This window comes from Bradyrhizobium ingae (genome assembly GCF_055791185.1).
Map to the genome: position 1 here is coordinate 1 of NZ_JBVUBB010000041.1, position 57,671 is coordinate 57,671.

At 63.4% G+C, this 57,671-nt stretch carries 46 protein-coding genes and 1 tRNA gene (1 of these 47 running past the window's edge); 29 read left to right on the forward strand and 18 right to left on the reverse strand.

What is annotated here, in order from left to right:
* The 5 genes from tssL to ACV1FX_RS35585 all read left to right on the forward strand — a co-directional run.
* Positions 1-460: type VI secretion system protein TssL, long form (gene tssL, locus ACV1FX_RS35565; protein WP_473122198.1), on the forward strand; the 460-nt coding region annotated here is incomplete at its 5' end.
* Between the two features lie 42 nt (positions 461-502).
* Positions 503-4,054, forward strand: a complete 3,552-nt coding sequence (gene tssM, locus ACV1FX_RS35570) for a type VI secretion system membrane subunit TssM (RefSeq protein ID WP_473122199.1) — start codon at positions 503-505, stop codon at positions 4,052-4,054.
* Positions 4,051-4,752, forward strand: a complete 702-nt coding sequence (tagF, locus tag ACV1FX_RS35575; protein WP_473122200.1) for a type VI secretion system-associated protein TagF — start codon at positions 4,051-4,053, stop codon at positions 4,750-4,752. The genes tssM and tagF overlap by 4 nt, the downstream gene beginning before the upstream one ends.
* Before the next feature lie 6 nt (positions 4,753-4,758).
* Complete coding sequence (locus ACV1FX_RS35580; protein ID WP_473122201.1) at positions 4,759-5,535, forward strand: PP2C family protein-serine/threonine phosphatase; 777 nt, start codon at positions 4,759-4,761, stop codon at positions 5,533-5,535.
* Positions 5,532-7,340: a serine/threonine-protein kinase gene (locus ACV1FX_RS35585; protein WP_473122202.1), complete on the forward strand. Its 1,809-nt coding sequence runs from the start codon at positions 5,532-5,534 to the stop codon at positions 7,338-7,340. The genes ACV1FX_RS35580 and ACV1FX_RS35585 overlap by 4 nt, the downstream gene beginning before the upstream one ends.
* Before the next feature lie 9 nt (positions 7,341-7,349).
* Here ACV1FX_RS35585 and ACV1FX_RS35590 read toward each other — a convergent pair whose 3' ends face one another.
* Together ACV1FX_RS35590 and ACV1FX_RS35595 are read right to left on the reverse strand one after the other, a co-directional pair.
* Positions 7,350-8,375, reverse strand: a complete 1,026-nt coding sequence (locus ACV1FX_RS35590; RefSeq protein WP_473122203.1) for a DUF4424 domain-containing protein — start codon at positions 8,373-8,375, stop codon at positions 7,350-7,352.
* A 52-nt stretch (positions 8,376-8,427) separates the two neighbouring features.
* The gene (locus ACV1FX_RS35595; RefSeq protein WP_473122204.1) at positions 8,428-8,709 is read right to left on the reverse strand and encodes a hypothetical protein; all 282 of its coding nucleotides are present in this window, start codon (positions 8,707-8,709) and stop codon (positions 8,428-8,430) included.
* A gap of 158 nt (positions 8,710-8,867) precedes the next feature.
* Here ACV1FX_RS35595 and ACV1FX_RS35600 point away from each other — a divergent pair, with 158 nt between their 5' ends.
* From ACV1FX_RS35600 to ACV1FX_RS35610, 3 genes are read left to right on the forward strand one after another with little or no spacing between them, the layout of a single operon-like run.
* Entirely contained in the window at positions 8,868-10,589 is a 1,722-nt protein-coding gene (locus ACV1FX_RS35600; RefSeq protein ID WP_473122205.1) for a hypothetical protein, read from the forward strand.
* A gap of 57 nt (positions 10,590-10,646) precedes the next feature.
* The gene (locus ACV1FX_RS35605) at positions 10,647-12,422 is read left to right on the forward strand and encodes a caspase family protein (protein ID WP_473122206.1); all 1,776 of its coding nucleotides are present in this window, start codon (positions 10,647-10,649) and stop codon (positions 12,420-12,422) included.
* A gap of 19 nt (positions 12,423-12,441) precedes the next feature.
* Positions 12,442-13,089 carry a DUF4384 domain-containing protein gene (locus tag ACV1FX_RS35610; RefSeq protein WP_473122207.1) on the forward strand — a complete coding sequence of 216 codons (648 nt, stop codon included), beginning with the start codon at positions 12,442-12,444 and terminating at the stop codon, positions 13,087-13,089.
* Positions 13,090-13,170: 81 nt separating this feature from the next.
* On the opposite strand, the gene ACV1FX_RS35615 is transcribed toward ACV1FX_RS35610, so the two are convergent.
* The 3 genes from ACV1FX_RS35615 to ACV1FX_RS35625 all read right to left on the reverse strand — a co-directional run bounded on the left by ACV1FX_RS35615 (position 13,171) and on the right by ACV1FX_RS35625 (position 17,565).
* On the reverse strand, positions 13,171-14,160 hold the full coding sequence (locus tag ACV1FX_RS35615) for a hypothetical protein (RefSeq protein ID WP_473122208.1): 990 nt from the start codon (positions 14,158-14,160) through the stop codon (positions 13,171-13,173).
* Between the two features lie 104 nt (positions 14,161-14,264).
* Complete coding sequence (locus tag ACV1FX_RS35620; RefSeq protein WP_473122247.1) at positions 14,265-16,133, reverse strand: caspase family protein; 1,869 nt, start codon at positions 16,131-16,133, stop codon at positions 14,265-14,267.
* A 466-nt stretch (positions 16,134-16,599) separates the two neighbouring features.
* Positions 16,600-17,565, reverse strand: coding sequence for a hypothetical protein (locus ACV1FX_RS35625; protein ID WP_473122209.1), 966 nt, complete (start codon positions 17,563-17,565; stop codon positions 16,600-16,602).
* A gap of 172 nt (positions 17,566-17,737) precedes the next feature.
* Between ACV1FX_RS35625 and ACV1FX_RS35630 the strand changes: the two genes are divergently transcribed.
* Positions 17,738-18,298, forward strand: coding sequence for a hypothetical protein (locus tag ACV1FX_RS35630; protein ID WP_473122210.1), 561 nt, complete (start codon positions 17,738-17,740; stop codon positions 18,296-18,298).
* A 347-nt stretch (positions 18,299-18,645) separates the two neighbouring features.
* On the opposite strand, the gene ACV1FX_RS35635 is transcribed toward ACV1FX_RS35630, so the two are convergent.
* From ACV1FX_RS35635 to ACV1FX_RS35655, 5 genes are read right to left on the reverse strand one after another with little or no spacing between them, the layout of a single operon-like run.
* The gene (locus ACV1FX_RS35635; RefSeq protein ID WP_473122248.1) at positions 18,646-18,921 is read right to left on the reverse strand and encodes a hypothetical protein; all 276 of its coding nucleotides are present in this window, start codon (positions 18,919-18,921) and stop codon (positions 18,646-18,648) included.
* Between the two features lie 56 nt (positions 18,922-18,977).
* Entirely contained in the window at positions 18,978-20,453 is a 1,476-nt protein-coding gene (locus ACV1FX_RS35640; RefSeq protein ID WP_473122211.1) for an efflux transporter outer membrane subunit, read from the reverse strand.
* Positions 20,454-23,735, reverse strand: coding sequence for an efflux RND transporter permease subunit (locus ACV1FX_RS35645; protein WP_473122212.1), 3,282 nt, complete (start codon positions 23,733-23,735; stop codon positions 20,454-20,456).
* A gap of 2 nt (positions 23,736-23,737) precedes the next feature.
* Positions 23,738-26,845, reverse strand: coding sequence for an MdtB/MuxB family multidrug efflux RND transporter permease subunit (locus ACV1FX_RS35650; RefSeq protein WP_473122213.1), 3,108 nt, complete (start codon positions 26,843-26,845; stop codon positions 23,738-23,740).
* A complete protein-coding gene (locus ACV1FX_RS35655) occupies positions 26,842-28,086 on the reverse strand; it encodes an MdtA/MuxA family multidrug efflux RND transporter periplasmic adaptor subunit (RefSeq protein ID WP_473122214.1) in 1,245 nt (414 codons plus the stop codon). Before ACV1FX_RS35655 ends, ACV1FX_RS35650 begins: the two co-directional genes overlap by 4 nt.
* 263 nt (positions 28,087-28,349) lie before the next feature.
* Between ACV1FX_RS35655 and ACV1FX_RS35660 the strand changes: the two genes are divergently transcribed.
* Positions 28,350-28,619 carry a hypothetical protein gene (locus ACV1FX_RS35660; protein ID WP_473122215.1) on the forward strand — a complete coding sequence of 90 codons (270 nt, stop codon included), beginning with the start codon at positions 28,350-28,352 and terminating at the stop codon, positions 28,617-28,619.
* A gap of 501 nt (positions 28,620-29,120) precedes the next feature.
* Positions 29,121-31,403, forward strand: a complete 2,283-nt coding sequence (locus tag ACV1FX_RS35665; protein ID WP_473122216.1) for a TonB-dependent receptor — start codon at positions 29,121-29,123, stop codon at positions 31,401-31,403.
* Between the two features lie 117 nt (positions 31,404-31,520).
* Here ACV1FX_RS35665 and ACV1FX_RS35670 read toward each other — a convergent pair whose 3' ends face one another.
* Both ACV1FX_RS35670 and ACV1FX_RS35675 read right to left on the reverse strand, forming a co-directional pair.
* Positions 31,521-32,105, reverse strand: a complete 585-nt coding sequence (locus ACV1FX_RS35670) for a redoxin domain-containing protein (protein WP_473122217.1) — start codon at positions 32,103-32,105, stop codon at positions 31,521-31,523.
* A gap of 40 nt (positions 32,106-32,145) precedes the next feature.
* Complete coding sequence (locus ACV1FX_RS35675) at positions 32,146-33,906, reverse strand: MOSC domain-containing protein (protein WP_473122218.1); 1,761 nt, start codon at positions 33,904-33,906, stop codon at positions 32,146-32,148.
* A gap of 394 nt (positions 33,907-34,300) precedes the next feature.
* On the opposite strand from ACV1FX_RS35675, the gene ACV1FX_RS35680 reads away from it, so the two are divergent.
* The 8 genes from ACV1FX_RS35680 to ACV1FX_RS35715 all read left to right on the forward strand — a co-directional run bounded on the left by ACV1FX_RS35680 (position 34,301) and on the right by ACV1FX_RS35715 (position 43,115).
* The gene (locus ACV1FX_RS35680) at positions 34,301-34,471 is read left to right on the forward strand and encodes a hypothetical protein (RefSeq protein ID WP_473122219.1); all 171 of its coding nucleotides are present in this window, start codon (positions 34,301-34,303) and stop codon (positions 34,469-34,471) included.
* A 1,168-nt stretch (positions 34,472-35,639) separates the two neighbouring features.
* Complete coding sequence (gene sfnG, locus ACV1FX_RS35685) at positions 35,640-36,773, forward strand: dimethylsulfone monooxygenase SfnG (protein ID WP_473122220.1); 1,134 nt, start codon at positions 35,640-35,642, stop codon at positions 36,771-36,773.
* Between the two features lie 16 nt (positions 36,774-36,789).
* Complete coding sequence (locus ACV1FX_RS35690; protein ID WP_473122221.1) at positions 36,790-37,704, forward strand: ABC transporter ATP-binding protein; 915 nt, start codon at positions 36,790-36,792, stop codon at positions 37,702-37,704.
* Positions 37,704-38,594, forward strand: coding sequence for a branched-chain amino acid ABC transporter permease (locus ACV1FX_RS35695; protein WP_473122222.1), 891 nt, complete (start codon positions 37,704-37,706; stop codon positions 38,592-38,594). Before ACV1FX_RS35690 ends, ACV1FX_RS35695 begins: the two co-directional genes overlap by 1 nt.
* Positions 38,595-38,598: 4 nt before the next feature.
* Positions 38,599-39,654: a branched-chain amino acid ABC transporter permease gene (locus ACV1FX_RS35700; protein ID WP_473122223.1), complete on the forward strand. Its 1,056-nt coding sequence runs from the start codon at positions 38,599-38,601 to the stop codon at positions 39,652-39,654.
* 29 nt (positions 39,655-39,683) lie between these two features.
* Positions 39,684-41,012 (forward strand): ABC transporter substrate-binding protein, encoded by a 1,329-nt coding sequence (locus tag ACV1FX_RS35705; protein ID WP_473122224.1) that lies wholly within the window; start codon positions 39,684-39,686, stop codon positions 41,010-41,012.
* 65 nt (positions 41,013-41,077) lie between these two features.
* Positions 41,078-41,884 carry an ABC transporter ATP-binding protein gene (locus tag ACV1FX_RS35710; protein ID WP_473122225.1) on the forward strand — a complete coding sequence of 269 codons (807 nt, stop codon included), beginning with the start codon at positions 41,078-41,080 and terminating at the stop codon, positions 41,882-41,884.
* A 34-nt stretch (positions 41,885-41,918) separates the two neighbouring features.
* A complete protein-coding gene (locus ACV1FX_RS35715; protein WP_473122226.1) occupies positions 41,919-43,115 on the forward strand; it encodes an acyl-CoA dehydrogenase family protein in 1,197 nt (398 codons plus the stop codon).
* A gap of 332 nt (positions 43,116-43,447) precedes the next feature.
* On the opposite strand, the gene ACV1FX_RS35720 is transcribed toward ACV1FX_RS35715, so the two are convergent.
* Both ACV1FX_RS35720 and ACV1FX_RS35725 read right to left on the reverse strand, forming a co-directional pair.
* A tRNA-Ile gene (locus ACV1FX_RS35720) sits at positions 43,448-43,523 on the reverse strand.
* A 302-nt stretch (positions 43,524-43,825) separates the two neighbouring features.
* Positions 43,826-44,803 carry a Bug family tripartite tricarboxylate transporter substrate binding protein gene (locus ACV1FX_RS35725; protein ID WP_473122227.1) on the reverse strand — a complete coding sequence of 326 codons (978 nt, stop codon included), beginning with the start codon at positions 44,801-44,803 and terminating at the stop codon, positions 43,826-43,828.
* Positions 44,804-44,916: 113 nt separating this feature from the next.
* Between ACV1FX_RS35725 and ACV1FX_RS35730 the strand changes: the two genes are divergently transcribed.
* Positions 44,917-45,891, forward strand: a complete 975-nt coding sequence (locus tag ACV1FX_RS35730; RefSeq protein WP_473122228.1) for a TAXI family TRAP transporter solute-binding subunit — start codon at positions 44,917-44,919, stop codon at positions 45,889-45,891.
* 203 nt (positions 45,892-46,094) lie between these two features.
* On the opposite strand, the gene ACV1FX_RS35735 is transcribed toward ACV1FX_RS35730, so the two are convergent.
* Positions 46,095-47,312, reverse strand: a complete 1,218-nt coding sequence (locus ACV1FX_RS35735) for an ABC transporter substrate-binding protein (protein ID WP_473122229.1) — start codon at positions 47,310-47,312, stop codon at positions 46,095-46,097.
* Positions 47,313-47,431: 119 nt separating this feature from the next.
* A complete protein-coding gene (locus tag ACV1FX_RS35740) occupies positions 47,432-48,325 on the reverse strand; it encodes a substrate-binding domain-containing protein (RefSeq protein WP_473122230.1) in 894 nt (297 codons plus the stop codon).
* A gap of 87 nt (positions 48,326-48,412) precedes the next feature.
* Between ACV1FX_RS35740 and ACV1FX_RS35745 the strand changes: the two genes are divergently transcribed.
* The 6 genes from ACV1FX_RS35745 (at position 48,413) to ACV1FX_RS35770 (ending at position 54,062) form a co-directional block, all read left to right on the forward strand.
* The gene (locus ACV1FX_RS35745; RefSeq protein ID WP_473122231.1) at positions 48,413-49,105 is read left to right on the forward strand and encodes an ABC transporter permease; all 693 of its coding nucleotides are present in this window, start codon (positions 48,413-48,415) and stop codon (positions 49,103-49,105) included.
* A gap of 2 nt (positions 49,106-49,107) precedes the next feature.
* Positions 49,108-49,830: an ATP-binding cassette domain-containing protein gene (locus ACV1FX_RS35750; protein ID WP_473122232.1), complete on the forward strand. Its 723-nt coding sequence runs from the start codon at positions 49,108-49,110 to the stop codon at positions 49,828-49,830.
* Between the two features lie 14 nt (positions 49,831-49,844).
* A complete protein-coding gene (locus tag ACV1FX_RS35755) occupies positions 49,845-50,678 on the forward strand; it encodes an ABC transporter substrate-binding protein (RefSeq protein WP_473122233.1) in 834 nt (277 codons plus the stop codon).
* A 56-nt stretch (positions 50,679-50,734) separates the two neighbouring features.
* A complete protein-coding gene (locus tag ACV1FX_RS35760) occupies positions 50,735-51,841 on the forward strand; it encodes a molybdopterin-binding protein (protein ID WP_473122234.1) in 1,107 nt (368 codons plus the stop codon).
* A gap of 13 nt (positions 51,842-51,854) precedes the next feature.
* Positions 51,855-53,804 (forward strand): molybdopterin biosynthesis protein, encoded by a 1,950-nt coding sequence (locus tag ACV1FX_RS35765; RefSeq protein ID WP_473122235.1) that lies wholly within the window; start codon positions 51,855-51,857, stop codon positions 53,802-53,804.
* Between the two features lie 114 nt (positions 53,805-53,918).
* Positions 53,919-54,062, forward strand: a complete 144-nt coding sequence (locus ACV1FX_RS35770) for a hypothetical protein (protein WP_473122236.1) — start codon at positions 53,919-53,921, stop codon at positions 54,060-54,062.
* Here ACV1FX_RS35770 and mobA read toward each other — a convergent pair.
* Entirely contained in the window at positions 54,056-54,703 is a 648-nt protein-coding gene (gene mobA / locus ACV1FX_RS35775; RefSeq protein WP_473122237.1) for a molybdenum cofactor guanylyltransferase MobA, read from the reverse strand. The two genes, ACV1FX_RS35770 and mobA, sit on opposite strands and share 7 nt — an antisense overlap.
* Entirely contained in the window at positions 54,684-55,586 is a 903-nt protein-coding gene (gene fdhD, locus ACV1FX_RS35780; protein ID WP_473122238.1) for a formate dehydrogenase accessory sulfurtransferase FdhD, read from the reverse strand. The genes mobA and fdhD overlap by 20 nt, the downstream gene beginning before the upstream one ends.
* Before the next feature lie 202 nt (positions 55,587-55,788).
* On the opposite strand from fdhD, the gene mobB reads away from it, so the two are divergent.
* The 3 genes in view from mobB to ACV1FX_RS35795 are tightly spaced (at most 41 nt apart) and all read left to right on the forward strand, a layout consistent with a single transcriptional unit that may run on beyond the window.
* Positions 55,789-56,316, forward strand: coding sequence for a molybdopterin-guanine dinucleotide biosynthesis protein B (gene mobB / locus ACV1FX_RS35785; protein ID WP_473122239.1), 528 nt, complete (start codon positions 55,789-55,791; stop codon positions 56,314-56,316).
* Positions 56,317-56,325: 9 nt separating this feature from the next.
* A complete protein-coding gene (locus ACV1FX_RS35790; protein WP_473122240.1) occupies positions 56,326-57,582 on the forward strand; it encodes a molybdopterin molybdotransferase MoeA in 1,257 nt (418 codons plus the stop codon).
* Positions 57,583-57,623: 41 nt separating this feature from the next.
* On the forward strand, positions 57,624-57,671 hold the start of the coding sequence (locus ACV1FX_RS35795) for a sulfurtransferase TusA family protein (RefSeq protein ID WP_473122241.1). Its footprint extends 216 nt past the window's final position; the window shows 48 of its 264 coding nt (coding positions 1-48); its start codon is at positions 57,624-57,626; its stop codon lies off the right edge, out of view.

Genomic DNA, 57,671 nt, shown 5'->3' on the forward strand with positions numbered 1-57,671 from the left:
GCCACCACCACCGGATCGCATCACACAGTTGCAGCGCATTCGCAATGCGCTCGCAAAGGAGAATATGGCCTGTGCTATGACCGCGGACCAGACCGCGAGCTTCATTGTCATCAGGGTCTGTGACCTGGCGTTGTTCGCGTCGGGCCAGGCGACTATCCTGGATGGCTTCAAGCCGGTTGCGATCCGCGTCGCGGCAACCCTCGACAAGGAGCCGGGACGAATCCGGGTCGTCGGGCATACCGACAGCTCGCCGATCCGCACAGTGCGCTTCCCTTCGAACTTCGAGTTGTCGGTTGAGCGCGCCAAGGCGGTTGCCGCCGCGCTGAAACCGGGTCTGACCGATGGTTCGCGCGTCGACGTCGAGGGCAAGGGAGCCGATGCGCCAATCGCCAGCAATACGACACCCGAGGGACGCGCCAAGAACCGGCGCGTCGAGATCTTTATCGAACGCAGCGAATAGGCAGACACCGCCAGCTCAGGCGGTTTGCGACAGGTACGTGAGATGCTTGCCAAGGACATTCTCCGCATCGTTCTCTACGGAGTTGGGCTCAGCTCGCTCGGGGCGGTGATCTATTTCGCGGGTCCCTTCATCGCGTTCGGCGACTGGCGCCCGCTGGAGAACCATATCGTCCGCCAGATCGCGATCCTGCTGCTCACCACGGCCGTGGCAGGCATCGTTGGCCTCAATCTGTTCAAGCGGCGCAAGAATGCCAAGGAAATTGCCGACGGCATCAGCGGTGCTGATCAGCCCGTCAGCGACGAACCGGTGCTCAAGGAGCGCATGAAGGATGCGCTCGCGACGCTGAAGACCGCCAGCGGCAACAAGTCGGGCTATCTCTACGATCTGCCCTGGTACGTCATCATCGGTCCGCCCGGCGCCGGCAAGACCACGGCGCTGGTCAATTCCGGTCTCAAATTTCCGCTCGCGCGCGGGGCGACGCCGGCGGCGATCGCGGGGGTCGGCGGCACCCGCTACTGCGACTGGTGGTTTACCGAGGAAGCGGTGCTGATCGATACGGCCGGCCGCTATACCACTCAGGATTCCAACAGCAAGGCCGACAAGGATAGCTGGCTGGCATTCCTCGACATCCTCAAGAAAAGCCGGTCGCGCCAGCCGATCAACGGCGTCCTCGTCGCCATCAGCATCGAAGATGTGCTGACGTTGCCGAAGCAGGAGCTCGCGCTTCACGCCGACGCCATCAGGATGCGCTTGCTCGAGCTTCATCAGAGGCTCAAGGTCAGCTTTCCGGTCTACGCGTTGTTTACGAAGGCCGATCTCGTTGCGGGATTCACCGAATATTTCGCCTATCTCGGCGAGGCCGGCCGCCGTCAGGTCTGGGGGGCCACGTTCCAGACCGCCGACAAGACGCAGAATCTGGTCGGGCAGATCCCGGTCGAGTTCGACCGTCTGCTGGAGCGCCTCAGCGAGGAGACGCTCGATCGTCTGCAGGACGAGCCGACGCCGCAGCACCGCGTGCAGTTGTTCGGCTTCCCGGCGCAGATGGCCCGGCTCAAGCCGCAGATTCACGATTTCCTCAACCAGATATTCGAGCCGACGCGCTATCACGTGAACGCGAACCTGCGCGGATTCTACTTCACCTCGGGTACACAACAGGGCACGCCGATCGACCAATTGATCGGGTCGCTGGCGCGTACGTTTGGTGCAGAGGAGGTCGGTTCCGGATCCTATTCGGGCACGGGCAAGAGCTACTTCCTCGCAGACCTGATTTCCAAGGTCATCATCGGCGAGGCCGACTGGGTCTCGACCGATCGTGCCGCGGTGCGTCGCGCACTGATCCTGAAAACCGCAGCGCTGTCATTGATCGGCCTGGTTTCGATCGGGCTGATCGCGGCGTGGTTGACGAGCTACAAGCGAAACTCCGATTTGATCGAGCAGAGCCTGAAGTCGGACAGCGAGTACGCAGCCGCTGGAGCACCACTTATCAAGCAGACGCTGATCGCCGATCATGATCTCGACAAGGTGCTGCCGCTGCTCTACCGGCTGCGCAACGCCCCGGCGGGCTACGGCTCGCGCAACGAGCCGGTGCCACTGTCGGCGCGCTACGGGCTTAGCCAGCACGCCCGGCTGCTCTCACCCTCGAAGGCGGCCTATCATACGGCGCTCGAGCGCATGTTCCGGCCCCGCCTGCTGTATCGCCTGGAGGAGCAGCTCAATGAGCGCATCAACGAACCTGCCTTCGTCTATGAGGCGCTGAAGGTCTATTTGATGCTCGGCGGCCTGCAATCGCCGGACCGCGAGCTGATCCGCTCCTGGATGCAACGTGACTGGGCAGACAACCTCTATCCCGGTGCGACCAACGCGGAAGGGCGGCGCCTGCTCGATGAGAACCTCGTAGCCATGTTCGACCTCGAGACCGAGCAGCCGCCGCTGGTCGAGCTTGATGGTCGGTTGATCAAGCAGGCCCAGAACTCGTTGGCGCGCTTGAGCGTGTCGCAACGTGCCTATGAATTTCTGAAATCGGAGGCGCGCGCGTCCACCGCTGGTGACTGGATCGCCAACCGGCGCGGTGGGCCCGACATGGCCGTCGTGTTCGAAACCACCACGGGGCAGCCGCTGGACGCCGTCCGGGTGCCTGAGTTCTTCACGTATAACGGTTTCCATCAGAAGTTCATCGCCCGGCTGCCCGGATTGTCGGAGCGCATGAAGCGGGAGCGGTGGGTTTTGGGTGATGCCGGCCAGCAGTCCGCGATCGACCAGCAGTACGACAATCTGGCCGGCGATCTGCTCAGCATCTATTCCAATGATTTCGTGACGACCTGGCGAACGGCACTCGGGAGTCTGCGCCTGAAGAAGCTGCTCGCCGACAAGCCAAAATACGAAGTGCTGAGGGCACTTTCGGCGCCAACCTCGCCGATGCGGCAAATCCTGGAATCGGTGCGCGACGAGACGATGCTGACCAAGGAACGAGCGAAGCCGGCGAACGCTGCGGCGCCCGGAGCCGCCGTTGCGGCGCCCGCACCGGCGCTTTTCACCAATGTCCAGGATGGGCCGCCCGGCGCGACGATCGAGGCGCAGTTCAAACCATACCATGCGGTCCTCGAAGGTGAGAGCACTCACCGGCCGATTGACTCGACTATCGCCAACCTGAACGACATCGCGCAGAACCTGACGCTGATCGTCGAGAATCCGCAACTGACCGCGCAGGCGACTGCTGCGCTTCAGACCGAGGTAGCAGCGCTTCGCAACAACGCCTCGCGCATGCCGCCGCCATTTTCCGACATGTTGCGAGCGGCGGCCGCTGAGTTCGAAGGCAGCATCGCGGCCTCAACTGCCGGACAGATCCTGCAGACGTTGCGCGATCAGGTCACGCCGGTCTGTCAGCAGACGGTGACCAACCGCTATCCGTTTATCCGCAGCAGCAACCAGGAGGTCCCACTCGCGGACTTCGCGAAGTTGTTCAGTCCGAACGGCATTATGGACAAGTTCTTCGCCCAGTATTTGGCACCTTACGCCGACACGTCGCGGTCGGACTGGGTCTGGCGCAAGGAGAGCCCCGTCGGCCGGTCGTTCTCGCCGGACACGCTCAAACAATTCCAGAATGCGGCCTATATCCGCGATGCCTTCTTCCAGACCGGCGGCGGTGTGCCGGCGGTGTCATTCGCGATCCGGCCACCCGGGGCAGCGGGGCCAGGCGTGACCGTCAAGACCGAGATCGGCGGCACCACGATTACGAGCCCGACGACTCCCGGACCGGCAGCTCCGTCCCTGTTCGGCGGTCCACAACCCGCGCCGCAGCCGTCGCCGCAGCCGCAGAGCAACGCACCCACGACGGTGCTTTGGCCGGGGCCGTCGCCGCGAACGGCCATTTCAGTCAGCAACGACACCGGTCCGCCGTCCGTGCTCGAGCGCATCGGTCCCTGGTCGTTGTTCCGGATGCTGGAAGCGGGCTCGTTGGTCGCCAAGGCGGAAACCGCCAGCGCGACTTTCATCGTGGCCGGGCGCGAGCTCAACTACCAGATTTCGACCGGATCGTTGCGCAATCCGCTGAACCTGTCAGTGCTCCGCGAGTTTCGTTGCCCGACCGGAATATGACCATGCGTTGCGGTTTATTCGGCAAGATCGGAGCGAAACGCGATTTCATCGCGATCGCGACCCCGCGCAGCTTCCTTGAGGCCTGGGAGCCTTGGGTGCAGTCTGCGCTGTCGGCAAGTCGCCACCAACTCGGCCCAGGCTGGCAACAGGCTTTCCTGACCGCTCCGGTTTGGCGATTCTGGCTCGGCGCCGCGATCTGCGGCACCACGGTGGCTGGTGCCATCATGCCGTCGCTCGACGGGGTGGGGCGGTACTATCCGTTGACGCTGCACGCGGTGACGGACGAGGGCACCTTGCTGCCGCCGCCCAATGTTGATCCACAGGACGAATGGTTCGGCCTAGCGGAGATATTCCTGCTCGCGACACTGGATCGAGCCGCAACCTTCGAACAGATCTCCGAGGCACTCGATCGTCTCGCGGTGCCGCGCCTCCAGGCGGCCGTCACCGACGGCCCGCCGATGGCGTCGGTGGGCGCATCGGCGATGGGGGTGGTCTCGGCAACCGACGCATTCGCGGGGTCGTTTGCCGCGCTTTGCGCCGCCAACCCGCAGGTCTATGCCGCAGCCAGCTTCTGGTGGACCGCTGGAGGCGAAGGCTTTCCGGCAATGGCGTTGTGTTCTCGTGGTTTGCCGGATCCGTTTCATTACGCGGCGCTGCTGACCGGCGATTTCGGCTTTGTGGCATCCGGGACGAAATGAGGCGCGATGGTGCATATCCCATCCTTGTTCGATGTCGGTAGCGTCACCCATGCCGGACGGGTGCGGGAGCGAAACGAGGATTCATGTTTGGTACGAACCGACGTCGGCCTCTGGGCGGTCGCCGACGGTATGGGCGGTCACGAGGCGGGCGATCTTGCCAGTCGCATCGTGGTGCAATCGCTCGACGCGATCGGTACGCTGGAGTCAGCGGCAGACCTGCTGGCGGAATGCGAGGAGAGGCTGTTCAGCGCGAACCGGCAGATCCTGGCGCTCAGTCATGAACGACAGGGGGCCACCGTCGGGACCACGGCTGCCGTTCTGCTCGTGCGCGAGGGCTATTACGCCTGCATATGGGCGGGCGACAGCCGCGTCTACCTGATCAACCGCGGCGGCATCAACCAGGTGTCCCACGATCACAGTGAACTGGAGGAACTGATCGCCGAAGGTGCGCTGTCGCGCGAAGACGTGAAGGATTGGCCGAGCAATGCCATTACCCGGGCGGTCGGCATCGCCGATGACCCCGAGTTCGAGGTGGTGACCGGTCCGGCCGAGCCGGAGGACGTCTTCGTGATATGCAGCGACGGCCTGACCAGGCACCTGCAGGACGACGAGATACTGCAATACGCGGCCACGCGGCGTGCCCAAACGGCGTGCGATGACATGCTCGCGCTGGCTCTTGATCGCGGAGGTCTCGACAACGTGACGATCGTGATCGTGCGGCTGCTGACGCCGCGATCCAGGGAGCCGACACGATCGCCGCTCAATCGGGAGCCGCAGCCATGACCCCGCACGATCAATTCCGATCGTCCTACCACGGCGTGCCGCCCGGCACCCGGCTGAACGGCATCTACGAGATCGAAGCGATGATCGGTGCGGGCGGCATGGGTGAAGTCTACAAGTGCCGCGAGATCCAGACCGGATCGCCTGTTGCGGTGAAGATGCTGCTGCCGGACATGGTTGACAACGAGGCGGCGCTTGCGCTGTTCCGTCGGGAGGCCACTGCGCTCCACAATCTTCCGCATGATGCGATCGTTCGCTACTTCCTGTTCACTGTGGAGCCGGTGCTGCAGCGGCCGTATCTCGCGATGGAATTCGTGAACGGCCGCTCACTATCGAACATGCTCGAGGAAGGGCCTCTGACCTTCGAGGCGCTGGTCATGCTGATGAGCCGTGTCGCATCCGGGCTGCAAGCCGCCCACGAGCATGGCATCATCCATCGCGACGTTTCCCCCGACAACATCATTGTGCCACTCGACGACGTCAGGCGGGCCAAGATCATCGATTTCGGTATCGCCCGCTCGACGCAGATGGGTGACAAGACGATTATCGGATCGGGCTTTGCCGGCAAAGACAATTACGCATCGCCGGAACAGGTCGGGTTATACGGGAACGAGGTCACTGCGAAATCCGATGTCTACAGCCTCGGTCTCGTGCTGTTCCACGCGCTCACGGGACAGAAGCTCGACATGGGGGGCAGCCAGTTTCAACTGGTGGAGAAGCGCCGGCGTGTGCCGGATCTCGGTGCGGTGGACATGCGCATCCGGCCTTTGCTGGAGCAGATGCTACAGCCTGATCCGGCATTGCGTACGACCATGGCTGAGGTCGCGAACTGGAGGCCAGGTGGTTCGGCGCAGGCATCCGCCACGCCGTTGTACGGCTTCGATCCACTGCGGCGGCCGGAAAGCGCGGCGTCGGCGCCACAGGTCAGGATGCCGTCAACCGCGCGCAGTCGGCGCGGACTCTGGCTGGGTGCGGGCGCGGCGGCGGTGCTGCTCCTGCTCGGCGGGGGCGGATATGCCTTCTATAAACTGGTTTGGTCGGCGGCCGGGGTGGCGGCCTTGCCGCCACCCCCGAAACTCGCCGGCAAGATGTCGCCCCCGAAGGTCGAGTCCGCCGGACCACAGCCGGGAGGCCAGGAACAGGTGAAGCTGCCGGCGCCGGTGGTGGTGACGCCGTCTCCGGCGCTCGAGGGGGCGGGGCGAGCCGAACGCATCCGCAAATATGTGGCTCAGTATGCCGGCGGCGACTGCTTCTTCATCCTGCCGGTTGCCGTGAGCCAAAACGCCGCCGTCATCGAAGGCTTCGGCGCCTCGACCGCCCCGTTCGACGCCTTCGATAAGGCGTTTCGGCGGGAGCAGGGATTCGAGGCTTCGGTTGGCGTCAGGCAAGTGACTGAGGCGCAATGCCCGGCCGTAAAGTTCTTGAGCCAGGTCGGGAACGACCAGGCGCGAGCGCCGCGTATCACCCTGTCAGCGACGGAGCTGAAGGCGGGCGAAACCCTCAGCGGCACCATTGAGAACTTCGCCAACCGCGTGGTGGAACTGCTCATGGTGACGGAGCGCGGCGAGGTCCAGAGCTTGTCTTATCTTCTGAAGCCGGGCATCGACTCGCTTTCCTTCACGCTCCCGACAGCGCGCGCGAGCGGTCCGCAACTGCTCTTGGTTGTTGCGACCCCGCAGGTTCTGGACTCATTGCGCCAGCCGCGACCGATGGCGGCCGACACGTTCTTCCTCCAGGCGCTGAGCGAGGCTCAGCGCAACAAGATGACAATCGCAGCGGCGGCACGCTACGTGTTGCTCAACAATTGACTGGCACGCTCAGAATTTTCCGATCACCAGGATCTTCAGATCGGCATCCGGCTTGAAATCGCTTGCCGTATATTCAAGGCTGTTTCCGGTGGATGCCCTGAGCCGCCCCGGACAGAAGCTGACCAAGCGATCGCTGCCGCCGGGGTCGATGGTCAGCTTGAACGACCGGATCGGCCCGGCCCAATTCGCGCCGGTCTTGAGCACGTAGGAGATGCGCCGCTCCTGCAGCTTCGCGGTGTTGGCCTGGCTGCTGCCCGCGCGCTTGTCGAGTTCGGCGAGGAACGCATCCTGGACGCAATACTCCTTCCGGTAACGCGCGACTTCCTGACTGAGTGCGCTGCTGCCGCGCAGGCTCGAGCGCAGGATGGTGTCCGGGCTGGAGCCTACGCTCGGCCGATACTGGTGTTCGACGATGACAGTGCGCGTGGGCGGAAACACCTGCTTGCGCACCGCCGAGGTCTTGGTCACCCAGCCCGGCGCATATTGCTGGCGACCGTTGTCGCTCATGCCGGCAGGCATCAGAAGCCCGTCATCCACGAGCCGGGTTCGGGTCGCCGCGGGCAGGTCGGCCACCCGGATCTCGCGGTCGCCGATCGGCAGCAGCGGCAGCTTGAGTTCACGGAGCAGGGCGCTGACATCCTTGCTGCCAACCATGGCACGCTGATCGATGGTCAGCGGCGCCGGACTGCCGTCGACTTTGGTCTCGAAGTCGACGAAGTTGACCGGATCGTTCGACGGCAGTGCGATGTTCTCGGCCTCCGACAGGTCGATGTCGGGCAGCGGAAAGGCAACGGTGAGCGTAACTGGCTTGGTGGTGACGTTCGTGAATTGGTAGCGAACGCTGATGCCGTCGAGCGCGATACGAAGGTCCTCGCTCTCCATCGCCACGTCGTTGGTGCGAACGAACTGGAGACCGCCGATCGACAATTCGGCGGCCGAGTCGTTGGCCCACGCCGGCCAGCCGGTCGCAACCAATAGTGCGACGGCGAAGGCCCCTGTCCCGAACGACGGCCAAGTGGACGGTCCGTTCATCATGCCAGTCTCCGTGCGGCGTCGCAGCACATGTCGGTTCCGTCCGGCGGCGGGGTCAGTCGGTCGCCTGGTAAAGATCGCCCCACTCGGACTTCCAGACACCGTCCGGATCGCACACCACGATCGCGAGCTTCACGTCGTTGGCCAGCCGGACCGCCCCGCGAAAGGCGTCCTGGGCAGGCAATTGAGCGCTGACCTGGTCACTGGTCAGCCTCCCTCCACTCGCAGTGGCCGGCAGCACGATCGATCCAGAGGCACCGTCATTGTCGCGTTTCAGGACCAGCGTGATCGCGTCAGGCTGGACTTCGTTGACCTGCTCAAATCTATTCCTGGCCATGGTTTTGCACCGCACGCTGAAGCAGTTCGGACTATCACCGTCCAGTGATAGAATTGAACGCGATTGAGATTGCTCACCACTAATTGACGCGCCGCATCAACGGCATCTCGGATTAGTCGATCCGACGCGGCAATCGGTTCGGGTACATCGAGGCGGACATGCTTCGTCGAACTAACTCGATTTGGGCATTCATCGTCGGCGCGGTCATTTTCGTCACCGGGGCGCACGCCGACGATACCGTCGTACGGAGCTTTGCCGGCGGTTCGGCTGCGTCCATGGTCGGCATCGTCCCGGCCAGCGAGGACGTGGAACTCGCAGGGCCGCAAGCGCTTTCGGCGGATGGGCAGGGCAACCTGTTTGTGCTCGATCAGGTCAACGGCCGCATTCTCCAGTTCGATCCCAAACAGCCGAATTCGGATCCTGATGTCCTCAAGATGCCGAAGGACGTTCAGCCCACCGACCTCGTCGTCAACAACGACGACATCATGGTTTGGGACGGCGGTGTACGGACTCTGAAGGCGGCGCCTGGGCAGTCCACGCGCGGCATCGGCGGCGACGTGATCCAGCTTGAGGAAGTCTCGAGCCGTGGTGCGGATGATCAGGTCGCTGTCTCGGCTTTCGCCCAGATGGGATCGCAAGCGCCCGGCAGCGCGACCGACCTGCTTGATCAGGACACCCGCGCGGCCATCATCAAGACGACGCGGCAACCCGACCGCCAATATGTCGCTTCCCGAAGCAAGGGTTCGGTGATCGCCGATGTCATTCCGGACAAGGGCAATGCCAGCGTACGGATCGAGATCCAAACCATGGTCACCAACGAGACAATCGGCCAGCTCGGTCTGCGCGTACGCAACCAGCTCGGGACGGTGGAGTTTCTCGAGATTGACAACAGCGACCGCTTCTACGTGCTGGCCGAGGACGTTCCGCCATCGGGGAAGAATGCCTCCACCTTCGTGGCGCGCTATGCCGCGAACGGACGTCTCGAGGGAATCTACGAGCTGCCCTTGGAAAATACCCCGCTGACCAGGCGGTTCGTCACGGTTTCGGGCGATGGCGACGTCTATTTCCTGCGCACCAAGCCGGAAGGCATCGAAGTGGTTGGCGTCGGCTTCCGGCCTCTGGCCAACGCTTCGATCATCGACGTGCGACCGTCGCGAACCGCGCCCGCGCCGGCAGCGCAGCCCGACGTCAAATTCAACGCGACGGCCGCCGTGCGACCGTCCAATCGCCAACAGGCGATCGAGACCGCGTTTGCGTTCGAGGGCATCCAGTGGAAGCTGACGCAGGCGAACTACGGCAGCGATCCGGACAGCCAGTGCAGCGGTTTCAGCCGCATTCGCCGGCCGTGGTACCTGCAGGGCAAGGTGAACCAGGAGGTGCGCGGCGTCCCCTATTGTTGGGGCTGCCATGGTTCGCTCGCCAACTTCCGACAGCGGATCGAGAGCGGGACGCTGGCTGGCAATGTCTGCACCCGCAATGCGCCGCGGCCGGACGTGGCAGGCGTCGACTGTTCGGCATTCGTCAGCGCTGCGTGGGGGCTCTCCGTCCACTACACGACCGCCGCCATCCCCGCGATCGCAGCGCCGGTGGCAAATCCCTGGGACCTGAAGCCCGGAGATGCACTGAACAAGCCGGGCTCGCACGTGATGTTGTTCCTGCGGTTCACGCCTGATCGCAAGGCGGAGGTGATGGAATCCTCGACCGGCGGCTGCAACGGCCGCGTCTGCCGCAACGTCTACCCATTGGCCAGTCTGCTGGCGCGCGGCTACGCCCCGGTCCGCTTTCGCGCCTTTGCGGATGACCAGACGACAGTTTCAGCGAGCGCTTACCAGGAGACCGAACCGTCGGCAGGCCGCAAAACGGCGGGCAAGCGGCGCTGAACCCGGTGTGTAGTTGGCGCTACAGAATGGGTAGGCATGAAGTCGAGGTGGATCACGATGCGGATGCCCAGAGGACTTGATCGCAAGATCGGGCGGCTATGTGCCACCATCTGGCTCGCCGCGTTCTTCGGCCTGGCAAGCCAGCACTCGCATGCTGAAGGAGGCCTGTCGATCAGCAATCCGGACGGGGCCGCCGTGCGCGCGCTCGTGATAGGGATCGACGACTACCAGCACGTGCGCAAGCTGAAGGGCGCGGTCGCCGACGCCACCGACATCGTGACGAGCTTGAAGTCGATGGGAGTTGGCGATGTCGTCGAATTGACCAATGCCCAGGCCAACAGGGAAAGCGTCCTGCGCGAGATCAGCGCACTGGTGGAGCGGACAAAGACCAACGACCTCATCTTCCTGTCGATTGCCGGTCATGGCACCCAGGAGCCGGAGCGCGTCAAGGGCTCGGAGCCGGACGGAATGGAAAACGTGTTCCTGCTGCCGGGCTTCGAAACTACCCCGGCCGGCTCCGTTGAACGCGTCCTGGGCAGCGAGTTCAACCATTTCATCCGTCAGTTCGAGCTGCGCGGCGCGAAGGTGATCTTCGTGGCTGACACCTGCCACGGCGGCGGAATGGTGCGCGATATCGATCCGCGTGCTGCGGAGATGAGTTTCCGGCAGGTGCCGCGCTATACGTTGCTGGTCGATGAACTGAAGCCGGTGTCGGACAGCAACGACCCGAAGTCCGAGCTCGATCTCGACCGCACGGCGTTCCTGGCTGCCGTCGATCGCAACACCAAGGCGCCGGAGGTGCGGATCCCCGGCATCGATGGCCTGCGCGGGGCCCTCAGCTATGCGGTCGCGCGGGCGGTGGAAGGCAGCGCGGACATCAATCACGATGGGAAGGTGACGCTCAAGGAGCTCTTCAGCAATGTTCGGCAGGTGGTCTACCAGCTCTCTGACCAGCGCCAGAACATCGTGACGATATCATCGCAGGCTCAAACGCCGGATACCGACGTCGCCTTCGAATTGACGCGCGGTGTGGTGCTGATCCAGGGGCCGTCCGCGAGAGCGGCCTCTGGTCAGGCCGGAACGGCTAAGCCGGTCGAGGGAGAGACACCTGCGCCGCCCGCCGCGGCCACCGCTCCAACCGTTCCGACCCTCGCGGCGGCAGCCAAGGAACTTCCGACCGGCGCCGCGCCGGCGCCCCTCCGCCTTGCGGCACCGATCCGGCTGGCCGCGCTCGACGGCAAGACGAATTATTTTGGGAGCGTGACACCCAAGGATGTCACAGTGCAGACTGTTCAACCCACGGACAATCCCGACCTGATCTGGGACCCTGTGTCCCACGACGTGATCGCGTGGGGTGATGTGGTCGCCTATGGGGTGGACGTTGCCAGTTTGCCGACGGTGGTTGACCGGACAGCGGCAATTCGTGAACTCAAGCGCATGGCGACCCGGTCGCCGCAGATAATGCGCATCTGGCCTGACGATCGTCAGCAGCGAGCCGGCCAGACCGTCGAAGTCGACTTGTCCGATGTGGCATCAAGGGCGGTGCTGCTGTTCAATGTATCCGGTGATGGCACTATCCAGATGTTGTATCCGGTGGGTTCTGATGCGGCGCTGGCCCGATCGGCGAGCTTGCGGCTGCCGCTCAGGGTCGGCGAGCCATTCGGTGCGGAACAAATCGTTGCAGTGACCTCGCAGCAGCGCATGGTTGATCTCGAGACGGTCCTGATGCAGCTGAACCGGCGCCGTGCCTCGGGACAGATGATCAAAAGCCTCGAGCGTTACTTGCCCGCGGACGCGCGGATCGCTTCGATCGGCTTTTTCAGCGCTCCCTGACTTCTGGGGGAAGCAGGCCATGCCGCCGTCGAAGTCGATCCGCCACGAGCGATCATGGCTCGCATTCCTGCTGCTGGCGGCAGGTAGTGGAGCCGCGTCCGCAGCGCCGCTGCCATCGGCATCTCTGCAAGTCAGCACGACAAATGCGCCATGGCTTTGGCCCGTGCAGGCGACGCGCGGGCGGACCAATGCCGCAAGTGTGTCTCTTGAGATCCTGCCGAGCGAGACTGTGAACGTTGGCGGCAAAGTGTCGTTCGGTGTGACCGCCAGGAAACCGGGATATCTCATCCTGGTGGATGTCGATGCGGAAGGGCGAATGTCCCAGATCTTTCCGACTCCCGAACTATTGGCGCAGTCGGACGGACGCGACATCAATCTCGTCAAGCCCGGCGTCCAATTCGTCGTTCCGACCCCGGCGGCACGGCAGCGTGGCTTCGAGTATGTCGTCGCACCGCCGACGGGGTCCGCGGTGATGGTTGTGATCCTGAGCGAGCGGCGTGTGCAATTGCTCGACCTGCCCGACTTGCCCCGCAAGCTGCAAGGGCAGGCTGAGGCGTTGAGCTACCTATCGGCCTGGACCAGCGAGCTTCGGGTGCCCGACAACGATAGTGGAAAGCTGGTGACCAACAATTGGTCGTTCGCCATCAAATCCTATTCCATCAAGTGAACGTGCAAGGCCAGGGCTCTGCGAGGGCCAGAGCATGATCCGAAAAGATCATGCTCAAACAACTCTCAATCTCATCGCGCTTTAGAGTTTGCTTAGGCGGCTGAAGAAACCGCCCCGGGCGATCATGTAATGAATGTCCTTCGGAAAGGGAAAAGCGCTGCGAACGTTGGAAATCGCGTGCTGGAGGAATTCGCCATGCTGTGGCGCCGGCTTATGGCCCAGCCGGGGCTGGTCGGCGACCTGCGGAATCATGAAACGATCCACGAAAGCCGGATCGAGGTCGTTGACCCTGACCATCTGGCCGAATGCCGGAAACAAGTCGTAGTGACCCAGGCTCACGGTGAGGTTCTTGAGGGCAGGGCGCTGGGGCTGAGCTTGATTGCCATCGGTCGTCGCCAGCCCGCGCCCGATCAGGTCCAGCTTCACGGATTGCGGGAGAGTTGACGGACCATAGACGATCTCGAGTGTGCGGCCGTCCTGTCCCGACAGCCACTGGTACCAGAACGTCGCATCGTCGGGCTGCGCTCTGGCGCCGTAGAGGCAGTCAAATCCCCAACATGCCGTCAGCTTCGGCTGATACTTTCCGAGGCTCCCCACGAGGTTGCGCATGCCGTTACCGCCGCCGGAGTGGCATGCGATGATGAGCTTTCCGATCTGCAACTGCGGAATGGACGTCGAGGAGCCGCCGAGGAAGTTTGCGAGGGCTCCAAGGATTTCGTCGAGGTAGCGCTCGCCCCATGTCGGGGCTGCGAGGTCCTTCACGCTGTAGTCCCCGGCAAAGCTGTCGCCGACTGCATATTCGTAGCCCAGGAAGGGCGCGATGAGCACCACGTCCTTGCCGGAGTCCCGCACCTGCTCGCGCAGTCGCGCGGGATCGTTGTGGAACAGGAATTCATGGTCTTTGACGTAGAAGCCGTGCAGCCAGATCACGACGTCGAACTTGGTGGCTGCTGATACGTGCTTTGGCGGAAGATAAAGCGCCGTCGGCTTCATGCCGGGCGCCTGCCGTTTCGTGAAGAGCGTCACCCCGGGAAAGACGTTGATGTCCTTCTGCTCAAGCTCACACGCCACCACGCAGGTCGCTCCGCTTCGGCCAGGTCAGACACAAGCTCGGCGGCAGAGTCGAGGTTATGCCCGACAGCTCGGCACACTCGCCGGGGGAACATCTCGCCGCGCTAGTTGCAGACCTCGGCATTGGGATTGGCGTAGGGGCCACCTCCGCCCCGATACTCGAGATGGCAGCCGCGCTTGACGGGGCGGCACAAGAGGTCGTTGCAGTAAATCTGTCCTCCCGCGCCTGATGCGCTGCGCCTGGAACCATCCGCCTGCGGCCTCGGGTTCGCCTGTCGCGGCGGAACGTCTGCCGTCGGCTGCCGACCCTCGCGGGTCGAACGATCCGCGCGCGACGGGCGATCATCCGCATTGCGCTTCGCAACCGGCTTCTTCCCGCGCTGCTTCTCGCATTCATTGTCGTCGTTGAGGAACGAGCCTTCGGCGCAGGTGATCTTGCTGCATTGGTCGCCGTCGGGTCGGTAGCCGTGATCGCAAATCAGCGGGCAGACTCGCGATGGCCTGAGCTTGATCGCGTCAAGTGTATCCAGACTTGCAAGCTTGACGTCCAGCTTGGTGCCCGCGTGTCGGTTGAACAGGGCCAGCGAGCGTTGCGAGGCTGCATTCCATTCGCCATCGACGGCACCGGTAAAACAGCCGACGCGGCTCAACTCGCTCTGTACCGACCTGGCGAGATCGGCCTGAGGCGGTGGGGGGCTCAAAGCGGCCACCTTCGCGCCCTTGTCATCCTGACTGGGGGCAGCGGCTGCTGGATTATCGGGCGCTGCATTCTCAATGGCGGGCGTATTGCCGGAGACTACGCCGGCGGCCGAAGTTTCAGATGCAGTCCGCTTGCGTTCGGCCTCGGCTGCCTGCTCCTGCGCCGCCTGTTTTGTTCTTTCGGCGGCTATCCGGGCCTCGTCCGCAGCCTTCAAATCTGCGGCCGCCTTCTCCTGGTCGGCGCGCTGCGCCCCTTGGGAGGCAAGCCGAGCTCGCTGCTGTTCGGCCTGCTGTGCTTTCTCGGTCGCCGCGACGCGTGCATCCTCCGCGTCGATTTGGTTCAGCTGAAGCTTGGCCAGACTTGCGTAGTATCCATCCGGGTGCTGGGCAAGGAACGCGCTCAGGGCGCCCTTGTTGCCGAGCTGCAGGGCCAGCTCGTAGTCTCGACGAACCTCCGACTGGGCGGTGGCCGCTGGTGCCGGTTCCTGTGCCTTGGGAGCAGGAACCAGCGCGACGTCATCGCCGCCCAGCGAGCCGTAGACGTAGGGTTCCTGTCGGTTACCCGTGGCCTGCAGAACATCGTCGCGGACAAAGCCGAAAGCTCTCCGCAAGTCGAGCCCCGGCTTTGCGATATACTTGACCAGCGCCATCGCGTACGGGCTGTTCTTGCTGTTGCCGTCGAGCGCCGTCAATCCGGCTTTCGCGGCGAATGCGATCAGCGTATTGGACACCGTGGGTTCGACCCTGGCGAGCCCGCGGCTGATGGATCTCGAGGCGACCGTCCGCTTCATCGTGTCGGCAAACGGATTGTTGCGGCAGGCGTCGACGATCACGATCCGTAGCTGCCTCGCGGGCTCGATGGCTAGCAAGACACGGTCGAGAGAGAACGCCTCGTCATAGATATCGGTGTCACGTTCCAGTCGCGCATCCGTCGGGATCAGATAGTTCGTCCCATCAATCTCAATGCCGTGACCCGCATAGTACACCAGGGCAATATCGGCATCGCGCGCCTGATCGGCGAAGTCTCTCAGAGCTCTCCGCATATCGCTGGCAGCGAGGTTGAGCCTCGAGTCAACCACGTCAAAACCTGCGCCCTTCAAGGTCGCGGCTATGGCCGCAGCGTCGTTGGCCGGGTTTGGAAGTAGCGGGGCATTTTGATAGCTGGAATTGCCGACCACCAACGCCACGCGCTTTGTTGCCCAAGCTGGCTGAGAGGCCAAGAACAGTGAAGCAACGAGAAGAAGACAAACTCGGAGGTGCCTGTACAATTTCATGGCGAAACATCCAGCATCTGCCCGAAGACATAGCGTCGCGAAGATGGCCACTTAAAAAATGCTCACTGAATTAATTCGTACGCTACTGGTGGCCACCTGTCTGCGTACACTCACAATTTCGAGCCCGATCCATTCCTCAAGTTGTCGTTTGGCCAAGTCAACGCGTTCAAGCCCGCACGGAAGATTGTGATGGGGGCAACCGCCTTGAACCGGTGGCAATATCCCTCGGGGCGCCCACCGCTGTCAGGTAAGATATTGATTGAAGAAGTGTTTTTGGCTCAAAGGCGCCCTTTCCGGGAACCGCTCTCGAATGACGTTTTAGCGAGCTGCGTGCGGAGCGGGCGGGAACCGGCAGGTGCGGATCGGTCAGGGCGACGGGACGATAAAGGGGCCCGATGCCAGTCATCGAGGCCGGGCCAAGCTGTGCACCATATTCCTATCGTGCGGGCTCGCTTGCAGAGCTCGATTACCGCAGCTTGATCTGCAGACCGTTGTCCAACATGATTTGCTTGAGGGTGGCACCAAGGAGATCGTAGTAATCCTTCTTCTTTCGGAGTGACCATTCCTTTACGTCACCGTTCCAATACCGCGCATCCGCGTCGCTGAGGCGAGCGCGCAGCAGAACGAACAGGTTTCTCTGGTCCACGGTGTTCAGCCGAGAGCCCTGCAACCGACCGGCCTGAAGTCCAAAGTTATAAAGCTTGCGGAAGGTTTCGCGCTTTTCGGGAAAGACGCTGTCGAGGGGCGGATAGGCGAGCGGAGGATAGAAATCGCTGACCATCCTGTCAGACCAGCCGTCGGCCCGCATGACAAAGGACGGGCAGAAGCCACCGAAGAAATGCTGTCTCGATTTGTATTTCAAGGCGTCGTTGTAGGGTGCGCCCAGCGCTACGAACGGACCGACAATCGCGGCAATCGCGCCAGTCACGATCATCCCACCTTCGACGAGGGCGCCTAGGGGAATTTCGGACATGCTGATGCCCATATCCGCGACGCCGTAGATGTCCAGCGCCTTGGATATCGTATCGTACGCGTTCTGATCGTTGTATCCGGGAGCGCTGACTCCACCCACGCCCACCTTGCCGGTTATGGCGATCGCGTCCTCGTTGTACGTCAGGGTCGGAAGGAAGATGTATCCGGGGTCAGCGTCGTCCGTGAAGGCCCAGTTTCGTCCTCCGTCAAGGCTGTGCCGGCAACCGATGTATTCACGCAAGTACCAATTGACCTGGTCGGTGTAGAAGCGGTCGAGCGGGCTGAGGCGGAAATTGATCCAGATGAGGTTGTGCTCGGAGAACTGATGGTGGTTACGGGCCGCTAGGGTGAGCCAGGTGTCGCCGGTCCTGACCTTGTACTTGTATGTCTCCGGCGGTTGGGTCCAGGGTTGCAGTGGTTTCAGAGGGCGCCTCTCGTTGCGCAACGGCTGCACAACCATGTTTTCACCTCCAGATTTGAACCTATTGACGCCTCTGGCCGCCAACCAACTTGAAACGGGACGTTGGAGCCTCGCCTTTTGTGCGGTTTTGCTGGATTGAGGTTCAACGAGCCGCAGCTCGCGAAGTGCGCCGCAAGGCAGATGAGTTCGAAATCCAGCTTTGGAGATCCTTATGTCCATTCCGCTGAGAATTTACATCACGCCATTTGCCGAGAAGGGTGTTGTGGAGCCTGGAAAATGGAGTTGCGAGGCGGCCAAAAAAGCGCTGGATGTGGTCAACACGATCTGGTCAAAGGCCAAGATTTCGTTCGTGATCAGCGATTGCTTGGTCGACAAGCCGCTCGACATTGCAAAGAACGCTCGCAACAACGACAAGCGGGTACTGGATGTTCTCAGCCTCCGGCATGATCCGGACAATGCGGTCCATATCTATCTAGTCAATCCGATCCAGAATCTTTCAGCAGGCGGGAGCTCATACCTTCATAGCGATCCAGAGCCGGCCAGCTTTGTGCAGTGGTACAGCGATGACTTCGCCAATGGACGCGCCTGGGCCCATGAACTTGCTCATCTCATGAGTGTTGATCACGTCGAGATTGATTACACGAACGAAAGGCAGGCGGCCGCACTTGGCAAAAATCTCATGACGAAAGGATTGAGCGTCGGCAGCGAGTTGACCAAACAGCAAATTGAGACGGCCAAAGGCTCGAAACTGGTCAAGCGATTTGGCGGCTGACGTTCGCTTGGCTGCGACTAAGGCGCATTTTCCAATCGGTCGCGTTGCTGGCTCAAGACCGGCTTCGGCGTCCCGTTCTGGAATAGGGGTGACAGGACCGTCGAGGGACCGGACTGAAAAAGTTGACGGAGCCGACTTCGAAGCTTGCAGGGTTGGATGCGTAGTCGCCGGGAAAATAGCCGTTAGTCGGCAGATCGCAGTCGCTGGTGCGTCCATCGAACGGCGCGCCGCTCGTAGTCCCGAATCGCAGAGCGCGCGCATTGCCATCCTGCGCAAGCGCATTGGAGACGGGCGCAAGGATGAGGAGTCCGATCGCGATGCTCCGTCGAGCGTTCATGCCATTCTCCCTAGGGACGGATCGTCCCCCAATCGCCCTTCCAGCCCTCGAGTCGCCCGCGACGAAACTGGAGGTACAATCCGTCGCTGCGGCTCGACAGCGCACTTCCTTTGACGTTGGGCCGTGCGAGATAAAGCTCGTTGCCCGGGCTGCCCCGGACGTAGGTCAGGGCTACGCCCAGCGTCTGTGCCGCCTGATCCGCGTTCATCCCGAAGGTCAGCGGCATGTTGTTCGGACTGATCTGCTGGGCATGAGAGGTCACGACGTTGATCGATGCAAGGGTCATCGTCACGGTCGCGATTCCGAGGGAATGGCGACACCATTGCAGGAGCATGCGAATTCTCATTGCAGCACCGACAGTGTACCGGCTGGCGTCCAGCCGCCGCCGAGCGCCTGGAACAGGCTGCTCGCCGCCTGAAGTTTCAACAGCCTGACCTGCACCAATGTATTCTCCGCGGTGAACAGCGTCTGTTGTGCCTGCAGGACGGTGATGAGATTGACCGTCCCGCCGCGCAACTGGGTTTCCGCCACCTCGAATGCTTTGCGCGAGCTGGTCACGACGTCGGTCTGCAACCGCTCCTGCAAGGTATATTTCTGGAGCGCGATGAGCGCCTTTTCGACGTCGGCGAAGGCCGAGAGCACCGCTTTGCGATAGGCCTGGAGATATTGCAGTTGCACACCCTTGGCGAGTTTCAATTGGCTTTCCAGCAGGAAGCCGTCGAAGATCGGCTGCGTCAGCCCGGCGGCGAGGGTGTAGTACCAGGCACCGGGCGTGAATAGCGAAGCCAGCGCCGCGCTCTGAAATCCCGTCGTGCCCGTCAACTGGATCTGCGGGAAGAACGCTGCGCGGGCGGAATCGACGCTGAAATCGGACGAGGCGAGCTGCGCCTCCGCCTCACGGATATCCGGACGCTGGTAGAGCAGCTCCGACGGCAGCCCCGGCGTGACGCGGGGAATGGAGATTTGCGTGGTGCTGCCACCGTGCACGCTGAAATTGGCCGGCGCCTTTGCGACCAGGACCGCGAGTGCGGCCATGTTCTGGCCAACCGTGACTTCGAGCGGCGGTATCGCCGCGCGCTGGGTCGCGACCAGCGCCTCCTGTTGCGACAGATCGAGTTGCGATGCGGTGCCGCCCTTGAACTGGTCCTTGATCAACGTGAGGATGCGTTCGGCGGCGGCGAGGTCGCGGCGGGTCACGCGGAGCTGGTCCTGTGCGGCCAGGATCTGGAAATATGTGTTGGCGACCGTGACCATGGTCGTCAGCGTCACCACCTCGCGATTGTAGCGCGCTACCGTCGCGCTCTCCTCCGACGCCGCAAGCGTGGCGCGGCTCTTGCCCCAGAAGTCGAGCATGTAGCTTGCGGTCAATCCCGCGCTGTATTGCGAGAAGGTCGATCCGCCCGTACCGAGGCCGCTGCTGCTCGCGCTCTCCGATCCCAGATGCTCGCGCTCGGCGCTCGCCGTTCCCGATATCGTCGGCAGCAGCGCCGCGCCCGATACGCCGACCTGCGCATCGGCCTGCACGATCTGGGCGATCGCTGTTGCGATATCGAGATTGTAGAGCTGTGCCGATTCAATCAGCGCCGTGAGCTCGTCGGAGCGGAAGCCGCGCCACCAGGCCAGCACGGGCACGGCGGCATCAGTATTGCTCTTCGGCGCCGCGCGATAATTCGCTGGAATTTCCAGCCCCAGCTCGGGACGCTCCGAGCCCGGGATGCATCCGGCCAGGCTCAGGCCTCCCGCCGCTGCGAGAACCGTGACAACGGAGCGCAAGCTTCTGCGGATCCGAGGGGTTTGCACGAACGCAACTCTTGGCATCTATTCGCCCGGCTGGAGGGAGGAACCCGACATCTGCGATTGCTGTCGTGAGCGCCGGGCCCATAAGCGGAAACGATCAAGATAAAGATATATAACAGGCGTCGAATAGAGCGTCAGCACCTGGCTGAGGATCAGGCCGCCGACGATGGCGATGCCGAGCGGTTGGCGCAGCTCGCCGCCGTCACCTATGCCGATCGCGAGCGGCACCGCGCCGAGCAGCGCGGCCATCGTCGTCATCATGATCGGCCGGAACCGCAGCAGGCAGGCTTCACGGATCGCGTCGAACGGGTCGAGGCCGCGCGAACGCTCGGCTTCGAGCGCAAAGTCGATCATCATGATCGCGTTCTTCTTCACGATGCCGATGAGCAGGATCACGCCGATCAGCGCCATGATGCTGAACTCGGTCTTGAAGGCCATCAGGGCGAGCAGCGCGCCCACGCCGGCGGACGGCAGCGTCGAGAGAATGGTGAGCGGGTGGATGTAGCTCTCATAGAGCACGCCGAGCACGATATAGATCGTGACCAGCGCGGCCAGGATCAGGAACGGCTGGTTGTTGAGGGAGTCCTGGAATGCCTTGGCTGTACCCTGGAAGGTGCCGCGGATCGTTGCGGGCACGCCGATCCTGTTCATCGTGGCCTCGATCGTGCCGACCGCCGTACTCAGCGACACGTTGGGCGGCAGGTTGAAGGAGATCGTGTTGGCGACGAGCAGGCCCTGATGGTTGACGGCAAGCGGCGTGGCACCTTGCGTGAAGCGGGCGACGGCCGAGAGGGGAATCATGGTCTCGCTGCTGGTGGCGACTGCCGATCCGGTCGATGCCACGCCCTTGCCCGTCGAGCCGATCGAGTTGGTCGCGAGATTGCGCGCGGCCTGTGCGTTGGCCGCGCTCGCAGCGCTCGATGTTGTCGATGCCGCCACCGTTCCCGCGACCGCATTGGTCGCCTGCGAGCCGCCGACCGAGCCGCCGGATGTGCTGACATAGACGTCCTTCAGCGTCTCCGGATTCTGCCAATAGCGCGGCGCAACCTCCATGATCACGTGGTATTGGTTGCGGGCGACATAGATGGTCGAGACCTGGCGCTGCCCGAAGGCATCATAGAGCGTGTTGTCGATCTGGCTGACGGTGATGCCCAGTCTCGCCGCTGCGTCGCGGTCGATCACGAGATCGCTTTCGAGCCCCTTGTTCTGCTGGTCGCTGTTGACGTCGGCGAGATTGGGCTCGCGCTGGAGCGCGGCTGCGATCTTCGGCGTCCATTCGTTGAGCTCCTCGAGCGTCGAACCCTGGAGGGTATACTGATATTGTGCGTTCGACGCCCGGCCGCCGACGCGAATATCCTGCACGGCCTGGAGGAACAGCGTGGCGCCGGGGATGACGGCCATCTCCCGCCGCAGTCTGGCGATGACACCGTCGGCTCCGATCTTGCGCTGGCTGAGCGGATAGAGCGAAACGAAGACGAAGCCGGAATTGGTCTGGCCGCCGCCGGTAAAGCCGACCGCGGTCTCGACCGCCGGGTCGCGCTTGATGATGGTGACGAACTGGGCGAGCTTCTGCTGCATCAACTGGAACGAGATGCTTTGGTCGGCCTGGATCGAGCCGACCAGCCGCCCGGTGTCCTGCTGCGGGAAGAAGCCCTTGGGGATCGCGCCGTAAAGATAGAAGTTGAGCCCGACGACCACGGCGAGGATCATCATGACCGTTGCCGGGTGCTCCAGCGCTGCGGTCAGCGTTCGCCGGTAGAAATTCAGCATCGCCTCGAAGAAGCGTTCGCTTGCCCAATACAGCCGGCCATGGCCTTCGCCGGAATCGCCGCGCAGCAGCACGGCGCACATCATCGGCGTCGTCGCCAGCGAAATCGCGAGCGAGATCAGGATCGATATTGAGATCGTCATGGCGAATTCGCGGAACAATCGCCCGACGATGCCACCCATCAGCAGGATCGGGATGAACACCGCGATCAGCGAGATGCTCATCGACAGGACTGTGAAGCCGACCTCGTTGGCGCCCTTCAGCGCCGCCTCGAACGGGGACAGGCCGTCCTCGATGTAACGCGTGATGTTTTCGAGCACCACGATGGCGTCGTCGACCACGAAACCGGTGGCGACCGTCAGTGCCATCAGCGACAGATTGTCGAGGCTGTAGCCGGCGAGGTACATCACGCCGAAGGTCGCCACTAGCGACACCGAGACAGCGACGACGGGGATGAGGGTGGCGCGGACGTTGCGCAGGAAGGCGAACACCACGATGATCACGAGCAGGATAGCCAGGATCAGCGTCCGCTCCACATCGCGCAGGGAGGTGCGGATGGTGGTCGAGCGGTCTACCGCGAGCCCGATGTCGATAGCGGGCGACACGGAAGCCCGCAGCGTCGGCATCAATGCCTTGACCAGGTCAACCGTGCTGATGATGTTCGCGCCGGGCTGGCGGTAGAGAATGATCAGGATGGCGGGCTTGCCGTTGGCAAGGCCGGCATTGCGCAAATTCTCGACGGAATCGGTGACCTCGCCGACGTCTCTGAGCCGTACCGCCGCGCCGTTCCGGTATGCGACGATCAGCGGCTTGTAGTCGTCGGCCTTGTTGGCCTGGTCGTTGGCATAGACCTGATAGCGTTGATCGCCGACGTCGATCCCGCCTTTGGGGCTGTGCGCGTTGGCGCTGGAGAGCGCGGCGCGGACGTCCTCGAGTCCGATGCCGTATTTGTAAAGCGCCTGCGGAGTGAGATCGACTCGCACCGCCGGCAGCGAGCTGCCGCCGACCACGACCTCGCCGATGCCCTCGACCTGCGACAGCTTCTGGGCGAGCACAGTGGAAGCCGCATCATAGAGATCGCCGCGCGTCAGCGTATCCGAGGTCAGGGTCAGGATCAGGATCGGCGCATCCGCCGGATTGACCTTGCGGTAAGTCGGATTGCTGCGCAGGCTGGTCGGCAGGTCGGCACGAGCCGCGTTGATCGCGGCCTGCACGTCGCGTGCGGCGCCGTCGATGTCGCGGTTGAGGCCGAATTGCAGCGTGATGCGGACGGACCCGACCGCGCTCGACGAGGTCATCTCGGTCACATCTGCGATCTGGCCGAGATGCCGTTCCAGCGGGCTCGCGACCGTGGTCGCGACGTCCTGCGGACTCGCGCCCGGCAGCGTTGCCTGTACCGAGATGGTCGGAAAATCCACTTGCGGCAGCGGCGAAACCGGAAGCTTGAAGAAGGCGACCGCGCCCGCGGCCGCGAGCCCGAAGGTCAGCAGCGTCGTCGCGACCGGCCGGCGGATGAAGGGCGTTGACGGGTCCATGTTCAGTGCGACCCGCTTGGCTGCCGCGAGCCTGCCGGCCGTCCGGCAAACCGGATCGCAAGGCGGTCGAACCAGAGATAGATCACCGGCGTCGTGAACAAGGTGAGGAGCTGGCTCACCAGGAGGCCGCCGACGATCGAGATTCCGAGCGGATGGCGCAGCTCCGAGCCGGCGCCGGTGCCGATCATCAACGGCAGCGCACCAAGGACGGCGGCCATGGTCGTCATGACGATCGGGCGGAAGCGGAGCAGGCAGGCCTGATAGATCGCCTCGCGCGGCGGCTTGCCCTCGTTGCGTTCGGCATCGAGCGCGAAGTCGATCATCATGATCGCGTTCTTCTTGACGATGCCGATCAGGAGGATGATGCCGATGATGGCGACGATCGTCAGCTCCTCGCGCGCCAGCATCAGCGCCAGCAGTGCGCCGATGCCGGCCGAGGGAAGCGTCGAGAGAATGGTGATCGGGTGGATGAAGCTCTCATAGAGCACGCCCAGCACGATATAGACCGTGACGATGGCGGCCAGGATCAGGAAGAGCTGGTTGGAGAGCGAGGACTGGAACGCGAGTGCCGCGCCCTGAAAGCTCGTGATCACGCCGAGCGGCTGCCCGATATCGATCTGCGCCTGCTTGATCGCTGCGACCGCGTCTCCGAGTGCGGCGCCCGGCGCGAGGTTGAAGGACACGGTGGCGGATGGAAACTGGCCGAGATGCGAGACCTGGAGCGGTGCGGTCTGCTCGCGCATCTTCGCCATCACCGAGAGCGGCACAGGCGTGCTGCCGACCGATGACGGCAAATAGATCGACGACAGCGATTGCAGCGAATTCTGCTGTGCCGGATCGCCCTCCAGGATGACGCGGTACTGGTTCGAATTGGTGAAGATGGTCGAAACGATGCGCTGGCCGTAGGAATCATAGAGTGCATTGTCGATCGTTGCCGGCGTGATTCCGAACCGCGCCGCCTGGTCGCGGTCGATGTCGACGAGAACGGAGAGCCCCTGCGCCGAGATGTCGGTCGCGACATCGCTGAGCTCGGGAAGCTCACGCAGCCTGTCGACGAGCTTGGGCGTCCATTCCGCAAGCTGGCCGGGATCGGCATCCTGGAGGATGAACTGGTACTGGGTCCGGCTGACCGTGCCTTCGATCGTGAGATCCTGCACCGGCTGCATGTAGAGCGTGATGCCGGCCAGGGAGGCGACGTTGCTCTTGATCCGCTGCATCACCGTAGTGACGTCGGCCTTGCGCTGCTCGTGCGGCTTCAGATTGATCAGGATGCGTCCGCTGTTGAGCGTGGTGTTGGTGCCGTCGACACCGATGAAGGACGACAGGCTCTCGACGTCGGGGTCCTTGAGGATGACGCTCGCCAGCTGCTGCTGCCGTTCGGCCATCGCCGCGTAGGAGACCGATTGCGGCGCCTCGGAAATGGCCTGGATGACGCCGGTGTCCTGGAGCGGGAAGAAGCCCTTTGGGATCACCACGTAGAGCAGGGCGGTGAGGCCGAACGTGGCCAGCGCCACCAGCAGGACGAACGTCTGGCGGTCCAGCACCCAGTTGAGCATCCGGCCGTAGACGACAATGACGTAGTCAAAGCCTTCCCGGCTCCTGCGCTGAAACGCGTTCTCGTGAGCTTCGGTTTTCGGCTTCAGCAGCTTGGCGCAGGCCATCGGCACCAGCGTCAGCGACACCAGGGCGGAGATCAGGATGGTCACAGACAGCGTGATTGCGAATTCGCGGAACAGGCGGCCGACGACATCGCCCATGAACAGCAGCGGAATCAGCACCGCGATCAGCGAGACCGTGAGCGAGATGATGGTGAAGCCGATCTGCTCGGAGCCGTGCAGTGCCGCTTCCAGCGGTGCCTCGCCCTCCTCGATGTAGCGGGAGATGTTTTCGATGACGACGATGGCGTCATCGACGACGAAGCCCGTGGCGATCGTCAGCGCCATCAAGGACAGGTTGTTGAGGCTGAAGCCGAACAGATACATCGCGCCGAGGGTGCCGACCAGGGAGAGCGGCACCGACAGGCTGGGGATCAGCGTCGCGCGTGGGCTGCGCAGGAACACGAAGATCACCAGCACGACCAGGATGACCGCGAGCGACAGCTCGTATTCGACGTCGCTGACCGAAGCGCGGATCGTCACGGTGCGATCGGTCAGGATGTCGAGATCGATCGCGGCCGGCAGTGTCGCCTGGAGCTGCGGCAGCAGCGCCTTGATGCCCTCGACGACCGAAATGACATTTGCGCCCGGCTGGCGCTGGATGTTGAGGATGATCGCCGGCGTCTCGTTCATCCAGGCGCCGAGCTTGTCGTTCTGGGCGCCGTCGATGACGTCGCCGACGTCGCTGAGCCGGACCGGTGAGCCGTTCTTGTAGGCGACGATCAGCGACTTGTAGTCGCTGGCATTGCGGATCTGGTCGTTGGCGTTGATGGTGTAGGATCGCATCGAGCCGTCAAAATTGCCCTTGGGCGTGTTGACGTTGGCGTTGCCGAGCGTAGTGCGGAGATCGTCGATGTTGAGCCCGTAAGCGGCTAGCTTGCGATTGTCGGCGCGGATCCGCACCGCCGGCCGCTGGCCTCCGCTGATGCTGACGAGGCCGACGCCCGGAAGCTGGGATATTTTTTGCGCCAGCCGCGTATCGACAAAATCCTCGACCTGCGTCAACGGCATGGTCTTCGAGGTCAGGCCGAGCGTGAGGATCGGCGCATCCGCGGGATTGACCTTGGCGTAGATCGGCGGTGCGGGCAGGTCGGAGGGCAGGAGATTGCCGGCCGCATTGATTGCGGCCTGCACCTCCTGCTCGGCGACGTCGAGCGAGATGCTGAGACCGAACTGAAGCGTGATGACGGATGCTCCAGCCGAGCTGACCGAGCTCATCTGGTTCAGGTTCGGCATCTGGCCGAACTGCACTTCCAGCGGAGCGGTGACGGACGAGGTCATCACGTCCGGACTCGCGCCGGGATAGAAAGTCTGGACCTGGATGGTCGGATAATCGACCTCCGGCAGCGCCGCCACGGGCAGGAACTTGAACGCCAGCATTCCCGACAGCAGGATGGCGATCATCGACAGCGTGGTCGCCACCGGCCGCAGGATGAATGGCCGCGAGGGGTTCATTTCTGGCCGCCCTCGGAGCGGCGCTTCTTGCTGCCGGCCTTGGCGGGATCGGTCGCACTCTTGGCAGCATCCGCGGGCACGACGGCATTCGCCTCCGAACGAACGACGACCTTGGCGCCTTCGCGCAGCTTGTCGGCACCGTCGATCACGATTTTGTCGCCGGGCGCGAGGCCCGAGCTCACCTCGACGCGATTGCCGTCGGTGATGCCGAGTTGAACAGGGCGCACCGAGACGGTGCTGTCGGCGTTGACGAGATAGACGAACGTGCCGGGGACACCGCGCTGGATGCCCGCCGTCGAGATCGTGGTGACGTCTTTGTGCGTGTCGAGGAGCAGGCGGATGTTGACGAACTGGTTCGGGTAAAGCGTGCGGGCGCCGTTCTCGAACTGCGCGCGCAGCTTGATCGTGCCGGTGGTCTGGTCGATCTGGCTGTCGAAGGTCTGAAGCGTGCCCTCGGCAAGCTTGTTGAGGCCGGCGCGGTCATAGGCCGACACCGGCAGCACCGCGCCATCATGCAGTCGTTTCGCGACCGCCTGAAGATTGTCCTCGGGCAGGGTGAACAGAACGCTGATCGGTTGCAATTGCGTGATCACGACGATGCCCGTGGTGTCGCCGGGCGTGACGTAGTTGCCCTGGTCGACTTGGCGCAGTCCGACACGGCCGTTGAGGGGCGAAACAATGCGGCAGTATTGCAGGTTGACCTCCGCCGACTGCACGGCGGCCTTGTCGGCCTCGACCGTGCCCTGGTCCTGGGCAACCAGCGCGACCTGCGTGTCGAGCTGCTGATGCGGCACGGCATTCGTTGCAGCGAGATTTTGATAGCGGGTGAGATCGACCTGCGCGCCTTTCAGGAGCGCTTCGTCGCGCGCGAGCTGGCCCTTGGCTTGTGCCAGCGTGGCCTCATAGGGGCGCGAATCGATTTCGGCGATCAGATCGCCCTTCTTGACTTCGTCACCTTCCTTGAACGCGACGCGCGTCAGATATCCGCTGATCTGGCTCTTGATGGTGACGGTGCCAAGCGAGGTGACAGTGCCAAGCGCATTGAGATTGACGCCGATGTCACCTTTGCCGGCGGTCTCGGGAACGATGGACATCGGCGCGCCATTGCGCCGGCCGTTCGCTTCCTGCGGTGCGCTTTGCTGGTTCGTCCACCAGACGACACCGGCAATGAGCAGAAGGATGGCGCCGGCCGTGACAAGGCCTCGCACGAACGAGCGGAGCTTGGTCGTCGGCGCAGGCAAGGTCGATGGGGCTTCACTTGATGTTCGTAACTGTTGATGCATGGCTTCCCACGACAGACGCGAACGAACTTGTCAGGTTCGCGTAAGCTTCCGCGACCTGCTGCAGCACTGTTTCGAAGAGCTATTCTGGATGGTTCCGGAGTAAAACGCCCATTAAGATTCGGAAAGGATCATGGGCCGCTCAACAAGCCCTGATCGGACGTAAGCCGGATGTGATCGCAACGCACCAGCCACTGCGCTTAGATCGAGCAGGGCTGGCGCCAATGCGTGCAATGACCAAACAATTGATCACTATTGAGGAATTGAGCAGCCTGGTCCTCGACAGGATGAAACGATCGCGGTTGGGGAAAGGCGTTCTCGAGATCAGCATCTATGAAGTCGAAGACTGCCGGCTGGGACGGAATTGGGACATCACGGTTGTCCTGCCGGGTTGCCAGGGAATGGCAGCAGCCTGTGACGCAGCGCTCGTGGTTGTCCGGAAGCTCGGCCGCCGTTTCGATTTGCAGCCGGAGAACGCCATACCAGATTCGTGAAATGATCCGGGTGACAGCCGGTTCGCGTTCATCCCATGTGGCAGGTTGTCGTCATGAGAGCGGCAGGAACGAAATGGTGACGCGCAACAGTCAATCCATGATGAGGTCCGGAGCGTCGCCGCTGGCAAGAGCGATCTCGTCGATCTTTGCTGTCAAATTTCAACAGCTCTGATCTGGAATCTTCCACACGCCTTTGGAATTTTTCCAAACTCGCAATCAACTGACTCGATGTGTCGATGATCGAGACATTCTAATTCGCGATGCACGCATTTGCGTTGCGGCCACGATAGCGTCTCTCTAAAGAAGCAGTGCAGCTAGCAATCGAAAGTTGTTAGCAAACTTAAAGCAACCAAGTTCGAGTCTGCGAAGGGACTGATTCACGAACGGTCGATCTCGGCCGAGCTCGGACGCGGAGAGCGAATCTTCGATCCATGGTCGTGCGCGCCAAGCGTGAAGTCATTTCACGTTGGGTTACGTTCTGTGATGAGGGACTTTCTGGAAATGCGACGTGCGGGTGAGGTTGGGGCGGCGGCTCGCTTCGGTGCGAAACTGCTGAGTGGAGTGGCGTTGCTGGGGTGGTTGGAATCACCCGCTCGATCCCAGACAGCGCAGGAGGCCAACTCCCTTCCACCCGTTACGGTCGATGCTCCGACCCAACAGTCGGTCCGCCGCGCGCCGGCCAACCGAAATACCGCCCGAGTCCGATCGACGTCACGTCGCACCACGGCGCCGACTCCACCGCAGCCTGGAGCCGTCGCGTCGCAATCGCAGCCATCACGGTCCGGTGTCGTGCCCGCTTTTGCAGGTGGCCAGGTCGCTCAAGGCGGGCGGCTCGGACTGCTTGGCAACACCGACACAATGAAGGCGCCGTTCAACGTGACGAGCTACACGGACAAGTTCATCCGTGATCAACAGGCGGCGACGGTTGCGGGCGCCTTGATCCTGGATCCTTCCGTGCGAAGCACCCATCCAACAGGCGGCCTGCTTGATTCATTCTTCATTCGTGGCTTCCCGGTCAACGAAGGCAACAACGGCGAGTTCGCCTTCGAAGGTCTCTACGGGATCGCGCCGACCTACCGCATCTTCACGGACTACGTCGAGCGCATCGAGGTGCTCAAGGGTCCCTCGGCCGCCTTGTCGGGCATTGCACCCAATGGCGGCGTCGGCGGTGTCATCAACGTCGTGCCTAAGCGCGCGGAAGAGGACTTGACCCGCTTCACCGCGAGTTTCGGCTCCGCCGCGCAGTTCGGCGGCCACTGGGATGTTGCGAGGCGATACGGCGACAGCAAGGAATGGGGCGTACGGGCTAGCGGCAGTGTTCGCGACGGCGATACGCCCATTAACCGCCAATCCGAAACGACGGGTGTCGGATCGTTGGCCCTCGACTATCAAGGGGAACGGTTCAGGTCGTGGCTCTACCTCATCGCCCAGACCGATCGGTTCGATGCTCCGTCGCGTCCCTTTCTCATGGCTTCCGGCCTGCAAGTGCCAAAGGCGCCGGACGGTCGGCTGAACGTGACGCAACCCTGGGAATGGTCGCGCATCAACGATCAATCTGCCTTGCTGCGGAACGAATACGATCTAAGCGATCAGGTTACGCTGTTTGCCGACGTCGGCGGATCGCGAACCAACGTCGAGCGCTTCTTCGGTCTCCCGACGATTGTCAGCACGAGCGGAGATACCACCTCGACGCCGCAATTCTTCGGGCTCAGCATCGATCGAACCACATATGATGGTGGCGTCCGCGCGCGCTTCGATACTGGCTTCGTCCATCATGCCGTCGCCTTCCAGGCCTCGGTCTATCACGACGCGCTGTATCGGCGGCTGACCAATGGCAGTCTGGTCGCTTCGAACATCTATGATCCGACAGTGGCGCCTACTCAGTTCGCGAACGAGATCAGCGGGCGCCCTCGGCTTTCGGACAGTGAGCTCACGGGGCTCTCGATCGCCGACACCTTGTCCATGCTTGATGAACGCCTCCTGTTGACGTTGGGTGTCCGGCGCCAGGGCATCGAAGCGAACAACTATCTCTCCAATGTCGGAACGCTGACGTCGTCCTACGACAAGAGCGCGACCACGCCTGTGGTCGGCCTCGTCATCCGGCCCAGGGACAACGTTTCTCTGTACGCGAACTACATCGAAGGTCTCAGCCGGGGCGACGTCGCGCCGCAGATCGCTTCCAATTTCGGCGAAGTGCTTGCGCCCTATATCGCCAGGCAGTACGAGGCCGGGATCAAGGTAGACTTTGGCCGGTTCGCAACCACCTTCAGCGCATTCGAGATATCGAAGGCGAGTGGCGAGCTGTCCGCCGGGCGTTTCGCAGCGACGGCCGAACAGCAAGTCCGTGGGCTCGAGTTCAACGTCTACGGCGAGGTCATGCCCGATGTTCGCCTCCTGGGAGGCGTTTCGCTGCTGGACGGCACCCTTACAAAGACGGCCGTTGCGGCAAACGTGGGCCACACGCCAATCGGGGTTCCGAACATACAGGCCAATATTGGAGCCGAGTGGGATCTCCCATGGATGAGGGACCTCACTTTGAATGGGACAGTCATCTACACCGGCAAGCAGTTCGTCGATAGCGCGAACAAGCAGCCGATCCCGGATTGGACGCGGCTCGATCTCGGCGCCCGCTATACGACGGCGATCAATGGCAGGAAGACGGTTTTCCGCGCGAACGTTCAGAATGTGACCGGTGAGACTTACTGGTCGAGCGTGGCTTCATTCGGAACGTTCTTCCTCGGTGCACCCCGAACGTACCTTCTGTCGATGACCGTCGACATGTAATCGCCGCTCCTACTGCTTGATCGATTGGCGGGCCAGGCGGACTCGAACCTTCCACAATCAGGTCGGGATAACGATGCTCCCGAACAATCCAAACCGCGTTCTGACCTGCTTCTGATGTTATTCGCCGACAGGATGGGGCTTGCCATAGGGATAGAACAGCTCCTTGCGACCCTGTTGCCATGCCGCTCTCAGTTCGGGCGTCGTGATGTCCCAGTCCGGTCGGCACTTCCGGCTGACGGCGCGCAGGTCCTGACGGAGTTCCTCGACGGAAGGACGTCCAAAGAACCAGTAGCCATTGTAGACCCGATAAGTGACGAGGCCGGGTTCCAGAACGATCACATGCGGAATCATCGGATTGTGAACCGTGTCGGTGTATTCGGCGATATCGAGGTCCTTCTGAACGATGCGCCGCGGGTCCGACAGAAAGGGCCAATGCGCTCCGACGCCGCTGCGATATTCGCTCGTCTGGATGATCGTGTCAGTCGTGATCGTCACGAGCCGGCAATAGCCCACCTCCATCTCGCGGTGAAGCTGCAGCAACCCTTCGGCCTGCCGTCGATCCTTCGGACAGTAGCCGCCGCGGCCGAGCACGACCACCATTGGATCCTGTTCCTGCAGCTCGGAAAGCTTGCGATGTTTTCCCGTGTGGTCGCTCAGCTCGTAATCCGGGAAAATGGCTCCGGGCTTGATGTCTGCGCGCATATGACGTCCTCCATGGTTTGATGCAGCCAGCTCGCAGTCGTCATAGATCGATCACGACATCGCCTTGAGGCCGGGCGCAACAAATCAGCACATTGCCATCTGCCGGTGCATCGACCGGAGCGGGCTGATAATTCACCGCCCCCGCCACGAGTCCCGTCTCGCAGGTATGGCAAACGCCCGCGCGGCATGACCATCGCACCGGGACGTCGCAGACCTCGGCAAGTTCAAGCAGCGTCTTGAACGATGCGCCCCAGCGGACATTGAGGCCGCTCCGGGCAAACGACACCATCGGCCCTGAAGCCGCGGGCCCGGTAGGCGAATGCGGTGGTTGGCGCGGCGAAGCAGCAATACCGGGGGTGATGGAGGGACCGGTGCCGAACAGTTCGGTGTGAATGCGATCCGGCGGAATGCCGAGCGTGGCGAGGCCGGCGGTTACGTCGGTCATGAAGGCGGATGGACCGCAGATGTAGAATTCACCATCGCGGGGAAGGTCGAGCTTCCGCAGCGCCTGCATATTGAGGCGTCCGGCGGCATCGAAATCGACATTGGGCTGATCTTGCGGTTCAGGCGAGCTGTAGCAGATGTAGCTGTGATGGTGAGCGAGGGTCGCGAGCAAGGCCCGCGTCTCCGCGGCGAACGGATGTTGGCGGCCGTTGCGTGATCCATGCAACCACCAGATCTGCCGCGCAGAGCCTTGGGCCGCCAGCGCGTGAAGCATCGCAAGGACCGGCGTCACTCCGATTCCCGCGCTGACGAGGACGACCGGCGCATCGCCGGGCCGCAGCGTGAAGTTCCCACGTGCCGCACTTGCCTGCACGACATCGCCGACCCGAAGCGTTTGGTCGACAAGGGTGCTGGCCGTGCCATACGGCTCTCGCTTGACGCTGACGCGATAGGATCGCGCGTTGGGCTTTCCCGAGAGCGAATAGCTGCGCATCAGCGAGGCCGCAGGCTCCGATCCGAGCCGCAACACGACGAACTGACCGGGAAGAGCGACGGCTACGGGCTGCCCGTCCGTCGGTTCGAGCAGCAGCGATGTCACGTCGTCGCTCTCGCGCTCCTTGTGCGAGACGCGAAACGAACGGAATCCAGGCCAAGCCGGTGGCGGACCCGAATTCGAGGTGAGCCCGGCATTTCCCGTCGCCTGTCCGTCCTTGCTCTCCTGTGTGAGGAGCGCCTCGAAGGAACGACGCCAGCCGGCGCTGAGCGCGGGGATGCGGAGTGCCCGCGTGAGTTGATCGCGGGAATGACCGGGCATGTACAGCAGTGCGTCGATCTCGCGGACGCTCATGCGCTCGGGTCCGGACGCGACCCGCGTGATTTCGTCTCCGGCTTCCACTTCCCCTTCCTCCAGCACCCGGAAATAGAAGCCGGGCCTGCCGTGCCTGACCAGCAGCGCGGCCAATTCCGGCTCGTTCATGCGAATGCCGGCCCGATAGCAGGTGACCCGCGGCTGCGTCACCTCGAATAGCGCGCCGCCAATCCGATAGCGATCGCCAATGCACACATCCGTGTCGGACAAGCCTTCGACGGTGAAGTTCTCGCCAAACTGTCCGTAGACAAAGTCACTCCGGCCGAGCTGCTGCTGCCAGAACCGATAGGACTCATGCTGATAGACGAGGACAGCGCGGTTTTCGCCGCCGTGGCCGGCAAGGTCTCCTTGCCCGTCGCCATCGATGTTGAGACGCCGTACCATCCGGCGGCCCTGCACCGGGGCTTTCCAGATGCCCGTATGAACCGTCTTGCCCTGCCAGGCGATGTCGCGGGGCAAGCCAACATTGACCGAGAGCAGTCGTTCCATTGCGTTCCTCACCCGAACGGCAGAGGTGGAATGAACGGGACCAGCATGATCAGGACGATGGCAAGCAGAAAGATGATCGTGGTCTTCATCCGCATCTTACGCTCCATTCTTTCGAGTATTGTGCAACTTGGCGTGACGCTGCCCCTCTCGTGTGTGCGGCGACATTTTTTCTCCGGCGTATTGCCTCATGGCCGAGCTGCGATGCGATCTTTGAGACACCGGCGAACTCGGCGGGCGAAGAGGTTGTCGAGTCCGACGCATAAGACACGAAGCCTTCCCGGGATACGGGCGGTTTCATTTTTTCTTCAGACGTGAACTGCTTCACAGCGTTTTTTTGTGGCCGATCCTAAAATCGTGCGGCGCAATGAAGCGCCGCTCGAATAGGAAATTGGTCATGGCTATTGCACAACATTCAGCAATGCCGTCTCCGGTTCGTGGCAACAACGGCTTGATGATACTTGGTTACATCGCATTTGCCGCTATCGCGCTGGTCGCGATTTACTTTGCTGCGGGCGGTCCAAGCTTCAATGCCGCTGCGATTTCACTGATGGATGTGGTGCCCTGATGCGGCTGGCATTGTGGACTCTCGGCTGCTCGCTTCTGATCGCCGTCGGCGTCTGGTTGTCGGTCGGGCCGCCGGCGGCGGACGCGAGCAGCGTGTATCTGGTCACTTCCAGACACTGAGAGGGAACGTCACGGCATTTGCTGGGTTGCCCGATCCCTTCCGCAAGGGCAGTACGGCCCCAGCCCCTCCTGAAGCCCCCAAAGAGCTGGGGCCTTTCTTGTCGGCCGCGCGGCCTTAATCGCTCCAGTTCTCGCCGCACTCGTTGCAATGAAACAAGCGCATTGTCTTACCCGTCTTGACGTCTAGCGTTGAAGCAACAAGCTGGGGGAGGGCTGCGCAAGATGGGCATTGCGCGCCACTATCCTGTGTTTGTTGGTTCCGTAGCTGGGTCTCGTCGCGTTCTTCGGTCACTCAACCCTCCAGGCGCAGAGGGTGCCGGCGTTAGCTGTGCCGGCGCGATCTTGGTGTTATCAACTCATTCGAGCGCAGCGTGTTCCCGGATGAACGGCCTGTGAGTGGCATGACACAAAGGGGCAGAGCGTTTGTCTGGGATTACGGTGACGGCGCACAAAACGCCTCGCGCTGAGTCGCGGAGCCTCGGCAATGCTTATCGTCCAACTCAGTCCATCTTCGTGCCGTGGCGCTCGAGCTGCGATCGACGCGATTCGCCCTTAACCCAGGGCCGGCAGGACTCGATCCCGCAGCAGAGCGATTTGTTGCGCGGCTTCCGGAAGACAATGCGCGGTCGAGGCTCAATCACACATGCGCAACGTTTTTCGTCGCGCGCAATAAACAGCGCGTCAGATGAGAAATTACGAAAGATGAATTATCTTCGGTCGACGAAAAAGAGTTCGTATTGGACTCGTGCATTCAAAAAATCTTTGAGAGGATTGGTTGTCAGGCGATGACGCCGGTCAAGGATACTCATGATGCGCAACACAATCTTCGATCACGATCAGACAGGTCATTCGATCGTGAGCCTGGCGTGTCGACCAGTCGTGTGCGTCTTTTAACAGGCGCAGCCTGATACGCTGTTCCGATCGCGCCACAGATCGCCATAGCGCTTTCAATCAATAGCAGCGGCTTGAATCGCAGCGTGAGTACGCCCTCGAAACGAGTGAGGGCGTAACGGCGCGATGCTGCCTGCATCAAGCCGTCGCTTTTTCCGATGCAACATACTTTCCCGAGGGATAACGTGACCACGAACAGCAACCCCATCAAATTCGCATACTGGGTCCCGAACGTTTCCGGCGGCCTTGTCATTTCCTCGATCGAGCAGCGCACCAGCTGGGACATCGATTACAATCGAAAGCTTGCCCAGATCGCGGAGAAGGCCGGTTTTGACTACGCATTGAGCCAGATTCGGTTCACTGCGGGTTATGGCGCCGACAAGCAACATGAATCCGTCAGCTTTTCCCACGCGCTGCTCGCTGCGACTGAAAAGCTCAAGGTGATTGCCGCTCTCCTTCCCGGGCCTTGGAATCCGGCCCTGGCTGCAAAGCAGCTCGCGACGATCAGTCTGCTCACCAATGCGCGGGTCGCTGTGAACATCGTTTCGGGCTGGTTTCGTGGTGAATTCCATGCCATCGGCGAGCCCTGGCTCGATCACGATGAGCGATACCGCCGCTCGGAAGAATTCATCAATGCATTACGCGGTATCTGGACCGAGGAGAACTTCACGCTCAAGGGAGACTTCTATCGGTTCAACGACTATTCGCTAAAGCCCAAGCCGCTCGATCCGCTACCGGAGATCTTTCAAGGTGGCTCCTCGCGCGCCGCTCGCGACATGGCTGCCCGTGTGTCCGATTGGTACTTCACCAATGGCAATACGCCTGACGGCTTGAAAGCGCAGGTCGACGATATCAGGGCCAAGGAAAAGACCTTCGGCAAGAGTTGGCGGACCAAGATTGGCATCAATGCATTCGGCATTGTCCGGCAAACGGAAAAGGAGGCCAAGGACGTCCTGCAGGAGATTCTCGACAAGGCGATTCCGGACGCGGTGCACGGCTTCCACCATGAGGTCCAGAATGCCGGCAATGCCAGCCCCGAGCGTGAGGGCAATTGGGCCAAGTCTACTTTCCAGGATCTCGTCCAATACAATGATGGCTTCCGCTCGAATCTGATCGGGACACCAGAGCAGGTCGCTCAACGCATCATTGAGCTCAAGAGCGCCGGAGCCGATCTGATCCTGCTCGGCTTCCTGCATTTCCAGGAAGAGGTCGAGTATTTCGGCAAGCATGTGATCCCGTTGGTACGCGAGCTCGAAGCGAGCGGCTCGACGCACGTTCAGGCGGCGGAATAGTCGGGGCGAGCGACGCATGAGCCTGGTTGCGACGTCGGGCGGCGACGCCCTGATTTTGGCGCGCGCGCATGACCATGCTGCCGAGGCTGCAGGTGAGGCGGAGGGGGCGCGTGCCGGGGCCGCGCTGGTTACCGACGCCGCCGGGCCGGTCCTGCGGCTTGAGGGGATCTGCCTCAGCTTTGGCGGGATCACTGCGCTCGACCGCATTGATCTTGCCGTTGCGAAGGGCGAGATCCGCGCCATCATTGGTCCCAACGGTGCCGGCAAAAGCTCGCTGCTCAACGTGGTCAGCGGGCTCTACCGTCCCGATCGCGGCGCGGTACGGCTCGGAAGGGAAAGGTTCACGCATGTACCGACCGCGCGCCTTGCGGCGCACGGCGTGGCGCGCACGTTCCAGAACCTTGCGCTGTTCAAGGGCCTGCCGGTGCTCGACAACGTCATCATGGGCTTTGTCCACCGCAGGCAAGCCGGCTTCGTTCGGCAGATGCTATCGACGCGAGGGGCGCGCCGCGAGGAAGCCGAGGCCCGTGCGGCTGCCGAGGAGGTGATCGCGTTTCTTCATCTCGACGCCGTCAAGCATCAGCTTGCGGGTGGTCTCCCTTACGGACTCCAAAAACGGGTGGAGCTTGCAAGAGCGTTGGTCGCGCGCCCGCAACTGTTGTTGCTCGATGAGCCGCTCGCCGGCGTCACGCTGGGCGAGAAGCAGGAGCTCGCCGCACATGTGAGCAATGCGCGCGATGCCTATGGCACCTCCATCGTTTTGATCGAGCACGACATCGGTGTCGTCATGAGCCTGTCCGACCGGATCGCCGTGCTCGACTACGGCCGCAAGATTGCCGACGGCACCCCGGAAGAGGTGCGCTCCGACCAGGCCGTGATCGATGCCTATCTTGGCGTGGCGCACGAGGGTGAGACGGAGCTCGCGGTCTGATGTTCGACTATCAATTCTTCATCGAGGTTCTCGTCGGCGGGCTGTTGTCCGGCGTGATGTACTCGCTGGTCGCGATCGGCTTCGTGCTGATCTACAAGACGTCCGGCGTCCTGAACTTCGCGCAAGGCGCGATGCTCTTGTTCGCGGCGCTCACTTTCGTGAGCCTGGTCGAGCGCAGCGTGCCGTTCTGGCTGGCTTTCTCCGCCACCCTCGTGATCATGGTGGTGCTCGGCATCACCGTCGAGCGCACGGTGCTGCGGCCGCTCGTCAACCAGTCGCCAATGACATTGTTCATGGCGACGCTAGGCCTGTCCTATGTGATCGAGGGGGCGGCACAGTTGTTGTGGGGCACCCAGGTTCACGGCCTCGATCTCGGAATTGACGATGTTCCCTTTGAGGTGGGCGGCGTTCTGATCAGCCAGTTTGACCTGTTTGCAGCGGCAATCGCGGGCGCGCTGGTCACGGCCTTTGCGCTCTTCTTCCGTTATACCCGGACAGGCCTCGCGTTCCGCGCGGTAGCCGATGATCAGTTCGCTGCCCTTGCGGTGGGGCTGCGTCTGTCGCGCGTTTGGGCGGCCGTATGGACCGCGGCCGGCATCGTCGCGCTGGTCGCCGGCCTGTTGTGGGGCGCGCGCCTTGGCGTGCAGTTCTCACTGTCGCTCGTCGTGCTCAAGGCGCTGCCAGTGCTGGTGCTCGGTGGCTTCGATTCGGTCGCGGGCGCCATCGTCGGAGGCCTCCTGATCGGCGCAATCGAGAAACTGGCTGAGGTCTATGTCGGCCCGTTCTTCGGCGGCGGCATCGAGGCTTGGGCGGCTTATGTGGTTGCGCTCGGCTTCCTGCTGGTGCGCCCATCCGGGCTGTTCGGCCAGAGATTGGTCGAGAGGGTCTGATCCGATGACGAGACCTGCTCGCCCGATTGTCGCCGGCTGGCTTGTCCCCGGTCATCTCGCCCCAGCGGTTCTTCTGATCCTGGCCTACGGCATCGTTCCGTTCGCAGGCTCCGATTACCTGCTCGATGCGGTGCTGACGCCGTTCCTTGCGCTCGCGCTTGCCGCGTTAGGGCTCAATCTGCTCACCGGGTACGCTGGCCAGGTCTCGCTGGGGTCGGCCGCGTTTCTCGCCGTCGGCGCCTATGCTGCTTACAATTTCAACCTGCGTCTGCATGACGTGCCGTTCCTGGTGAGCCTCGTGGCCGCGGGCCTCGTGGCCGCGGCGGTCGGGATCGTGTTCGGCCTGCCGAGCCTCAGGCTGCGCGGCTTCTACCTCGCGGTCTCGACGCTGGCGGCGCAGTTCTTCGTGCAGTGGGCGCTCACTAAGTTCGGCTGGTTTTCCAACAACAATCCGTCCGGCGTAATCGATGCGCCGCCGCTGGCAGTCGCGGGCATCACCTTTTCGGGCGCGGTCGGGCGCTACCTCTTTTCGCTGACCGTCGTCGTCATCGCGACGCTGCTTGCCATCCGGTTGCTGCGCTCCCAGGTCGGACGGAATTTCATCGCGCTACGCGACCATGAGACGGCGGCCAAGGTCATCGGTGTGCCGCTCTTGCGCACCAAGCTGCTCGCGTTCGGCGTATCGTCGTTCATCGTCGGAATCGCAGGGGTGCTGTGGGCCTTCGCCTACTTGCGCACCGTGGAGCCCGCGGGGTTCAACCTGGATCGTTCGTTCGAGATCCTCTTCATCATCATCATCGGAGGGCTCGCCTCGATCCGAGGCGCGTTTCTCGGTGCGGCCTTCATGGTCGTGTTCCCGCTTCTGCTCTCGCGTCTTGGCGCCGCGCTTCTCGGCAACGTCTTCGATTCCGGCGTGCTCGAGATGAGCCAGCGCATCGTTATCGGTGCGCTCATCATCGGCCTGTTGATTGCAGAGCCGCGCGGACTGATCGCGCTGATCGATCGTCTCACCGAGCGGATCCTGCGTCGCTTTCGTGCGCCTCACTCCATCCAGTCTTGAAACGTCTCCCGAACGAAAGGAAAAACGTCATGCGTCTGTCCAAATCCATTCGAAGTGCGGCGCTCGCCGCCGCGGTTGCCATCGGTGCCGCGCTGCCGGCGCATGCCGACGAGCAGTTCTTTCCACTACAGAGCTACCGCGTCGGCCCCTACGCGGCCGGTGGCACGGGCTTCTTCGGCGGGTTCATCGACTATCTCAATCTGATCAATATTCGCGACGGCGGCGTCAACGGCGTCAAGCTGACCTGGGATGAGGGCGAGACGCAGTATGAAGTCGAGCGTGGCGTCGAGGTCTATGAGCGGCTGAAGAGCCGTCCGGGCGTGGCGGCCTGGAATCCGCTTTCGGTCGGGATCGCCTATGCGATGATCGATCGCATCACCAAGGACAAGGTGCCGCTGATCACCATCAACCACGGCCGTACCGATTCGACCGACGGTCGGGTGTTTCCTTACGTGTTTCCGCTTTTGCTCAATCCTTATAGCGAGACGTCCGGCATCGTGAACTACGTCGCCTCGCGCGAGGGCGGTGCCGACAAGCTCAAGGGCAAGAAGATCGTCGTGCTCTATCACGGCTCGCCCTACGGCAAGGAGACGATTCCGATCTATAAGCTGCTCGCCGACAAGTATGGCTTCTCGCTCGAGCAGATCGAGGTGCCGCATCCCGGCAATGAACAGCAGTCGCAGTGGCTGTCGATCCGGCGCGCCAAGCCGGACTACGTGGTGCTGCGTGGCTGGGGTGTGATGAACCCGGTGGCGCTGAAGACGGCGCAGAAGGTCGGATTCCCGGTCGATCACATCATCGGCAACGTCTGGTCGAATTCGGAAGAGGACGTCATTCCTGCCGGAGATGCGGCCAAGGGGTATGTCGCGATCACGACGCAGGCGTCCGGTGCCGAATACCCGGTCCTGCAGGAGGTCATCAAGACCGTCTACGGTGCAGGTAAAGGCAATCTCGACGATAAGAAGCGCATCGGCAGCGTCTATCACAACCTTGGCATCGTCAATGGCATCCTCAACGTCGAGGCGATCCGGATCGCGCAGCAGAAATTCGGCAAGCGGACGCTCACCGGCGACGAGGTGCGCTGGGGCTTCGAGCACTTGCAGCTCGAGCCGGCGCGGGTCGAGGCGCTGGGCGCCAAGGGCTTGTTTCATTCGATCAACGTGACTTGGGACAACCACGAAGGTGATGGTCGCGTGACCTTCCAGCAGTGGGACGGAACCAAGTGGAAGGTGGTGTCGGACTGGATCGCACCCGACTGGGCGTTCCTGCGCCCGATCATCGAGAAATCATCGACCGCCTACGCCACCGAGCACAACATCAAGGTCCGCACCTCCGACGACGCGCCGGTCGGTCAGTAGCGGCATTCGAGACGGCTTGGGAGCGGGCACGCCCGCTCCCGTCCAGGCAACTCCGGAGCATCGCAATGAGCGATCATCTTCTTGTCCTCGAAGGCTTGGCTGCGACCTACAACCACGCGATTCGTGCGCTGTCGGACGTCTCGCTCACGTTGCGCCGGGGCGAGGTCGTTGCGTTGCTCGGCGCCAATGGCGCCGGCAAGTCGACGACGCTGAAAGCGGTCTCCAATCTGCTTCACGCCGAGCGCGGCCAGCTCACGGGCGGCCGCATCGAATTCGACGGGCATGATGCCACTGCGCTCGCCTCGGCCGAACTGGTGCGTTTGGGACTGGTCCCTGTGCTGGAAGGTCGCCACTGCTTTCGTGCGCTCACGGTCGAGGAGAACCTGGTCGCCGGCGGTATTGGAGGCGGTTTGTCGCGACGCCAGATCGCGGCAGAGCTTGAGCGCGTTTACACATTGTTTCCGCGCCTGAAAGAGCGCCGGCGGTCCGCCTCGGGCCTCACCTCGGGCGGCGAGCAGCAGATGACGGCGATCGGCCGTGCCTTGATGGCGCGCCCGCGACTGTTGCTGCTGGACGAGCCATCGATGGGACTTGCCCCTATCGTGGTCGAGACGATCTTCAGCACCTTGAAGCGACTCAACGGCGAGGAGGGATTGTCGATCCTGGTCGCCGAGCAGAACTCGACCGTGGCGCTCCGCTATGCCGACCGCGCCGCCGTTCTCGAAGGCGGGGCGACGGTGCTGTCGGGCGATGCCGCGGATCTGCGCGGGCGCGCCGAGATCAAGGCGCTCTATCTCGGAAGTCCCGAGGAGAGCGCCGCACACCTTGCCGCGTTGCGCGGTCCATCGCCGGCCGACCACGCGGCGGCCTGAACATTTTCATCGGACAGCCATAAGGAGAATACCCATGAGCAAGGACAATCTCGCGCGCGTCGCGCAGGATGACATCTACTCTCGCCTCGACGCCGCGATCGACAGCACCGTCAAGCTCCATGCCGAACGAAACGACATCGAAGGCCGGTTTCCGCGAGAAAATCTCCAGGCGCTGGCAGCGGCCGGCTGGACCGGGGTTCTCAATGAGCCCCGTTTCGGCGGACTTGGGCTCGGCCATGGCGACTTTGCGGAAGCCGCCTATCGCATCGGCCAGCACGATGCTTCGTCAGGCCTCGTCTATGTCATGCATGTCGGCGCGGCACAGACCATCAACCTGTTTGGCAATGACGATCAGAAAGAGCGCTGGCTCAAGGCCAAGGGCGGCACCCTGCTCGGCACCTATTCGACCAGCGAGCGGGCGAGCGGTGGGCATTGGTGGTACAATTTCTCGGAAGCCGGGCGCGACGGCGAAAACTATGTCGTCAACGCCGAGAAGTCCTTCACGACGAGTTCGGGCCAGGCCGACTATTACGTGGTGCAGACGCGCTCCCCCGGCGCCAAGGATCAGACCGACATCTCTTTCTTCATCGTCGATGGCAAGGCGTCGGGAATCGAAGCCGGTCCGTGGGAAGCGCTAGGCGTGCGGGGCAATCATTCCGGGCCGATTCGCTATAAGGGCGTCAAGGTTCCAAGCCGCGACCGGCTCGGCGCCGAGGGGCAGGGCAAGGAGATCATCTATGACGGCGTCTCCCCGGTCTACCTCATCGGTCTCGGTGCCGTGTGGGAAGGCGTGGCGCGCGGCGCCCTCAATGCAGCCGTAGCCCACACGTCGAACTTCGTTCACAAGGACAAGAACAAAAACCTTTCGGACTATCAGGCCATCCGCCAGGAGCTCGGGGCTGCAAAAGTACTGGTAGAAACCTTGCGCCCGTGGCGCAACGAGCTCGCCGCCAAGCTGGACGAGCTGTGGCGTGCCGGCAAGCCACAGAGCGAGATCCTGATTCCGCTTACGGAGTTCAAGGTTCATGCCGCCGAGGTTGCCAACAAGGTGGCCGCCGCAGCGCTGACTGTGACTGGCGGTTACGGCTATCGGCGCGGCCCGATCGAACGGTCGTTCCGGGATGCGCGTGCGGCCATAGCCATGGGACCGTCCAATGTGATCGCGCGCGACTGGATCGGAAAATCGCTGGTCGGATTGCCGCTGGAGCTGTTTTACGAAGGCGGAGAATAGGTGGACGTTGCGCTGGCGCATGGTCCGGACCTCAGGGCCGCGCTAACGCAAAGGTCGCAGCGGTTCTCCCTCGCGATAAACGCGGAACGCGTTTGCGGGGAGACGCTCCAACAATAGCCTGAAGCGCGATGGCGACTCATCCTGGTCTCATCGCGCTTTAGCCGTCTTCGCTCCAGCTACGCCGTACGCGCGTCGCCGTTCGGTCATGCGTGGCCTGCCAGCCGAAGCTAGTGGCGTCAGTACGCCCTGCGGCCTTCGGCGCGACAGCCTTCTCGCCTCGTTGGGAGTTTGTAAATACTTGCCTGGCCGAAGCTCGCATAGCGAGCGAAGGTTGGTGGGCCCGGCAGGACTCGAACCTGCAACCAGACCGTTATGAGCGGCCGGCTCTAACCATTGAGCTACAGGCCCCGCCGCAAGGCGGCCGCGACAAGCGCGGTCGGCAACGGTGCGCGGTTCGTTTACAAGGCTTGAGCCGAGGGCGCAATGCCGGCCCTGTTCGCCGCCGATCGGCGGGCGTTGGTCAGTCTGCCGAGACGGTCCGATGATGGAAATATGCCGGTGATTTGCCCGATGCGCCAAATCATTTCGGAAAATGTGTAGACCGTCACGCTGCCCCCTTGGCTACTTTGCACGGGGTTGCTTTGACATTTTTGATTGGGGCGGGTCCGCTCCGCCCCACACGGGCCTGGGCCAGGGTGCAATCCCGCCAATCAGTCCACCGACACCCCCGCGAACTCGACCACCTTCCGCCATTTTTCGGTCTCGTCGCTGAGCAGCTTGCCGAAATCGGCTGATGTCATCGGCCTCGGGATGCCGCCGGTCTCGGCGAGCCGCGCCACCAGCTTGGGGTCCTTGAGCGCCTCGCCGACGGCCTTGTTGAGGAGATCGACGATCTCGCCTGGCGTGCCCTTGGGCGCGGAGATGCCGTAGAAGCCGACCGATTCGAAGCCCGGCACCGTCTCGGCGATGGCGGGCACATCGGGCACGCTCGGCCAGCGTTGTGGCGAGGTGACGCCGAGCGCGCGGACATTGCCGCCGCGCGCCTGCTCCAGCGCCGAGGGCAGGTTGTCGAAGATCAGTTGAACCTTGTTGGAGATGATGTCGGGGAAGGCGATCGCAGATCCCCGATAGGGCACGTGCACCATGTCGCACTTGGTCATCGCCTTGAACAGCTCTGCGGACATGTGCACCGAGGTGCCGTTGCCGGAGGACGCATAGGAGATCTGGCCGGGGTTGGCCTTGCAGTAGTCGATGAACTCCTGGACGGACTTCACCGGCATGGCGTTGGAGACGACCAGCATGTTGGTGAGCTGCATGATGCTCGCGACCGGCGTGGTGTCGCGCAGGAAGTCGAACGGCAGCTTCTTGTACAGCGAGGTCGAGATCGCGTTGTTGGGCGCGACGAATAGCAACGTATAGCCGTCGGGCGCGGAGTTGATCGCCGCTGCGGCCGCGATGTTGCCGCCGCTTCCGGTGCGGTTCTCGACGATGAACTGCTGGCCGAAACGGTCCGACAGCCACTGCGCCATGATCCGTGCCACGATGTCCACGGGGCCGCCGGCGGCAAAGCCGATCAGCCAGTGCACCGGGCGGTTCGGGTAGTCGCCGGCGGAGGCGGGAGGAGCAATACCGGCGAGGCTGGACAGAAGGACAAAACCAAAAAGACCGCGACGCAAAACTCCCAACATGACGCCTCCCATTGCTTTATTGTCGTTGCCGCCATGCTTCCATAAAATCGTGCGGCTGCCTACATCGTCACAAGTTCAACTTGACGCAGCAGGCCGTTCGCCGAGGAGCCCTCATGAAACTTCGTTCGCTGATCATGCTGGGCGCGGTGCTACTTACAGGCGCAGCTTCAGCCCAAAGCCAGGAAGACGGAGACAAGGCCATTTCGAAAACCACAATCAGCCTCGGCACCGCCACGCCCGGCGGCGGCTTCCCGCTCTATGGTAATGCCTTCGCCGACGTGATGAACGCGGCCGACCCCGCGCTCGCGATCGCCCCGCGCAACACCAAGGGCAGCAACGAAAACATTCCGCTGCTCGAGAAGGGCGAACTCGACCTCGCCCTTGTCGCCGGCGAGCCGGCCTATGAGGCCTTCGCCGGCATCGGCCGGGCGAAGGTCGCGCTGAAGATCCTCACCGCGATCTATTCCAACCCGGGCATGTTCGTGGTGCGGGCGGATAGCTCCTACAAGACCATCCGCGATCTTGTCGGTCAGCCGGTGGCGTTCGGCGCCAAGGGCTCGGGCCTGCCGATATTGTCGCGCTACGTGCTCGATGGCCTCGGCCTCAAGCAGGACGAGGACTTCAAGGCGATCTATCTCGAGCGCGCCGGCGACGGCCCTGCGATGGTGGAAGACGGCCGCGTCGCCGCACTCTGGGGGGCCGGCATCGGCTGGCCCGGCTTTGCCGCGGTCGCATCCAGTGCATCGGGTGCGCGTTTCATTGCGCCTGACGCCGATGAGATCGCGCGTATCCGCGCCAAGCATTCCTTCCTCAAGCCGCTGACGGTGCCGGCCGGATCCTATCCGAAGCAGACTGAGCCGATCGCCTCGCTCGGCTCCTGGAGCTTCGTGCTCACGCGCGAGGACCTGCCGGACGATGTCGCCTATCGCCTGGCGAAGACGCTGCATGGCGTCGAGGCCGTGTTCTGCAAGAAGCTCGCGCAGGCCTGCGAGACCACGGCCGCGAACACTGTCGCAGCCGCACCGAGGCCGGAATTGATTCATCCCGGCGTGATGAAATATTTCCGCGAGATCGGCGTTGTGAAGTGACCGTCGCTCAAGGCAGGCGTTTCTTCCCTTCTCCCCTTGCGGAAGAAGGTGGCGCGAAGCGCCGGATGAGGGGTCTTCATCCGCGAACAAAAATGCGAGAAGTTCGCTCGCGCAGAGAAACCCCTCACTCGGTTTCGATGCTACGCATCGAAACCACCCTCTCCCGCAAGGGGAGAGGGTGCACCGTCAGCGTGGCTACGCGGTCACTTCTTCACCAGCGGACACGCCGGATCGGGCGGGCCGAACGCCTGGTCGCCGGGAATCGTCGCGAGGATCTTGTAATAGTCCCAGGGATATTTGCTTTCCTCCGGCGACTTGACCTGCACCAGCCAAAGGTCGTGCACCATCAGATTGTCATCGCGTAAGCGGCCGTTGCGCGCGAAGAAATCCTCGATCGGCTTTTCGCGCATCTTCGCTGCGACCTTGAGCGGATCGTCGGTGCCGGTCTCCTTGATCGCGTTGAGATAGTGCATCACCGACGAATAGACGCCGGCCTGCCACATCGTCGGCATCCGGTTCATCTTGGCGAAATAGCGCTTTGCCCATTCGCGGGTCTTGTCGTCCATGTCCCAATAGAACGAGGTCGTCAGCAAAAGGCCCTGCGCGGCCTGAAGGCCGAGGCCGTGGATGTCGGTGATCAGCGCGAGCAGCGCCGCCATCTGCTGGCCGCCCTTGAACACGCCGAACTCTGCACCGGTCTTGATCTCGTTCATGTTGTTCGGGGGACCGGCGGCAATGCCGATGATCTTCGCCTTCGAGGCCTGCGCCTGCAGCACGAAGGAGGACAGGTCGGGCGTCGCCAGGGGCGGCCGCACCGAGCCCAGCACCTTGCCGCCGTTGGCGGTCACGACCGCGGACGCATCGCGCTCCAGCGAATGGCCGAAGGCATAGTCGTCGGTGATGAAGAACCAGCTGTCGCCGCCGCGCTTGACCACGGCCTGCGCAGTGCCGACCGCGAGCGCGCGGGTGTCGAACACCCACTGGATCGCATAGGGCGAGCAGAACTTGCCGTGGAAGTCGGCCGTTCCGGTCGAATGGGTGATGAAGAGTTTTTTCTTCTCGTTGGCGATGTTCTGCACGGCGAGCCCTACCGCCGACACCGGGACGTCGACGATGAGATCGACCTGATCGACGTCGTACCAGCGCCGCGCCAGCGCTGCGCCGATATCGGGCTTGAGCTGGTGGTCGCCGACCACGACGCTGATCGGCTTGCCGAGCACGGTGCCGCCGAAATCGTCGATCGCCATCTGCGCCGCCGTCACCGAACCCTGGCCGGTCGGCGTCGAAGCCGGACCGTTCATGTCGGTCAGCACGCCGATCTTGACGACGTTGTCGGATACCTGCGCGAAAGCCGCGCCCGACAGCAACGTCGCGGCTGCGATCGCGGCCACGACGGACAGTCCTGTTCTGCCTGGAGTCACGCTATTCCTCCCCTCATGCGGCTCGTTGGCCGCTGTTCCCGTGAACCGCGACCGGGTATGGCCCGGCTGAATTGGTTTCTTTTGCAACTATTGGCGGCCGGGCGTCAACGCTGCTCAGGTCAGGCTGCGAACCGGATCTGGCCGGCCGGCGAGGGATCGTAGCCGGTCAGCTCCCCGGCGTGCTGGCGCAGCTTCTTCTCGTCGAGGAACCGGATCAGCGCCTGCATCGGCGGGCGGAAATAGCTGCGCTGCCGCATGGCGAGATCGAAATTCTCCCAGAGCAGCGGGACGAAATCGAGCCCGGCCGACTTGGCGGCCGAGCGCGTTGCGACGCCGCAATCGGCATGGCCGGCGCGGATCGTGGCGGCGAGGTCGGGCCCTGTGAGGCTCGGCGCATCGAGCCGGCGCAGATCCCGGAAGGAAGCGCCGGCGCGCTTGAGCAGCACGTCGAGCAGCATCTGCGCGCCTGCGCCCTCTTGTCGCAGCACCATCCTGGCCCCAAGCGCGAGCACGTCCGGCAGGCTGCGCAACTGCTTGGGGTTGCCCAGCGGCACCAGGAGGCCCTGTTCGCGGCGCACCAAGCCCACCAGCACGGCATCGTGCAGGTCTGGCGCGGAGCGCAAGGCCGCGGCATTGGCCTCGTTGGCGAGATTGTCCGAGCTGTCGAGGCTGTGAAAATGCAGCGCTGCCGCGATCACCTCGTCGCGCTGCAACCGTTCCAGCCCCCGTGCCGTGCCTTCGTTGAGCGAGGCGAGCCCGGAGCCGGATTCCCGCAGGCTCCATTCCAGCAGGCTGTCCTGGCTGCCGCCGACGATCGGCGGCGGCTCGGTTGCCCGCATGCCGGCCGGGCGCGCCAGGCCCGACAGCACCCATAAATCGAGCTCATGGCGCGGGAACAACCACTTTCCGGTCACCTTGCTGCAGGGGATCGCCCCGTTGGTGACGAGCTCATAGAGCTTGCGCTCCCCGAGCCGCAGGTAGTCCGCAGCCTCACTCGTCGTCAGAAATTCCATTATGCATTCCTATGCATATCTATGTTTGTAATTTGGCATTTGACGCAAGCGGGAATTTTTGCAGTTCAATGTCATCCGATGGGAACCATGCCTGATCACCTCAGTGCTTTGCAACTTATCCTCAACGGCGATCCTGCTTTGCTCGCGATTGTAGGGCTCTCACTTGGTGTGAGCCTTGCGGCGGTCGCGCTGGCGTCGGCGATCGGGATGCCGCTCGGAGCGTTACTGGCGCTGACGCATTTCCGGGGGCGCGCGGTCCTGGTCGTGCTGCTCAACGCGATGATGGGCCTGCCGCCGGTCGTGGTCGGGCTCGCGCTTTATCTGCTGCTGTCGCGCGCGGGGCCGCTCGGTCAACTCGGCATCCTCTTCACGCCGATGGCGATGGTGATCGCGCAGACGGTGCTGATCGTGCCGATCATCGCCGCGCTGACGCGCCAGACGGTGGAGGACCTCTGGGTCGAGTATCGCGACGAGCTTCGCGCCATGAATGTCGGCGCGGTCGGCCGCATGACGACGCTGTTGTGGGATGCGCGCTTCAGCCTGCTCACGGCGCTGCTGGCCGGCTTCGGCCGTGCTGCGGCGGAAGTCGGCGCGGTCATGATCGTCGGCGGCAATATCGACGGCTTTACCCGCACCATGACCACCACCGTGGCGCTGGAGACATCCAAAGGCAATCTGCCGCTGGCAATGGGCCTCGGCGCGATCCTGATCGTCATCGTGCTCGCCATCAATGCGGCTGCCTGGGGTACGCGCGTCTGGTCGCAACGGGTGACGGGGTGAGCATGCGAGCGCCGGTCAGCGATCTTCCCGTGGTATTCGAGGACGTGTCGCTCAGGAGGGGCGCGGCTGCGATCCTCGATCGCATCAGCCTCACGATTACGCCGGGCGCGCCGACACTGCTGATCGGCCCCAACGGCTCCGGCAAGACCAGCCTTTTGCGGCTGTGCATGGGACTTGTTGCGCCGACGGGTGGCCGCATCAGTTGGGGTGGCCGCAGCGATCCGGCGCCGACCCGCCGCGCCTTCGTGTTTCAGCGCCCGGTGATGTTGCGGCGCACGGCGTCAGCCAATGTCACCTACGCCCTGGCCCAGGCCGGTGCGCCGCACGCACACCGGACGATGCGCGCCGCGGCGCTGCTGGAGCGGGTCGGCCTTGCCGATCTCGCGCACCGCCCGGCGCGGCTCCTCTCCGGCGGCGAGCAGCAGCGGCTGGCGCTGGCCCGGGCGCTGGCGCGCGATCCCGAGCTTCTCCTGCTGGACGAGCCGACCGCCAATCTCGATCCCGCCGCGACGCGCGCGGTGGAGGAGATCGTCACGAGTGCGGCGCAATCCGGCATCAAGATCGTGATGGCCTCGCACGATCTCGGCCAGGTGCGGCGGCTTGCGGGCGAGGTGGTCTTTCTCGCGCGCGGGACGCTGTGCGAGCGGGCGCAAGCGGGCGAATTCTTGGACCATCCGTCGACGCCGGAGGCGCAGGCCTTCCTGCGCGGCGATCTCGTGATTTGAAGTGGAGTATGTCGATGGCGTCTCGCCGCTCGTTCTTTGCCCTCGCGATCCTCCTCGGGATTGCGTTCGTCGGCACGCCGTCGTCGGCCGAGGATCGCTCGATCGTCGTGGCCTCGACGACGTCGACGCAGGACTCCGGCCTGTTTGGCCATCTCCTGCCGATATTCAAGGCCAAGACCGGCATCGACGTGAAGGTGATCGCGCAAGGCACCGGCCAGGCGCTCGATACCGCGCGCCGCGGCGATGCCGATGTCGTGTTCGTGCACGCAAAACCGCAGGAGGAGAAATTCGTCGCCGATGGATTTGGCGTGAAGCGTTTCGACGTGATGTACAACGACTTCGTGCTGATCGGGCCGAAGAGCGATCCCGCTGGCGTGAAGGGCAAGGACATCGTGACCGCGCTGAAGGCGATCGAGGCCAAGGGTGCACCGTTCGTCTCGCGCGGCGACCGCTCCGGCACCCACGCCGCCGAGCTTGCACTCTGGATCATCGCCGGCATCGACGTCGCGAGCGCCAAGGGGGCCTGGTATCGCGAGATCGGGCAGGGCATGGGCGCCGCGCTCAACACCGCGAGTGCGATGAATGCCTATGTGCTCTCCGATCGCGCCACCTGGATCGCGTTCAAGAACCGCGGCGATCTCGAGATCGTCGTCGAGGGCGACAAGCGGCTGTTCAACCAATACGGTGTGATGCTGGTGAATCCGGAAAAGTATCCGTCGGTAAAGAAGGAGCTGGGGCAGACCTTCGTCGACTGGCTGATCTCACCGGAGGGCCAGACCGCAATCGCCGGCTACAAGATCGACGGCCAGCAGCTGTTCTTTCCGGATGCCGCCAAGAAGCCTGACTAGCAAGAAGCCTGAATAGGCGAGTTGCCAAACCGAGCGCTGCGTGGTCCACCTGAGCGATGACCCAGCGCCTGCCGCCGTCGCTCACGCCGCTCGATCTTGCGTTCGCCGCGCTGCTGCGCGGCATCGAGCCCGTTGCGCCGGTCAATTTGCCGCTCACCGAGGTGCTGGGCTGCGTCGCGGCCGGAATGCCGCCGCTTGGCGCTCATCCGCCGCACGATATCGCCGCCGCGGATGGCTGGGCGATGCGCGCCGGCGATCTCGTCGGCGCGTCCTCCTACTCGCCGCTGCCTTTGATAGAGTCTCCGGTTTGGGTCGAGGCCGGCGATGCGATCCCTGCCGGATGCAACTGCGTGCTCGATGCTGACGCGCTCGACACTATGGGGCCGATCAGCCAGGTGCTGGCGGAAGGCTTGCCGGGGCAGGGCGTGCGGCGCGCGGGCAGCGACATGGCTACCGGCACCTCAATCGTCGCGGAGGGCATGCCTGTTCGCACCGGCGATCTGCTGCTGGCGCGAGCGGCAGCATTGGAGACGTTGAGCGTGCGACGTCCGCGGCTGCATGTGGTCAACGCGCCCGGTGGCAAGACCGCTGCGCAGCTTGTTATGGGTCTGGCGCGAGCCGCGGGTGCGGAAGTGACGGTGACAGACGCAGTTGGATACGATGCGACGTCGATCGCCAACGCGCTCGACGTCGCGGCCTGCGACCTGCTGCTGACCATCGGTGGCACTGGCGTCGGCCGCAAGGATGCGGCCGTCACGGCGCTTGCCGATCGCGGCGAGGTCCTGGCTCACGGCATTGCGATGCAGCCGGGACGAACCGCGGCAATCGGAAAACTCGGATCAGTCCCCGTCATCGCGCTGCCGGGCGCGCCGGATCAGGCATTTGCGGTTTGGCTCGCGCTGGTCCGTCCCGTGCTGGATTATCTGTCCCTGCGGGCCTCGCGCAAATCCGCCGGCTTGCCGCTCGCCCGCAAGATCGCGTCAAACGTCGGCATGGCGGAGATTGCGCTGCTGGCCGAGGAACAAGGCACGTGGCTGCCGCTTGCGGTCGGTGAGCTGTCCTTGCGGGCGATCGCCCGTGCCGATGCATGGCTGCTCATTCCCGGCGACAGTGAAGGTTTTGCGGCGGGCGTGCCGGTCGATGCCTATGTGATGCGGGAATGATATGGGTTCCGGCATGAACAAGATTCCGCAACCGAACGACCGCAGTTCGGTCGATCAGGAGCAGTTCCTCAAGATTCTCTCCCGTGAGGAGGCGCTGGCGCGCTTTGAAGCCGCGTTGTTCCCCCGTGCGCTGTCGAGCGAGGTGCGCATGCTTGCGGCCGCGCTCGGAAGCGCTCTCGCCGAAGACATCTTCGCGGCGATCGATGTGCCACCCTTCGACCGCTCCAATGTCGACGGTTTTGCCGTTCGCTCCGCAGATCTTGCCGCGGCGAGCGAGGGCGCGCCCGTATGTCTGGCGCTGAATGGCGAGATCATCGCCTGCGGCACCGCGCCGGTCCTTCAAGTCGCCTCCGGCACGGCGACGGCGATCGCAACCGGCGGCCCGCTACCGCGCGGAGCCGATGCGGTGATCATGGTGGAGCACACCCAGCCGGCAGGGTCCGGCGCGATCGAGGTCCGCCGCGCGGCTTCGCCGGGCCAGTTCGTGTCCTATGCCGGCTCGGACATCGCGCGCGGCGAAGCTCTGCTGCGCGCTGGCACCATCATCGGCTCGCGCGAGATCGGCATGTTGGCCGCCTGCGGCATCGCCGAGCTCAAGGTCGTCTGCAAGCCGCGCGTCGCCGTTATCTCGACCGGCGACGAGCTGGTGCAGCCCGGCGAGGCGCTCTTGCTCGCGGCGATCTACGACACCAATGGGGCGATCGTCACGGCTGCGATCGACGAGAACGGCGGCGCGGCGCATTTCGTCGGCGCCATTCCGGATGACGAGGCCAGGCTCGAGGCCGCGATGCGCGAGGCGCTGGCGAAGGCCGACATGCTGGTGCTGTCGGGCGGCACATCGAAAGGGGCCGGCGATGTGTCTCATCGCATCATCGGTCGCCTCGGCCAGCCCGGCATCATCGCCCACGGCGTCGCGCTCAAGCCCGGCAAGCCGTTGTGCCTTGCGGTCTGCAACGGCAAGCCGGTTGTGATCCTGCCGGGCTTTCCGACTTCGGCGATGTTCACCTTCCACGATATGATCGTGCCGGTGTTGCGACAGATGGCGGGCCTGCCGCCGCGCACGGATGCCAAAGTGAATGCGAAGGTGCCGGTGCGGATCGCTTCCGAACTTGGCCGTACCGAGTTCGTGATGGTGTCCCTGGTCGACGGTCGCGACGGGTTGATCGCATACCCTACCGGCAAAGGCTCCGGAGCGATCACGTCCTTTGCGCAAGCCGACGGTTTTCTGCGTATCGATGCGCTCGCCGACCAGATGCCGGCCGGCACCGAGGCCGCGGTGACGCTGTTCACGCCGCATGTGCGCGTGCCCGATCTCGTCATCATCGGTAGCCATTGCACCGGGCTCGATATCGTCACCGCGCCGCTCGCGCACGCTGGCCTCTCCGTGCGCTCGATTGCGGTCGGCAGTCTCGGCGGATTGGCGGCAGCGCGGCGCGGCGAGTGCGACCTGGCGCCGATCCACCTGTTCGACGACAAGACCGAGACCTACAACACGTCGTGCCTTGCCGACGGGCTCGAGCTCGTGCCGGGCTGGCGGCGCATGCAGGGCATCGTGTTCCGCCAGGGCGACAGGCGCTTCGACGGCTTGTCAGCGGAGGACGCCGTCGCAGCCGCGCTCGCTGATCCCGCCTGCATCATGGTCAATCGCAACCAGGGCGCCGGCACGCGCATCCTGATCGATCGCCTGCTCGGCGGCGCGCGGCCGGAAGGCTATTGGAATCAGCCGCGCTCGCACAATGCGGTGGCCGCCGCGGTGGCGCAGCATCGCGCCGACTGGGGCATGACCATCGCCCCGGTCGCCGATGCATCGGGTCTCGGTTTCATTCCGCTCAGCGAAGAGCATTATGATTTCGCGCTGGTGAGCGCGCGCAAGCAGCGCCCGGCGGTGCAGGCTTTCCTGGACGCGCTTGCCTCGGACGAAAGCCGCGCGGCGCTGGCGCGGGCCGGATTCCGGCCGGCCTAGCCGGGATCAACGACACGGCGGGTTTAGCCGCGCTGGATCTGTGACTACGACGTCCGAGCGGTGCCGCTGACCGCGTGAGCGTCGCGCGAAAGTTCGCGCGCGTGCGCCTTTGGGATGTTCTTCCTGCCGGCCTGGCTGCTCGTTGCGATCGGTCGGCTGCCGCGTTTCACCACGCTTTTCGGCGTCTGCGGGTTGATCGCTTTTGCGGTGGTGTGGGGTCAGTTGCTGACGGAATTCCCCAAGACGCAGCTTTACTGAGTTGAAAGCTCGTCCAGCGCGGCCAGCCGCTCGGCTTCCGCGATGTCCTCGACCGTGTTGGCATTGAAGAATGGATCGAGCGGCTGAACCGGCCATGTCACCGTGGCCAGCGGATAGCGCGCGGTCCAGCGGTCGATCTTGCGGATATCTTCGACGACGAGGGCTTGGCGCAATTCGTCGCGCAAGGCGACGCGCCACAATCCGATCACCGGATGCGACTGCTCGCCGGACGCGGCAACGGCGAGCTGGGCATTCTTCTGTGTGCGCTCCGCGTGCAGGCGTGCGATGAGATCGCGCGGCAGGAACGGGCAGTCCCCGGCGGCGCTCAGCACCCATTCGATGCCGGGCCGGTTCGCCGCGGTCCAGTCGAGGGCGGCGAGAATGCCGGCGAGCGGTCCGGGATAGCCAGGCACGTCATCGGCGACGACGGTCAATCCGAACGCTGAAAAGCGCGAAGGCTCGCCATTGGCGTTGAGGATCAGCCCGTCGCATTGCGGCTTCAGGCGCGCGATCACGCGCTCCAGAATGGTGCGGCCGCCGATCGTGCGCATCGGCTTGTCACCGCCGCCCATGCGCCGCGCCAGGCCGCCTGCGAGCAGCACGCCTATGGTCGGCGGAGATTCAGTCGTCACCACCTTCACCCCTGCTTTCACCCTTGCGCTTGTGCCTGGCCGACTCCTCCTCGACGTAAGCGAGGTTCTGGTCGTAGACGATGCGCTCCTCGCCTGCGAGCGCGATGAAGCGCTTGCCGCGCGCGCGCCCGATCAGCGTCAGTCCGACCTGACGGGCGAGATCGACGCCCCAGGCGGTGAAGCCCGAGCGCGATACCAGGATGGGGATGCCCATCCGCACCGTCTTGATCACCATCTCCGAGGTGAGGCGGCCCGTGGTGTAGAGGATCTTGTCGGAGGCATCGACGCCGTGGCGGTACATCCAGCCCGCGATCTTGTCGACGGCGTTGTGGCGGCCGACGTCCTCGGTGTAGCAGAGCGGCGTGCCCTCCTTGCACAGCACGCAGCCATGGATCGCGCCGGCCTCGAGATAGAGCGAGGGCATGGTGTTGATGGTCTGCGTCATCTGGTAGAGCCAGGAGGTGCGCAGCTCGGCCTTGGGCAGCGCCACGCTCTCAACCGCTTCGAGGAGATCGCCGAATGCAGTGCCCTGGGCACAGCCCGAGGTCTGCGTGCGCTTCTTCAGTTTCGCCTCGAAATTGGTGTGATGCGAAGTGCGCACCACGACGACCTGCAGATCGTCGTCATATTCGACCTCGGTGACGACATCGCGATATTTCAGCATGTTCTGGTTCAGGAGATAGCCGAGCGCCAGATACTCCGGGTAGTCGCCGATCGTCATCATGGTGACGATCTCCTGGGCGTTGAGATAGAGCGTCAGCGGCCGCTCCATCGGCACCTTGGTCTCGATCCTCGCGCCGGCCTGGTCGACGCCGACGACGCTCTGTGTCAGGCGCGGGTCGTCCGGGTTCGGGACGATCAGGGGGACCGGGGCTTTGTCGATCTTCATCATGGGCGCGAGGTTAGCATGACATTCGGCTCAGGCCGATATAAGCATGGTATGGAATGGGCGAAATGCCGCTCTTGTCATTGCGAATGCAGCGAAGCAATCCAGGAATGCGCCCGCGGAGACACTCTGGATTGCTTCGCTGCGCTCGCAATGACGGAGTGGGCGGTTCCAGTCATATGAGGCGGCTGGCGGAGATCGAACTGGAATGAAAATTATCGGCCTTGCTGGATGGAGCGGAGCGGGCAAGACCACGCTGTTGACGCGGCTGATTCCGCATTTCAATGCGCAAGGCCTGCGCGTCTCCGTGATCAAGCACGCTCATCACCAGTTCGACGTCGATGTGCCCGGCAAGGATTCTTGGCGCCATCGCGAGGCGGGTGCGGCTGAGGTGTTGGTGTCCTCGGCAAATCGCTGGGCGCTGATGCACGAGCTGCGCGGTGCGGCCGAGCCGCGGCTGCCGGAACTGCTCGCAAAACTGGCGACGGTCGACCTCGTCGTGGTCGAGGGTTTCAAGCGCGAGCCGCATCGCAAGATCGAGGTGCACCGCGCCGCCAACGGCAAGCCGCTGCTGTTTCCCGACGATCCCGGCATTGTCGGGATTGCGACCGACGCTGCGGTTGAAACCAGGCTGCCGACGGTCCATCTCGATGATATCCCGGCCGTCGCCGCGCTCGTCTTGCGCTCCGCGATGACGGCCGACGAGGCGATGGCGAAAAGCGCGCTCGCGCGCTGACGAGGCATCATGGCGCAACTGTCCGACGATTGCTTTGCCTTCGGTGGGCCGATGATGTCGGTCGATGACGCCGTCGGCCTGATCGCGGCCCGTGTCAACGCGATCGCCGACATCGAGACCGCAGCGCTGGTGGATGCCGACGGGAGGGTGCTCGCGCGCGACATCGCCGCGCCGCTGCCGCTGCCGCCGTTCACCAATTCCGCGGTCGACGGCTATGCGGTGCGCAATGCGGACCTGCCGCAAGCGAACGAAGAAGCGTTGCCGCTCGATGGCCGCATCGCGGCCGGTGGCGCCGCCGATCATCCAATCAAGCCGGGCCACACCGCACGCATCTTCACGGGCGCGCCGATGCCGCGGGGGGCCGAGACGGTCTTCATGCAGGAGGACGTGCGGATTGATGAGGGCGGCAAGATCGTTCTGCCGCCCGGGCTGAAGGGAGGCGCGAACGTCCGGCCTGCCGGCGAGGACATTCCGCAAGGCCACGTCGCCTTGCGTGCCGGTCAGCGCCTGCGCCCACAACATGTCGCGCTTGCTGCTGCTTTCGGCCTGACCATGCTCGACGTCGTCAGACGCATTCGCGTCGCCGTGTTCTCGACCGGCGACGAACTGGTTTCACCCGGCGCGCCTCGCGCAGCCTCGCAACTCTTCGACTCCAACCGTTTCATGCTGATGGCGATGCTGCGCCGGCTCGGCTGCGAGGTCTCTGATCTCGGCATCTTGCGAGACGAGAAAGCCTCGCTCGCAGATGGGCTGAAGCAGGTCGCGGGCCAGCATGACCTGATCCTCACCACCGGTGGTGTGTCGACCGGCGAGGAGGATCACGTCAAGGCCGCGGTCGAGAGCATCGGTACACTGGTGCTGTGGCGGATGGCGATCAAGCCGGGCCGGCCGGTCGCCATGGGCATCATCGGCGGCACGCCGCTGATCGGCTTGCCGGGCAATCCCGTCGCGAGCTTCGTCACGTTCATCCATGTGGTGCGGCCGACGGTGCTGGCGCTCGCAGGCGGCCTGCCGGAGCCGCTGCTCCCGATTCCCGTGCGTGCGGCCTTCACCTACAAGAAAAAGGAAGGACGGCGCGAATATGTTCGCGTCTCCCTGCGCAAGGCTGAGGACGGCGCGCTCGAAGCGATCAAGTTTCCGCGCGAAGGGGCAGGGCTTCTGTCCTCATTGATCGAGACGGATGGCCTGGTCGAACTCGGCGAGACAGTGACACGGGTCGAGCCCGGGCAGAGCATCGGATTTCTGTCCTATGCAAACCTGATCTGACCCGCGTTGACGCCCTCGGCTCGCCCCGGCATGTTGCGATCATGACCAGAACGACACTCGATCTCACCGGGCTGAAATGTCCCTTGCCG

Bases quoted from the DNA above. Each gene is read 5' to 3' on its own strand.
- ACV1FX_RS35640 (WP_473122211.1), bottom strand. From the start codon at position 20,453: ATGCCAAGAGTTGCGTTCGTGCAAACCCCTCGGATCCGCAGAAGCTTG.
- ACV1FX_RS35630 (WP_473122210.1), top strand. From the start codon at position 17,738: ATGTCCATTCCGCTGAGAATTTACATCACGCCATTTGCCGAGAAGGGT.
- fdhD (WP_473122238.1), bottom strand. From the start codon at position 55,586: ATGATGAAGATCGACAAAGCCCCGGTCCCCCTGATCGTCCCGAACCCG.
- ACV1FX_RS35745 (WP_473122231.1), top strand. From the start codon at position 48,413: ATGCCTGATCACCTCAGTGCTTTGCAACTTATCCTCAACGGCGATCCT.
- ACV1FX_RS35595 (WP_473122204.1), bottom strand. From the start codon at position 8,709: ATGGCCAGGAATAGATTTGAGCAGGTCAACGAAGTCCAGCCTGACGCG.
- ACV1FX_RS35610 (WP_473122207.1), top strand. From the start codon at position 12,442: ATGCCGCCGTCGAAGTCGATCCGCCACGAGCGATCATGGCTCGCATTC.
- ACV1FX_RS35760 (WP_473122234.1), top strand. From the start codon at position 50,735: ATGACCCAGCGCCTGCCGCCGTCGCTCACGCCGCTCGATCTTGCGTTC.
- ACV1FX_RS35585 (WP_473122202.1), top strand. From the start codon at position 5,532: ATGACCCCGCACGATCAATTCCGATCGTCCTACCACGGCGTGCCGCCC.
- ACV1FX_RS35660 (WP_473122215.1), top strand. From the start codon at position 28,350: ATGCGTGCAATGACCAAACAATTGATCACTATTGAGGAATTGAGCAGC.
- ACV1FX_RS35705 (WP_473122224.1), top strand. From the start codon at position 39,684: ATGCGTCTGTCCAAATCCATTCGAAGTGCGGCGCTCGCCGCCGCGGTT.
- ACV1FX_RS35710 (WP_473122225.1), top strand. From the start codon at position 41,078: ATGAGCGATCATCTTCTTGTCCTCGAAGGCTTGGCTGCGACCTACAAC.
- ACV1FX_RS35675 (WP_473122218.1), bottom strand. From the start codon at position 33,906: ATGGAACGACTGCTCTCGGTCAATGTTGGCTTGCCCCGCGACATCGCC.
- ACV1FX_RS35650 (WP_473122213.1), bottom strand. From the start codon at position 26,845: ATGAACCCCTCGCGGCCATTCATCCTGCGGCCGGTGGCGACCACGCTG.
- ACV1FX_RS35590 (WP_473122203.1), bottom strand. From the start codon at position 8,375: ATGATGAACGGACCGTCCACTTGGCCGTCGTTCGGGACAGGGGCCTTC.
- ACV1FX_RS35750 (WP_473122232.1), top strand. From the start codon at position 49,108: ATGCGAGCGCCGGTCAGCGATCTTCCCGTGGTATTCGAGGACGTGTCG.
- ACV1FX_RS35690 (WP_473122221.1), top strand. From the start codon at position 36,790: ATGAGCCTGGTTGCGACGTCGGGCGGCGACGCCCTGATTTTGGCGCGC.
- ACV1FX_RS35725 (WP_473122227.1), bottom strand. From the start codon at position 44,803: ATGTTGGGAGTTTTGCGTCGCGGTCTTTTTGGTTTTGTCCTTCTGTCC.
- tssM (WP_473122199.1), top strand. From the start codon at position 503: ATGCTTGCCAAGGACATTCTCCGCATCGTTCTCTACGGAGTTGGGCTC.
- ACV1FX_RS35740 (WP_473122230.1), bottom strand. From the start codon at position 48,325: ATGGAATTTCTGACGACGAGTGAGGCTGCGGACTACCTGCGGCTCGGG.
- ACV1FX_RS35670 (WP_473122217.1), bottom strand. From the start codon at position 32,105: ATGCGCGCAGACATCAAGCCCGGAGCCATTTTCCCGGATTACGAGCTG.
- ACV1FX_RS35625 (WP_473122209.1), bottom strand. From the start codon at position 17,565: ATGGTTGTGCAGCCGTTGCGCAACGAGAGGCGCCCTCTGAAACCACTG.
- ACV1FX_RS35700 (WP_473122223.1), top strand. From the start codon at position 38,599: ATGACGAGACCTGCTCGCCCGATTGTCGCCGGCTGGCTTGTCCCCGGT.
- ACV1FX_RS35695 (WP_473122222.1), top strand. From the start codon at position 37,704: ATGTTCGACTATCAATTCTTCATCGAGGTTCTCGTCGGCGGGCTGTTG.
- ACV1FX_RS35770 (WP_473122236.1), top strand. From the start codon at position 53,919: ATGTTCTTCCTGCCGGCCTGGCTGCTCGTTGCGATCGGTCGGCTGCCG.
- mobB (WP_473122239.1), top strand. From the start codon at position 55,789: ATGAAAATTATCGGCCTTGCTGGATGGAGCGGAGCGGGCAAGACCACG.
- ACV1FX_RS35600 (WP_473122205.1), top strand. From the start codon at position 8,868: ATGCTTCGTCGAACTAACTCGATTTGGGCATTCATCGTCGGCGCGGTC.
- ACV1FX_RS35790 (WP_473122240.1), top strand. From the start codon at position 56,326: ATGGCGCAACTGTCCGACGATTGCTTTGCCTTCGGTGGGCCGATGATG.
- ACV1FX_RS35580 (WP_473122201.1), top strand. From the start codon at position 4,759: ATGGTGCATATCCCATCCTTGTTCGATGTCGGTAGCGTCACCCATGCC.
- ACV1FX_RS35605 (WP_473122206.1), top strand. From the start codon at position 10,647: ATGCGGATGCCCAGAGGACTTGATCGCAAGATCGGGCGGCTATGTGCC.
- sfnG (WP_473122220.1), top strand. From the start codon at position 35,640: ATGCAACATACTTTCCCGAGGGATAACGTGACCACGAACAGCAACCCC.
- ACV1FX_RS35765 (WP_473122235.1), top strand. From the start codon at position 51,855: ATGAACAAGATTCCGCAACCGAACGACCGCAGTTCGGTCGATCAGGAG.
- ACV1FX_RS35635 (WP_473122248.1), bottom strand. From the start codon at position 18,921: ATGACCCTTGCATCGATCAACGTCGTGACCTCTCATGCCCAGCAGATC.
- ACV1FX_RS35715 (WP_473122226.1), top strand. From the start codon at position 41,919: ATGAGCAAGGACAATCTCGCGCGCGTCGCGCAGGATGACATCTACTCT.
- ACV1FX_RS35680 (WP_473122219.1), top strand. From the start codon at position 34,301: ATGGCTATTGCACAACATTCAGCAATGCCGTCTCCGGTTCGTGGCAAC.
- ACV1FX_RS35620 (WP_473122247.1), bottom strand. From the start codon at position 16,133: ATGAAATTGTACAGGCACCTCCGAGTTTGTCTTCTTCTCGTTGCTTCA.
- ACV1FX_RS35665 (WP_473122216.1), top strand. From the start codon at position 29,121: ATGCGACGTGCGGGTGAGGTTGGGGCGGCGGCTCGCTTCGGTGCGAAA.
- ACV1FX_RS35645 (WP_473122212.1), bottom strand. From the start codon at position 23,735: ATGGACCCGTCAACGCCCTTCATCCGCCGGCCGGTCGCGACGACGCTG.
- ACV1FX_RS35730 (WP_473122228.1), top strand. From the start codon at position 44,917: ATGAAACTTCGTTCGCTGATCATGCTGGGCGCGGTGCTACTTACAGGC.
- tagF (WP_473122200.1), top strand. From the start codon at position 4,051: ATGACCATGCGTTGCGGTTTATTCGGCAAGATCGGAGCGAAACGCGAT.
- ACV1FX_RS35755 (WP_473122233.1), top strand. From the start codon at position 49,845: ATGGCGTCTCGCCGCTCGTTCTTTGCCCTCGCGATCCTCCTCGGGATT.